The following is a 56162-nucleotide window of genomic DNA, read 5'->3' as shown; positions in this document are numbered from 1 at the left end:
GGTGGACTGCTCGTGGACTCCGTCGGCTGGCGCTCGATCTTCTGGGTCAACCTCCCGGTCGGTCTCGCGGCGCTGCTGCTGACGCTGCGTTACGTGCCCGAGTCCCGCGCGCCCAGGGCCCGCCGCCCGGACCCGCTCGGCCAGGTCCTGGTGATCGTGCTGCTCGGCTCGCTGACCTACGCGATCATCGAGGCGCCCCACTCGGGTGCCCTCAGGACCGCCGGCTTCGGCCTCCTCACAGTCGCCGCGCTCGCGGGCCTGCTCCGCTACGAACCCCGGCGCGCCGAACCCCTCATCGACCTGCGCTTCTTCCGCTCGGCGCCGTTCAGCGGGGCCACGGTGATCGCGGTCGGCGCGTTCTCGGCGCTCAGCGGCTTCCTGTTCCTGTCCACGCTGTACCTGCAGAACGTGCGAGGGCTGGACGCGCTGCACGCCGGTCTGTGGATGCTGCCGATGGCCGCCATGTGCTTCCTGGCGGCGCCGGTCTCCGGCCGGCTGGTCGGCAGCCGCGGCCCTCGCCTGTCGCTGCTGGTCGCCGGTGTCGCGATGACGGTGAGCGGGGTGCTCTTCGCCGCTTTCGAGGCGGAGACGTCGAACGTGACGCTGGTGACCGGCTACGTGCTGTTCGGCATCGGCTTCGGTTTCGTGAACGCCCCCATCACGAACACCGCCGTCTCGGGCATGCCGCGCGCCCAGGCGGGTGTCGCCGCCGCCGTGGCCTCGACCAGCCGGCAGATCGGCCAGACCCTCGGGGTCGCCGTGATCGGCGCGGTGCTGGCGTCGGGCGTGGGGAGTTCGCCGTACCGGGACGCCTTCGTCTCGGCGGCCCGTCCCGGCTGGTGGATCATCGCGGGCTGCGGCTTCATGGTGCTGGTGCTCGGCGCGCTGACCAGCGGGCAGTGGGCCCGCCGCACCGCCGAGCGCACCGCGGAGCGGCTGGAGACGGCGGAGCCCCCGAAGACGCCCGGCGTCCGGGCGTAGGCCCCCGGCGGACCCGGCAGCGGCGGCCGGGCCCGCGTCCGCGCGGCTTCAGGCCCGGGCCGCGGCGCGCTCCTCGGCGATCGCCTGGAGCTGCCGAAGACGCTCGCGGGACTCCTCGTCCGAGGGCACGTAGGTCACCAGGCGGGGGCCGGTCTCAGGGCCCAGCCACAGGTCGGTGTGGTCCACGGTGATCCGGCCGACGTGGACGTTGCGGAACTCCTTGCGCTTGGTGCGCGAGCCGACCACCTCGTGCCGGTCCCAGGCCGCGCAGAAGTCCGGGGACTCGGCCCGCAGCCGCTTGAGCAGCGTCTTCCAGGCCGGATCGGCGAGGTGCCCGGCCATCGCGGCGCGGAACCTGGCCGCCATCAGCCGGGTGGTCTCCTCCAGGTGCACGATCGACGAGCGCCACTGCGCGTGCGTGTAGGCGAGGACCATGCAGTTGAGGTCCTGCGACGGCACCGCGTCCAGGTCGCAGAGCAGCAGTCCGTACGTGCGGTTGTAGGCGAGGATGTCGTACCGGCTGTTCTGGACGCAGGCCGGGTAGGGCTCCAGTTGCTCCAGCAGGCCGCGCAGGGCGGGCGTGACCGACGGGCAGACCGCGGTGGGCGCCGGGTCGACGGCTCCGGCGAGCTGGAAGAGGTGGACGCGCTCGGTGGGGTCCAGCAGCAGGGCGCGGGCGAGCGCGTCGAGCACCTGCACGGAGACCTGGATGTCCCTGGCCTGTTCGAGCCACGTGTACCAGGTGACGCCGACGGCGGCGAGCTGCGCGACCTCCTCGCGGCGCAGACCTGGGGTGCGCCGGCGCGGACCGCGGGGCAGGCCCACCCGCTCGGGGGTGACGTGCTCGCGGCGGTGGCGCAGGAAGGCGGCCAGCTCGTGCCGCCGGATCTCCGCCGCGCGGCCGTGGTGGTGGCTCGCCGCTGCCGTCTGCTCCTGGGCCATGGTCGTCATGGTCCCAGCCTCGCGCACTCCCCACCCTGTTTCCAGGTACTTCTGCTACCAGGATGAGGAGACTCTGGTACCCGTCTCGGACCGGGACCAGGCTCGTGGACGTGACCGATACCGGAACTGTTCTCGACCGTGGTGCCGTCCGCTCCCCCGCCGCCCCGCCCGTACTCGGCGCGCTCGGGCTGTTCACCGTGCTGCTGGGCGCGGCGCTCCCCCTCATCGACTTCTTCATCGTCAATGTGGCCCTGCCGACGATCGGCCGGGACCTGGACGCGAGCGAGGCCGTCCTGGAGCTGGTGGTCGCCGGGTACGGGGTCTCGTACGCCGTGCTGCTGGTGCTCGGCGGGCGGCTCGGCGACCTGTTCGGGCGGCGCCGGCTCTTCCTCGGCGGCATGGCGGCGTTCGGCGTGACGTCGCTGGCCTGCGGGCTCGCGCCCTCCGCCTGGACACTGGTGGCGGCGCGGGTCGCGCAGGGCGCCGCGTCGGCGGCGATGCTGCCGCAGGTGCTCGCCACCATCCAGTCGGCGACCGCGGGTCCCCGGCGCGCCAGGGCGATGGGCCTGTACGGCGCGACGGCCGGCCTGTCGATGGTGGCCGGGCAGATCCTCGGCGGCGTCCTGGTCGCGGCGGACATCGCGGGCACCGGGTGGCGCTCGGTGTTCCTGGTGAACGTGCCCGTGGTGATCGCGGGACTGGTGCTGGCCGCCCGTGCGGTCCCGGAGACCCGTTCGCAGCGCCCGGAGCCGGTGGACGGCCCGGGCACCGTGCTGCTGGCCGTCGCGATGCTCGCGCTGCTGCTGCCGCTGACGGAGGGCCGGGCGGCGGGCTGGCCGCTGTGGACCTGGCTGTCGCTGATCCTCTTCCCGTTCGCGGCGCTGGCCTTCTGCCTGGTGGAGCGCCGGGCGGACCGGCAGGGCCGTACCCCGCTCGTGCCGCCGGGGCTGCTGGCGCTGACCTCGCTGCGCCGCGGCCTGATCATGATCGTGCCGTTCTCGATCGGCTTCAGCGGCTTCATGTTCGTGATCGCGGTGGCCCTCCAGGAGGGCGCGGGTCGCGGACCGGTGGCCGCCGGGCTGGCGCTCGCGCCGATGGCGGTGGTGTTCTTCGCCGTCTCGCTGTGCGGGCCCCGGCTCGTCGCCCGGTACGGCACGCGGGTGGTGACCGCGGGCGGTCTGATCCAGGCGGTGGGGGTGGCGCTCATCGCCCTGGCGGCGTGGCGGTCGTGGCCCGGCCTCGGCGTGCTGGAGTTGCTGCCGGGCGCGGCGGTGGCCGGCGCGGGGCAGGCGCTCCAGCTCCCCGTCCTGTTCCGGGTCGTCCTCTCCGAGGTCCCGGCCGTACGGGCGGGTGTCGGCGGCGGCGTCATGATCACGACCCAGCAGTCGGCGCTGGCCCTCGGCGTGGCGACCCTCGGTTCCCTGTTCCTCGCCCTGGTCCCGGGCCACGGCATGCGGGACGCCCTGGTGATCACGCTCCTCGTCCAGCTCGCCGGGGTGGTCCTGACGACGGCCCTGAGCCTGCGCCTGCCCCGCACGGTCGGCTAGCCCGCGTGCCGGTGTCCGACCCCGGCCCGGAAGTCTCGCGGCCCGCCCTCCGGGACGCCCGCCGCACACGCAGCGTCAACTTCGCCCGCCCGCCCGCGACTTAACGTGACGCCGCTCGATCCCGGGGTCGACTCGGCCCGTGGGACGCCCTGTTGATGTTGGTCTTGCTGCACACTCCTTGCTGCGCGCTCACAGCGGTCGACGTGGAGGTGTTCATGCTTCAGATCAACACGAGCAAGGTGAGCCGCTGGGACCAGCACGGGCGCGAGCACGTCGTCAGAGTCCAGCGCACGGGCGTCCAGCGCTCGATCAGATGCGACACGTGCGGCTGGCGCAAGGCGGCGCAGTTCCTGCCCTGGCTGAAGGCGGAGGAGCACCTCACCGAGGCGCACCAGGCGACGGTGGACCCCACGGCGTCGTAAGTCGTCAGAGGACGACCGTCCCGCCCGTCCCCGGGCGCGGACGGTCATTCCGTTCCGGGTACGCCCTCGCCGCGGCGTGCGCGCAGGGTCCGCACCTTGTGGCGGTTGCCGCAGCGCTCCATCGAGCACCAGCGGCGGCGGCCCGGCCGCGAGGTGTCGACGTACACCAGCTGGCAGTTGTCGGCGGCGCACATGCGGACGCGGTGCGACCAGGGCCCGGTGAGCAGGTCGACGGCGTCGCGGGCGACCGTGGAGAGCAGGCGGTGGCCGTCCGCCGGGCCGGCCCAGCGCCGGGCGCCGTCCGGACCGATGGCGGGGATCAGCGGAGGGCGCGCGGCGGCTTCGTTCAGGAGGGCCAGGTCGCCGGCGGCCGGGGGTTCGCCGCCCGTGTGGGCGAGGACCGTGCGCCACAGCGCGTCGCGCGTGCGGCGGACGTCGGCGAGTTCGTCCTCGGTGACCGACAGGGCGGGCGTCGGGGTCAGCCGCGACCGGCGGGTCCAGTCGGCCAGATCGGCGGGCGTGTGCAGCGTCTCGTACCGGGCGAAGGCGTCCGGTCCGCCGGTGACCAGCAGCTCCAGGCACAGCGCGCCGGGGTCGAACCGGAAGGTGGCGCCGCCGGGAGAACTGAGCACCAGGCCCGGGGTGTTGGACTCGACCGCCATGTAACCAATATAACTGGTTACATGACAGCACTGAACTGGAAGCTCGTCATCGACACACAGGACGCGCCCGCCCTCGCGGACTTCTGGGCGGCCGCGCTGGAGTACGAGATGGAGGACCCGGGCCCGCTCATCGAGCGCCTGCTGGCCGCAGGCCGACTCCCCGAGGAGGCGGTCACCGAGCACGGCGGCCGCCGCCTCTTCCGCGGCTTCGCGGGGATCCGGCATCCCGACGACCCGTACGACGAGGTCAGCGGGGTCGGACACGGACGCCGTCTGCTCTTCCAGGACGTCCCCGAGCCGAAGAGCGTCAAGAACCGCCTGCACATCGACATCCACAGCGGCCCCGGCGGTCTCGACGCGCTCGTGGCCCGCCTGGAGGGCCTCGGCGCGACGCGCGTACGCGAGGTGGACCAGGGGCCGGCGGGCCACTGGTGGGTGATGCGCGACCCGGAGGGCAACGAGTTCTGCGCGGCCTGACCAGGCCGGTCACGGAAGTCCGTCAGGCCCGCAGCCCGCGGGTCACGAGGTCCACCACCGCCGCGAACTCGGCCTCGATGCCCGGCAGTTGCCAGTCACGGGCGTAGTAGGGGTCGTGGTAGCGGCCGGTGGCGTCCAGGACCGCGCGGGCCGCGGACGGCGGGTCCACGGCGGTGAACGTGCCGAGGGCCACGCCGTCCCCGACGATGCGGGTGAGCTGGCCGACGAGCTTGGCGAGGTGGCGGTCGACGACCTCGCTGGTCTCGCCGATGAGCACCATGTACGTGGCGAACAACTCGGGGTCGTCGCCCGCCTTGTGCCGCTTGGCGGTGAACAGGCCCGTCAGCCAGTCCCGCAGCCGCCGCTCCGGGTCCCGGTCCTGCTCGGCGATGTCCGCCAGCGCCCCGGAGGCCCGCTCCAGCCAGCGTTCGGTCACCGCCTCGCGCAGGGCCGCCTTGGTGCGGAAGTGGCGGTAGACGCTGCCGTGACTGACACCGAGCGCCCGCGCCACGTCCACCACGGTGGCCTTGGCCGGGCCGTGCCGGCGCAGCACGTCCTCGGTGGCCTCCAGGATGCGCTCGGCGGTCAGGGCCTCGGTGGTCGGTGACATGCCGAAACCGTACCGCCCGGTCAGCGCTCGCTGTCGAGGTGCGCCATCTGGGCCTCGGGGTAGCGGTCGCCCGCCGCGGCACCGGCCGGCACGGCCTCCTCGACCGCGGCGAGGTCGGCGGCGTCCAGCGTGACGTCCAGGGCGCCGAGCGCCTCGTGCAGCCGCTCTCGGGTGCGGGCGCCGACCAGCGGCACGATGTCCGCGCCGTGCCGCGGAGCCTGCGCGAGGACCCAGGCGATTGCGATCTGCGCGACGCTGACGTCCTTCTGCTCGGCGATCTTCCGCAGCGCCTCCACGAGGGACAGGTTGTGCCGCAGGTTGTCGCCCTGGAAGCGGGGGCTGAAGGCGCGGAAGTCGTTCGCCGCCAGCTGCCGGTCCGGGGTGAAGTGGCCGGAGATGAGCCCGCGCGAGAGCACGCCGTACGCGGTGACGCCGATGCCCAGTTCGCGCACCGCGGGCAGGATCTCGTCCTCGATGCCGCGGGAGATGAGCGAGTACTCGATCTGGAGGTCGGAGATCGGCGCCGTGGCGGCGGCCCGGCGGACCGTGTCGGCGCCCGCCTCGCTGAGCCCGATGTGCCGTACGTGCCCGGCCTCCACCAGCTCCTGGACGGCGCCGACCGTCTCCTCGATCGGCACGTCGGGGTCGACGCGGGCGATCCGGTAGACGTCGATGTGGTCGACGCCGAGCCTCTGGAGCGAGTACGCGGCGAAGTTCCTGACGGCGGCCGGACGCCCGTCGTAGCCGGACCAGCCGCCGTCCGGGTCGCGCAGGGCGCCGAACTTCACGCTGGTCAGCGCCTGTTCGCGGCGGGCCTGCGGGGCGGTGCGCAGCGCCTCGCCGATCAGCATCTCGTTGTGGCCCATGCCGTAGAAGTCGCCGGTGTCGAGCAGGGTGACGCCCGCTTCGAGGGCGGCGTGGATCGTCGCTACGGATTCGGCGCGGTCCGCGTCGCCGTACAGGGCGGACATCCCCATGCAGCCGAGGCCGAGGACGGAGACCCGGGGGCCGGTGGTGCCGAGCGGGCGCGTGTGCATGAGGACTCCTTCTGGTTCCCGGGCGGGGACCGGGCTCGTTCCCGGGCGGGACCCGGACGGTGGCGTACCCCCAGACTGGCATGACAGCTGACAGATTTCAATATCTGTCAGCTGTCATGTGTCACCGGGTCCCAGTGAGGTCCGTACGGGCCCGCCTTCGCACCCCGGTCCCACCCGCTTCCCGGCCCGGCACCGGCGCGACCTGCGTCAGCGGGCCGTCAGCGCCAGCTTCGCGCCCAGGGCCAGGAAGGAGCCCGCGAAGCTGCGGCGCAGCCAGGCCATCACCCGGGGGCGGGAGGTGACCCGGTCGCGGAGGGAGGCCGCGAGGACGCCGTACGCGGCGAAGACGACGAACGTCGCCGCCATGAACACCCCGCCGAGCATCAGCATCCGTACCAGGGAGCCCGGTTCGGCGGTGCCGACGAACTGCGGCAGGAACGCGAAGAAGAAGATCGTCAGCTTCGGGTTGAGGAGGTTGACCAGCACGCCCGATACGACGACCCGGCCCGCCGGTCGGGGCGCCTCCCGCCGGTCCACGACGAGTGCCTCCTTGTCCCGCAGCGTGGCCCAGGCCATGTGCAGCAGGTAGGCGACCCCGGCGTACTTGAGGATCTGGAAGGCGGTGTCGCTGGTCTGCATGAGGGCGGCGACGCCGGTGACCGTGGCCAGCAGGTGCGGCACGATCCCCAGCGTGCAGGCGAAGGCGGCGACGACGCCGGCGCGCCGGCCCCGGGAGAGACCGGCCGCCAGGGTGTAGACGACGCCGGTACCGGGAGTGGCGACCACGACGAGGGTGGTCAGCAGGAACGCGATGCTCATGCGGCCAGCCTGGCGGGCGCGGCACCCCGCCTCCAGGACCAATCGGCGACGCGGAACCAGGACCAATGCGCCGGCCGGGACCACTCCCCGGCCCCGAGGCGCCCGCTGACCGGCCCCCGGGCACGACGAAGCCCCCGGCTCCGCGAGGCGGAACCGGGGGCCTGGGCCGGGCGTGCGTCAGCAGCCGATGAGGCGAGCGGCCAGGTAGCCCTCGATCTGGTCGAGGGAGACCCGCTCCTGCTTCATCGAGTCGCGCTCGCGCACCGTGACGGCGTTGTCGTCGAGGGTGTCGAAGTCGACCGTCACGCAGAACGGCGTACCGATCTCGTCCTGGCGGCGGTAGCGGCGGCCGATGGCGCCCGCGTCGTCGAAGTCGATGTTCCAGTGCTGGCGCAGCGCGGAGGCGAGACCCTTGGCCTTCGGGGACAGCTCCGGGTTGCGGGACAGCGGCAGGACGGCGACCTTGACCGGCGACAGGCGCGGGTCGAGGCGCAGCACCGTGCGCTTCTCCATCTTGCCCTTGGCGTTGGGGGCCTCGTCCTCGACGTACGCGTCGAGCAGGAAGGCCAGCATCGCGCGGCCGACACCGGCGGCGGGCTCGATGACGTAGGGGGTCCAGCGCTCGCCGGCCTCCTGGTCGAAGTAGGAGAGGTCCTGGCCGGAGGCCTTGGAGTGCGCGGACAGGTCGTAGTCCGTGCGGTTGGCGACGCCCTCCAGCTCACCCCACTCGTTGCCACCGAACTGGAAGCGGTACTCGATGTCGGCGGTGCGCTTGGAGTAGTGCGAGAGCTTCTCCGCCGGGTGCTCGTACCAGCGCATGTTCTCCTCGCGCAGGCCGAGTCCGGTGTACCAGTTCCAGCGCTCCTGCATCCAGAACTCCTGCCACTTCTCGTCCTCGCCCGGCTTGACGAAGAACTCCATCTCCATCTGCTCGAACTCGCGGGTGCGGAAGATGAAGTTGCCGGGCGTGATCTCGTTGCGGAAGGACTTGCCCATCTGCGCGATGCCGAACGGCGGCTTGCGGCGCGAGGTCTGCTGGACCTGGGCGAAGTTGGTGAAGATGCCCTGCGCGGTCTCGGGACGCAGGTAGGCGACCGAGCCGCTGTCCTGGGTGGGGCCGAGGTGCGTGGAGAGCAGACCCGAGAACTGCTTGGGCTCGGTGAACTGGCCCTTGTTGCCGCAGTTGGGGCAGTTGATGTCCGCGAGGCCGTTCTCCGGGAGGCGGTTGTGCTTCGCCTCGTAGGCCTCCTCCAGGTGGTCGGCGCGGTAGCGCTTGTGACAGGAGGTGCACTCGGTGAGGGGGTCGCTGAACGTGGCGACATGGCCGGAGGCGACCCAGACCTCGGTGGCCAGGATCACCGACGAGTCGAGACCGACGACGTCCTCGCGGGAGGTGACCATGTAACGCCACCACTGGCGCTTGATGTTCTCCTTGAGCTCGACACCCAGCGGCCCGTAGTCCCAGGCGGCCTTCTGGCCGCCGTAGATCTCACTGCAGGGGAATACGAAGCCACGGCGCTTGCTCAGGCTGACGATGGAGTCGATCTTGTCGGCGGCCACGGTGCTCTCTTCATTACGACGACGGGCGACGAAGCGAGATGCTGCGGAGCATTGCTTCAGAGCGAATGCTTCAGGTTACCGGCGTGGCCTCCCCCACAATCAAATCGGTCCGCCAGAGGGCCGCCGAGAGAGCTTGTTGACAATCGTTTCCAGTTCAGTTGAAAATGACTGTCATGAACGTACGACGGCGTCACATATCCGGCATAGCCCTCGCGGCGGCCACCACGGTCGGTATCGGCACCCTCTCCGCCTGCTCCTCGGACAGCGCGGCCGCGGGCAACACGGACAAGTTCGACGTCGTCGCGTCGTTCTATCCGATGCAGTACCTCGCCGAGCGGATCGGCGGCGACCACGTGAATGTGACGACGCTCACCAAGCCCGGCCAGGAACCGCACGACCTGGAGATCAGCGCCAAGCAGACCGCGCAGCTCCAGGAGGCCGACGCGGTGCTCTACCTCAAGGGACTCCAGCCCGCCGTGGACGAGGCCGTCGCGCAGTCCGGCGTCGGGAACACGATCGACGCGGCGACGCTGACGAAGCTGGAGGACCACGGCGACGTCGAGCACGCCCACGAGGGCGAGGAGGCGTCCGCCGAGAAGGAGGAGCACGCCCGGGACCCGCACGTGTGGCTGGACCCGGTGAAGTACGCCGAGGTCGCCAAGGGCGTGGCGGCCGCCTTCGAGAAGGCCGACCCGGACCACGCGGCCGACTACGCGAAGAACGCCGAGGCGCTGACCGGCAAGCTCGACGCGCTCGACTCCCGCTTCGAGGACGGCCTGAAGAACACCGGCACCAAGGTCTTCTTCACCAACCACGCCGCCTTCGGCTACCTCGCCGAGCGCTACGGCCTGACCCAGGAGGCCATCACCGGCCTCGACCCGGAGAGCGAGCCGAGCCCCGCCCGGATCAGGGAACTCCACCAGGAGGCCAAGGCCGACGGCGTCACCACGGTCTTCTACGAGACACTGGTGTCCGACAAGACCGCCAGGACGCTCGCCCGGGACGCCGGCCTCAGGACGGCCGTCCTCGACCCGCTCGAGGGCATCACCGACAGGTCGGCGGGCGACGACTACCTGCAGGTCATGAACTCCAACCTCAAGGCCCTCGAAGCGGCCCTGGGCGCCAAATGAGAGGACCGGAGGACTTCATGGGTGAGCCCGTCATATCCCTGCGCGGCGTCCGCGCCGAGCTGGGCTCCCGCCCGGTCCTGCGCGGCATCGACCTCACCGTGGGCCGGGGCGAGGTCGTCGCGCTGCTCGGGGCCAACGGCTCCGGCAAGTCGACCGCCGTGCGCGCCGTCATCGGACAGGTGCCCGTCACCGCGGGCGAGATCGAGCTGTTCGGCACCCCCCGGAGCGCGTTCCGCGACTGGCGGCGCGTGGGCTACGTACCGCAGCGCACGACGGCCGCCGGAGGCGTCCCGGCGACGGTGACCGAGGTCGTCTCCTCCGGGCGGCTCTCCCGCGCCCGCTTCGGCGTGCTGCGCCGGGCCGACCGCGAGGCCGTCCGCCGGGCCCTGGAGCAGGTCGGCATGAGCGACCGCGCGAAGGACTCCGTCGACGCCCTCTCCGGCGGCCAGCACCAGCGGGTGCTGATCGCCCGCGCGCTCGCCGCCGAACCGGAGCTGCTGATCATGGACGAGCCGATGGCGGGGGTCGACCTGGCCAGCCAGGAGGTGCTCGCCCGGACACTGCGCGAGCAGGTCGACCAGGGCGCCACCGTCCTGCTCGTCCTGCACGAGCTGGGCCCCCTGGAGCCGCTCATCGACCGGGCGGTCGTCCTGCGCGAGGGCTGCGTGACCCACGACGGACCGCCCCCGCGGGCACTCGGCCAGCACGCGCTGCCCGGCCACGACCACGTACACCCGCACGCACCGGCGGGCGCCGGACCGATTCGCACGGGACTGCTGAGCTGATGGAGATCCTGAACTACGCCTTCATGCAGCGGGCCCTGATCGCCGCCGTCCTGGTCGGCGTCACCGCCCCCGCCGTCGGCATCTACCTCGTCCAGCGCCGCCAGGCCCTGATGGGCGACGGCATCGGCCACGTCGCGATGACCGGTGTCGGCCTCGGCTTCCTGCTGTCCTGGTCCCCGGTGTGGATGGCGACGCTCGTCTCCGTCCTCGGTGCCGTCCTCATGGAGCTGATCCGCTGGTACGGCAAGACCCGCGGCGACATCGCCCTCGCCATGCTCTTCTACGGCGGCATGGCGGGCGGCGTGATGCTCATCAACTTCGCGCCGGGCGGTTCGAACGCCAACCTCGTCTCGTACCTCTTCGGCTCCCTGTCGACGGTGTCGGAGTCCGACGTGACCGCCATCTGCCTGCTGGCCGGGTTCGTGGTGCTCGTCACCGTGGGCCTGCGCCGCCAGCTCTTCGCGGTCAGCCAGGACGAGGAGTTCGCGCGGGTCACCGGGCTGCCGGTGCGCGCCCTGAACCTGCTGGTCGCGGTCACCGCGGCGGTCACGGTGACGGTCGCGATGCGGGTCGTCGGGCTGCTGCTGGTGTCGGCGCTGATGGTGGTCCCCGTGGCGGCGGCCCAGCAGCTGAGCCGCAGTTTCGCGGCCACCTTCGCGATCGCCGTCGCCATCGGCGTGACCGTCATGGTCGGCGGCACCACCACGTCGTACTACCAGGACGTGCCGCCCGGTGCGACGATCGTACTGATGGCCATCGGCGCCTTCTTCGCGCTCACGCTGCTGGCCGCACCACTGGCCCGGCGCCGCGCGCGGGCACTGGCCGCCGCGCAGCCCGCCGGGGATCCCGCGGAGTGCGTGATTCCGGCCAGCCGGGGATCCGACGGCAAGGTCGGCGTCTGACCACGGACAGGCCGGACTGGCACAATGGCCCGGCAAGTGCAGACGTGAGGAGGCAACCGGTGACGACCGCTGGACCGTCCGTGAAGGGCCGCTCCACCCGGCAGCGTGCCGCCGTGGCGGCGGCGCTCGACGAGGTGGACGAGTTCCGCAGTGCGCAGGATCTGCACGACATGCTCAAGCACAAGGGCGACTCGGTCGGCCTGACGACCGTCTACCGCACGCTCCAGTCGCTCGCCGACGCCGGCGAGGTGGACGTCCTGCGCACGTCCGACGGCGAGTCCGTGTACCGCCGCTGCTCCAGCGGCGAGCACCACCACCACCTCGTCTGCCGGGTCTGCGGCAAGGCGGTGGAGGTCGAGGGACCGGCCGTGGAGAAGTGGGCGGAGGCGATCGCCGCCGAGCACGGCTACGTGAACGTGGCCCACACGGTCGAGATCTTCGGCACCTGCGCGGAGTGCGCGCAGTGCCCGGCCACCGAGGGATAGCACGAAGATCCGGGCCCGTCGGCGGCCCGGACGAGAACGACGAAGGCGGGGCCGTGGACCACGGCCCCGCCTTCGTGTGCACCGGTCTGTGCCGGTCTGTGCCGGTCTGTGCCGGTCTATTCGGGGTTGCCCCTCATGGCCGCCTCCATCGCGAGCAGGTCCTCGTTCGGGACGGCCCCGCCGAAGCGGCGGTCCCGGGAGGCGTACTCGACGCAGGCGCGCCACAGGTCACGGCGGTCGAAGTCGGGCCACAGGACGTCCTGGAACACCATCTCCGCGTAACTCGACTGCCAGATCAGGTAGTTGGAGATGCGCTGCTCGCCGCTGGGCCGCAGGAAGAGGTCGACGTCCGGCATGTCCGGGTAGTACAGGTACTTCTGGATCGTCTTCTCGGTGACCTTGTCGGGGTCGAGCCGGCCCGCGGCGACGTCGGCGGCCAGCGCCTTCGCGGCGTCCGCGAGCTCGGCCCGCCCGCCGTAGTTGACGCAGAAGTACAGCGTCATCGCGTCGTTCTTCTCCGTCTGCTCCTGGGCGACCTGGAGCTCCTGGACGACCGACTTCCACAGCTTGGGCATCCGGCCGACCCAGCGGATGCGGATGCCCAGCTCGTCCATCTCGTCCCGGCGGCGGCGGATGACGTCCTTGTTGAAGTTCATCAGGAAGCGGACCTCGTCGGGCGAGCGCTTCCAGTTCTCCGTCGAGAAGGCGTACAGGGACAGGTTCTTCACGCCCAGTTCCAGGCAGCCCTTGAGGACGTCCATGACGACACCCTCGCCGACCCGGTGCCCCTCGGTGCGCGGCAGCCCGCGCTCCTTGGCCCACCGGCCGTTCCCGTCCATGACGACCGCCACATGGTTCGGGATCAGCTCGCCGGGCAGCTTGGGCGCCGTGGCACCGGACGGGTGCGGCTCCGGCGTCCTGTACTCGCGGCGCTGGCGTCCCAGGATCCCGCGTACGACCATGTGTTTCTCGTCTCCTTGATTCCGTGCGCCTATTTCTCTACGTACCGCAGGGAGCGCAGGCCGCGCTCCAGGTGCCAGTGCAGGTACGCCGACACCAGCCCGCTGCCCTCCCGGACGTACCGGGCCTCGCAGGCGTCCGCGGTGGCCCAGTCTCCCGTGAGCAGCGCGCCGAGCAGTTCCAGGGCCTGCGCCGAGGGTACGACGCTGCCGGGCACCCGGCAGTCGACGCAGACGGAGCCGCCCGCGGCCACCGAGAAGAAGCGGTTCGGTCCGGGCATCCCGCACTTCGCGCAGTCGGTGAAGCTCGGCGCGTAGCCGTTCACGGCCAGGGAACGCAGCAGGAAGGCGTCGAGGACGAGATGCGGCTCGTGCTCGCCGCGGGCGAGGGTGCGCAGCCCGCCGACCAGCAGCAGGTACTGCTGGACCGCCGGTTCGCCCTCGTGGTCGGTGAACCGCTCGGCGGTCTCCAGCATGGCCGTGCCCGCGGTGTAGCGCGCGTAGTCGGTGACGATCCCGCCGCCGTAGGGGGCGATCGTCTCGCTCTGCGTGCACAGCGGCAGCCCGCGCCCGACCAGCTCGCTGCCCCGCGCGAAGAACTGCACGTCCACGTGCGAGAACGGTTCGAGCCGCGCCCCGAACTTCGACTTGGTGCGCCGCACCCCCCGCGCCACGGCTCGCACGCGCCCGTGGCCGCGGGTCAGCAGCGTGATGATCCGGTCCGCCTCGCCGAGCTTCTGGGTCCGCAGGACGACGCCGTCGTCGCGGAAGAGGCTCATCGCCCGCTCCCGGGCCGGCCCGGTCGGCGCGCGGCGGGGCGCCGGGCCGGCCGCGGCACGGTCCGGCCCGCCTCACCGGACTTCCGGGGGCGCGGCGCGGTGCCGTCGACGCGGAACAGACTCATGCCCCCATTCTCGCCTACGGCGCCCGTGCTCCGGGCCGGGGCGGCTCCTTTCGGTGCCGGCCCCCGTCGGCCCCGCCGGCCGCTCCGCTTCAAGGCACCTCGCCGCGGCTGCGCGCGTTGGCGTAGGCGGTGGCCGCGCTGAGCCGCTCGGCGACGGTGGCCCCGCGCAGGGCGTCGGGCTCGCAGTCCCACTCCCGGCCGCCGCCGTAGGGCCTCAGCTGGACGTACGGACCCTCGTGCCCCATGACGATGCCCACCCTCCCGGTGTGGAGGTCGACGACGTACGCACCGATCGGCGGCTTCATCGGCGGCTCCGGAGCGCCGGCGAGGTGTTCCCGGTGTTTGCTGTTGCTGCCCGCAATTCCTTCACTGCTTCCTCCGCCTCGCCGACGCCGGACGTCGGGAATCGCCCCCGGTGGTACGTGCACTGCCTCCCCCCTGCTCCCCGGTGGCTGCGAGTTTCACTCTTCGCACGCCGGGTGTGACGCGGGGCACCTACACTCGGCCGGAGTCCGTGCTTCACAAGTGCGCAGTGCGGGACGCGGGTCCGGGCCCGTCCCCGCCTTGGAAGCGGTGCACGTACCGCCGCTGCCAGGGCGTCTCCACCGCGTGCCGGTCGTAGTGGGAGCGGACGTAGGCGACCGCCTCGCGGGGTGGTACGCCGTCGAGGACCGCCAGGCAGGCCAGCGCGGTCCCGGTGCGCCCGCGACCGCCGCCGCAGGCGACCTCCACGCGTTCCCCGGCGGCCCGCCGCCAGGCGTCGGTGAGCACCTCGCGGGCCTCCGCGTGGTCGGCGGGCAGGCGGAAGTCCGGCCAGCGCAGCCAATGGGACTCCCACGGCACCTCGGGCGGCCGGCGGCCGAGGAGGTACACGGCGCACGAGGGGGCGGGGGTGCCGGGCGGCAGGGGACGGCGCAGGGCGCGGCCGCGGACCAGCCGGCCGGAGGGCAGACGCAGCACCCCGGCGCCGGCGGGGTCCCAGGTGTCGGTCACCGACTCAGCGTAGATCGCGCCCGGGACGGGGTCATCCGACTCCGTGCGACTCCTGGGCCGCGCGGGACTCGATGCCCCGGAAGTGGTCCGCCATCGCGCGCTGGGCGGCCTCGACGTCGCGGGCGCGCAGGGCGGTGACGATGTCGCGGTGGCGGCGCACGGTCAGTCCGGGCGCGGGGTCGTCGGTCCAGCCGCGGGCGCCCGCGACGCGCCGGAAGACGGTCCAGAAGGCGCCGAGGAGCTGCGGGACGAGGGCGTTGCCGAGCGAGGCGTACAGCAACTCGTGGAACTCGCGGTCGAGTTCGGGGAAGGGCAGGCCGTCGCGGCCCGCCTCCTCCATCCGGGACACCACGGATTCGAGGCGGTCGAGCTCGGCCTCGGAGAGCGTGGCGGCGACCCGCCGGATCAGGCCCTCCTCCAAGACCTCGCGGACCTGGAGGATCTCGGCGAGCGCGCTGGTGTCGTCGTCCTGCTGGGCCAGCGTGCGGAAGGTGAGGCCGTCGACGAGGGGGGTCAGCGAGGCCTGGCCGACATAGGTGCCGTAGCCGTGCCTGATCTCCACTATGTCCAGGGCCTGGAGCGCCTTGAGGGCCTCGCGGACGGAGTTGCGGCTCACGCCGAGGTCCTCCATCAGCTCGGTCTCGGTGGGCAGCGAGGCGCCCGCCTGGAGCCTGCGGTCGAGGATCAGCTGCATGACCTCACGCTGGATCTGGCTGCTCACGCGCCGTTCACGGGGGATGCGCGTCCCGGCGGTGGGCCTGGGCCGGTTCCCGGTCTCCTCAACCATGCGCCGCATCGTACGCGCGCCGACATCGGACGTCCCATCTCGCGGCGGACCAAACCCCAACGCCCCTGATTCCGCGGCTTCATTGGTCGCACCTGTGGCATACGCGCCATTCGTGCGCGGACCCTTGACCGCCCCCACGGCCCCTCCTATGGTCACGCTGCCGCCCATGACGTAGGACGTCGTATCTCTCCTCGTTCCCCTCGTTCGAGCCGCTCTCCCACTCCCGCTGGAGGAACCGTGCGCGACGTGACCCGCTCTCCGGCGCCGCACCGCCGGTCGTTCCTGAAGTACGGCGGTGCGCTCGGCGCGGCCGCCGCCGTCTCCTCGTCGCTGTCCGCCTGTTCGTCCGGGCCGGAGTCGACGAACGACACCGGGGGCGGGAAGGGGGGCGAGGGCGGCACGCTGACCGCCGTCATCGGTTACGGCAACGACGGCAGCTGGGACCCCACGCAGACCGCCTCCGCGTTCTCCATGGCCGCCAACAACCACATCTACGAGGGCCTGCTCGACACCGACCCGATCTCCCGCGAGCCGTACGCGGCGCTCGCCACCGAGGTTCCCGCCGATCTGACGGGCATCTCCTGGAAGTTCGAGTTACGCGCGGGCGCCCGGTTCCACGACGGCCGGCCCGTCACGGCGGACGACGTCGTCTTCGTCTTCGACCGGATCCTCGACCCGGACACGCAGACCCTCGCCAAGGGCTTCTTCGCGCCCTGGCTGCGGACGGTCCGGAAGATCGACGCGCGGAACGTAGAGCTGATCCTCAAGTTCCCCTTCCCGGAGGGGATCTCGCGGCTCACGCTGGCGAAGATCATGCCGAAGCACGTCTTCTCCAAGGCGGGCGCCTGGGACGAGGCGATCAAGGGCAAGGCGGTGGGATCGGGCCCGTACCGGCAGACCGCCCACCACCCGAAGTCCAACACGACCTTCGAGGCCTTCGACGACTACAACGGCCCGCGCGAGGCCGCGTTCCGCAGGATGAACTGGCTGACCATCGTGGACGCCGCGCCGCGCGTCGCGAAGATCTCCGGGGCGAGCGCCGGGGCCCAGCTCGCCGACAACATCCCGTACGCCAACATCGGGCAGCTGAAGAGGAGCGGCCTGACCGTGCAGGGCGGCGCGGGCATGAACAACCTCTTCCTCATGTTCAACACCCGGCACAAGCCCTTCGACGACGTACGGGTCCGCCAGGCGCTGCACTACGCCATCGACACCGACAAGATGGTCGAGGTCGCGCTCAAGGGCCACGGCAGGGCGTCGACTTCGTTCCTGAACGAGGCCAACCCCGCCTACCGGCCCGCGAAGACGGTCTACTCCTACGACCCGGACAAGGCGCGGAAGCTCCTGAAGGAGGCCGGCGTCGAGGGGCTCAGGATCGACGTCCTCGCGGTCAACGTCAGCTGGATCGTCGACTGCCTGCCCACCATCAAGGCGTCCTGGGACGCGATCGGCGTGAAGACCACCCTCTCGCCGCAGGAGACCACGGCCGTCTTCACGAAGATGGACCAGAAGCGGGACTACCAGGTGGTGGCCGCCGCCTCGAACCCGAACCAGTTCGGCCTCGACGCCGACCTGATCATGCACTACAACTACGGCCCCCGGAACCTGTGGATGGGCTACGCGCGCTGGGCCGGTGACCCGGTCGCCAGGAAGCTGTTCCGGGACATGGACCAGGCGACGCGGGAGCCGGACCCCGACCGCAAGAGGACGATGATCCAGGACTACATCGACGTCGTCGCGGAGCAGGCCGTCCTCTACCCGGTGGTGCACAACGAGCTGATGACGGCCTGGGACCCGAAGCGGCTCACGGGCGTGCGCGCCCAGCCCTACCCGGGCGTCAACCTCCTCCAGGCCAAGTGGGCCTAGCCGGCGGGAGAGTGGTCGCGCGTGGTCACCGTCGTCCGGATCCTGGTCCGCCGTATCGCCCTGCTGGTGCCGCTGATGCTGGGCATCGTGCTCTTCGTGTTCCTGGTGATGCGGTTCTCCGACGTCGATCCGGCGTCCGCGTTCTTCCAGGGCGCCAACCCTACCGAGGAGCAACTGCACGACTTCCGGGAGGAGAACGGCCTGCTCGACCCCTTCCCGGTGCGCTACGTCCACTTCGTCGGCGACCTGCTGCACGGCGACCTCGGCACCAGCGCGCTGACCCGCGCCCCCGTCGTCGACCAGGTGACCACCGCGCTGCCGCTCACCCTCCAGCTGACCTTCCTCGGGCTCGGCATCGCGGTGGTCCTCGCGCTGCTCGGCGGGGTCACCGCCGCCATCCACCGGGACCGGCTGCCCGACCAGGTCATCCGGCTCGTCTCGCTCACCGGCGTCGCGGCCCCCGGCTTCTGGCTGGCGCTGCTGATGATCCAGTACCTCGCGGTCGAGCGGGGCTGGTTTCCGACCGGCGGCTACGTCAACCCCGGTGACTCGGTGGGCGGCTGGCTGGAGACCATGACCCTGCCGGCCTTCGCGCTGTCGCTGCCGGTCGCCGCCCAGCTCACCCGGATCGTGCGCACCGCCGTGGTCGAGGAGCTCGACAAGGACTACGTGCGCACGGCCGTCGGGAGCGGGCTGCCGCCGGTCGTGGTCGTCGGCCGGAACGTCCTGCGCAACGCCCTGATCAACCCACTGACCGTACTGGGCCTGCGGGTCGGGTACCTGCTCGGCGGGGCGGTCGTCATCGAGACGATCTTCTCCCTACCCGGGATGGGGAAACTGATGATCGACGCGGTGAAGAACGGCGATCCGGCGGTCGTCCAGGGGGTCGTCCTGACGACGGCCACCGGCTTCGTCGTCGTGAACCTCGCCATCGACATCCTCTACCTGCTGGTCAACCCGCGTCTGCGGGACGCGGCCCGGTGACGCCCGCGGCTCCCGGCGCGGCGGCCGGGGAGGCGGTCCGGTGACCACGCGCGCGCGTCTGACCGAGGCGCTCTCCCGTCCCGGCGTCCGGCTGCGCGGCCCGCGCCGGCTGCCGCCGCTGTCGAAGGCCGCGGTGGGCTTCCTGTCCGTGGTCGTGCTGGTCGCGGTCCTCGCCCCGCTGCTCGCCCCAGACGACCCGCTCGACCAGCAGACCCCGGTGGACGGCACCGGCCACCCGTCCGGCGCGCACTGGATGGGCCAGGACAGCCTCGGCCGCGACATCCTCAGCCGCCTGATGTACGGAGCCCGTTGGTCCCTCGCCATCGGGCTCGGCGCCACCGTGCTGGCCCTGGTCGCGGGGGCGCTCCTCGGCGCGGTCGCGGCGACCTCCCGCAAGGCGGTGGACGAGACGCTGATGCGCTGTCTGGACGTGGTGATGGCCTTCCCCGGCATCGCGCTCGCCGCGGTCCTGGTCGCCGTGTTCGGCGGCGGCATCACCGTGCTGATCTGTGCGATCGCCTTCCTGTTCACCCCGCCGGTGGCCCGCGTGGTCCGGGCGAACGTCCTCGACCAGTACGGCGAGGACTACGTCACCGCGGAACGGGTCATCGGCGCCCGCACCCCGCACATCGTGCTCCGGCACGTGGCCGTCAACTGCGCCGCTCCCGTGCTGGTGTTCTGCACCGTGCAGGTCGCCGAGGCGGTCGTCTTCGAGGCGTCGCTGTCGTTCATCGGCGCGGGCGTACGGCCGCCGGACCCGTCCTGGGGCAGCGTCATCGCGGACGGCAAGAACATGGTGCTGACCGGCGGCTGGTGGGCGACCGTCTTCCCCGGGCTGCTGATGCTGCTCACCGTGCTGTCGCTGAACATCCTGTCCGAGGGTGTCTCCGACGCCTGGGCCGCGCCGGCCGCCCGCGAGGCGGCGGCGCGCGCGGACGCGGACCCCCTCCAGGCCCCGCGGCCGGGCAGCGGCGAGGTCGTCGCGCTGCCGGGGCTCAGCGAGGCCGCACGGCGCCTGCGCCCCCGGGCCCGCCCGCTGCCCGCCGGCCGGCCCGTCCTGTCCGTGGAGGACCTCGCCGTCGGCTTCGACGGCCGGCACGGCGGGGTGGACATCGTCGACGGCGTCAGCTTCGACGTCCGTCCCGGGGAGGTGCTGGGCCTGGTCGGCGAGTCGGGCTGCGGCAAGTCGCTGACATCGCTCGCGGTGATGGGCCTGGAACCGAAGGGCGCGCGCGTCCGCGGCCGGGTGCGCTTCGACGGGCGGCAGCTCGTCGGCGAACCGATGCGCGTACGGCGCCGGCTGCTCGGCCACGAGATGGCGATGGTCTACCAGGACGCGCTGTCCTCGCTGAACCCGGCGATGACGATCCGCGCCCAGCTCCGGCAGGTCGTCCGCAGGGGCGGCGACCGGTCCCCCGCCGAACTGCTGGCGCTGGTCGGCCTCGATCCCGGCCGCACGCTGCGCAGTTACCCGCACGAGCTGTCGGGAGGCCAGCGGCAGCGCGTGCTGATCGCCATGGCCCTCTCGCGCGGCCCCCGGCTGATCGTCGCCGACGAGCCGACCACCGCGCTGGACGTGACGGTCCAGGCGCAGATCATCGAACTGCTGCTGCGCCTGCGCGCGGAGCTCGGCTTCGCCCTGCTCCTCGTCTCGCACGACCTCGCGCTCGTCGCGGACGTCACCGACCGGGTGGTGGTGATGTACGGCGGCCGGATCGTGGAGACGGGGGTGACCGCGGACCTGGTGGAGGCGCCCGCCCACCACTACACGCGGGGCCTGCTGGGCAGCGTGCTGTCGCTGGAGTCGGCGGCGGTGCGGATGACGCAGATCAAGGGGGTGGTCCCCTCCCCGGCCGACTTCCCGGCGGGCTGCCGGTTCGCTGACCGCTGCCCAGTGGCGACCGGCGTCTGCCGGACCACGACGCCGGTGCTGCGGGGCGGGCCCGCCCACACGGCGGCCTGCCACCACCCCGCGGTCGAGCTGGCCCCGGGAACCGCGGCCGCCACGGGGAGCGAGGCCGTCACATGAACGCCCCGACCGGGAACGGCGGTACCGCCGCCGGACACGAGGACACCCGCGGAAGCGAGGCCGGCCCATGACGATCCCCGCCCCCACGACCGCGGACACGCCCCCGCTCGTCACCCTCTCCGGCGCCCACGTCGTCCACCGGGCGCGCAGCGGCGGCCTGTTCACCCGCGACCGGGTGTACGCGCTGACCGGCGCCGACCTCGTCGTCGCCCCCGGCGAGACGGTCGGCGTGGTCGGCGAGTCCGGCTGCGGCAAGTCGACGCTCGCCAAGGTGCTGGTGGGGGTGGAGCGGCCGACCGCGGGCACGGTGTCCTTCCGGGACCGCGACCTGTGGTCGATGAGACCGGCCGAACGGCGCCTGGCCGTCGGCAGCACGACCGGAATGATCTTCCAGGACCCGTCGACCGCCCTGAACCGCAGGCTGACCGTCCGGCGGATCCTGCGCGACCCGCTCGACGTGCACCGGCGCGGCACACCGGCCCAACGGGAGGAGCGCGTACGGGAGTTGATGTCACTGGTCGGTCTGCCGGACGCCCTGGCCGACGGTCTGCCGGGGCAGCTGTCCGGCGGCCAGCGCCAGCGCGTGGCGATCGCGCGGGCCCTGGCGCTCGACCCCGAGCTGGTGGTCGCCGACGAGCCGACCAGCGCGCTGGACGTCTCCGTACGCGCCCAGATCCTCAACCTCCTGCTGGACCTGAAGGAACGGCTCGGTCTGGCGCTGGTCTTCGTCTCGCACGACATCCAGACGGTACGCAGGATGAGCGACCGGGTCGTCACCATGTACCTGGGCCGAATCGTCGAGGAGTCCCCGGCCGGTGAGGTCACCGAGGGCGCCCGGCACCCGTACACCCGCGCCCTCTTCTCCGCCACACCCGGCCTGCTGGACCCCATCGACCCGATTCCGCTGGCCGGGCCGGTCCCCTCGGCGACCCGGCCGCCCAGCGGCTGCCCGTTCCGCACCCGCTGCTGGAAGGCCGACGACGTCTGCGCCGCGCTGATGCCCGACTTCGCGGACGCGTCCTCGCCCCGGCACCGCTTCCGCTGCCACCATCCTGTGGAGGAGAGCCAGACGACGCGGGACCTGGTGGCGCAGGCCGCGGCGGCCTCGGCGACCGCCCCGGCCGGTGTCGTCCCGGCCCAGCACCAGCCCTAGGGAGCACCGATGTCGATCCCCGCCCCGCTGACCGGTGTCGTACCGCCCGTCTGCACCCCCCTGACACCGGACGGCGAGGTGGACGTCCCCTCGCTCGTCGCGCTGGTGGACCATCTGGTGACGGCGGGGGTGCACGCGCTGTTCGTCCTCGGCTCCACCTCGGAGGCGGCGTACCTGACGGACGCCCGGCGCAGGCTGGTGGTGGAGACCGTGGCCGGGCACGTCGCGGGACAGCTCCCGGTCCTCGCGGGGGCGATCGACATGACGACCCCGCGCGTCCTGGACCACGTCGCCGCCGTCACCGCCGCCGGCGCGGACGCGGTCGTCACCACCGCGCCCTACTACGCCCGCACCCACCCCGCCGAGATCGCCCGCCACTACCGGCTCCTCGCGGCGCGCTCACCGGTCCCCGTCCTCGCCTACGACCTGCCGGTCGGCGTCCACAGCAAGCTGTCCGCCGAGCTGGTCCTCGAACTCGCCGCGGACGGGACGCTGTCCGGGCTGAAGGACTCCAGCGGCGACCTCGGCGCCTTCCGCTCCGTCGTCCTGGGGGCCCGCGCCCGCCCCGACCTCGCCGGCTTCAGCGTCCTGACCGGTTCCGAGCTGATCGCCGACTCCGCGCTGGCGATGGGGGCCGACGGGGTGGTGCCCGGGCTCGGGAACGTGGACCCGGCCGGTTACGTGCGGCTGGACCGGCTCTGCCGGGAGGGGGACTGGGCGGGCGCCCGGGCCGAACAGGAGCGGTTGTGCGCGCTGTTCGGGATGGTGGGCGTGGGCGACCCCGCGCGGATGGGGGCCGGCTCGTCCGCGCTCGGCGCCTTCAAGGCCGCGCTGCACCTCCGGGGCGTCATCGCGTGCCCGCTCACGGCGGAGCCCCAGGTGCCGCTCTCGGAGGACGAGGTGGAACGGGTGGGCAAGTACCTGGCGGCGGCGGGGCTGTTGTAGGGGCCCACGAGGGCTGCGGTGGCTGCCGTGGCTGCGGTGGCTGCGGTGGCTGCCGTGGCTGCCGTGGCTGCCGTGGCTGCCGTGGCTGCCGTGGCTGCCGTGGCTGCCGTGGCTGCCGTGGCTGCGGGCAGGGTTCCCGACGGTCGCGCGCGGTCGTCGCCCCGCCCGTCGCCGTCACCGGACCCAGCCTGCCGGGCGAGGTGGCATCGGCCCTCTGCCGTCCCACCCCGCCCCGCGCCCCGGAGGGCTAACCGCCCAGTTCCGCCAGCCGTACCCTGCGGAACTCGATCGTCTCGTACGGTCCCGCCGTCCCGGTCTCGTACAGGACGCCGATCCTCTCGGCGCCGAGCTGCACGAGGTCGGAGTACGCGGCCCGGCGCTGCGAGAGCGTCGCCGCCCGGACGAAGGTGGCCCCGGCGTCGGTGCTGCGCCAGAGGGCCATCGCCTGGCGGGCGTTCGGGACGGAGGGACCGGAGAAGAGGAGCGGTGCCCGTGTCCCGCGCGGCTGGAGAACGCTGCCCTGCACGACCGGCACGTCGTCCAGGGTTTGCTGCACGGCGTACGGCCGCTCCAGGGTCCGGGCGCCGTCGCCGGAGTAGGTGTCCAGCCGGTTGCCCGCGCTCGCGCCGTTCTGGTCCCGGGCGCTGAAGTAGAGCCGCCCGTCGTCCAGTTCGGCGGCGCTGCTCTCGTTGGCGTTGTCCTGCCCGTCGTAGGAGTCGTCGACGAAACCGAGCCGCCAGCTGAGGCCGCCGTCGTCGCTGTAGATCGCGTGGGCCCCGTAGTACCTGGGCTCCTGGCCGGTGTCGCCGGAGCCCTCGGGCGGCGCGGCGGAGTGGTTGGAGGCGACCACCAGGCGTCCCGCGTGCGGCCCGCGGGTCAGGGCCACGGCGTGCCCCGGCCCCGTCGCGTACCACCGCCAGTCCGGCCGTTTCACCTGCGCCGTGATGTCCCGCGGGGCCGTGAAGTGCCGCCCGTCGTCGCGGCTGGTCTGCACGAAGACGCGGCGGCCGTCCTCGGGCGCCACCTCGCCGCGCATGATCTGCGCCTCGGTCACCCTGCCGCCGTTGTACGAGGTGACGAGCACGGTCCGGCCCGTCCGCGGGTCGGTCACCGGCGCCGGGTTGCCCCGGGTGTCGCCGTCACCGGCCGCGACGACCCGCAGCGGCCCCCACGTGCAGCCGCCGTCGAAGGAGCGCCTGAGGACGACGTCGATGCTGCCGGTGTCGCCGGCGCCGTCGCGTCTGCCCTCGGCGAAGGCCAGCACCGTGCCCGCCGGGGTCCTGAGGGCGGCCGGGATGCGGTAGGTGTCGTAGCCGTCCCGGCCCGCGGTGTACGGCACGGACGAGACGCAGCCCCGGTGTGCCGCCGGGGCGGCGGACGCGGCCTGGGTGCCCACGCAGGTGACCGCGAGGGCGGTGAGGAGCCCGGCGGCCGCGGCCGGGACGGTCGTACGGCTCGTGCGGCTCATGACGCTCCCGGGGCTGCGGCGGAGGTGGGACGTGGGATGTCCGGACCCGGGCGAAACTACTGCGCCGCGGGGGGTGCGGCAACACCCGCGTATGTACGGCGTGTTGACGGGGCGTCGGCTCACGGGGCGCCGGGTGTGACCAGTCCCGACTCGTACGCCACGATCACCAGCTGGGCCCGGTCGCGGGCGCCCAGCTTGCCCATGATGCGGCTGACGTGGGTCTTCGCGGTGAGCGGGCTCAGGCCGAGCGATTCGGCGATCTCGGTGTTGTTCAGTCCGCGCGCCACCAGGGCGAGGACCCCGCGCTCGCGCTCCGACAGGCACTCCGGACCGCCGTGCGCCACGGGCGCCGAGGGGCTGCGCAGGAACCGCGCGATCAGCCGGGCGGTCGGGCCGGGCGAGAGCAGGGCGTCACCGGCGGCCACGGTGCGGACGGCGTCGAGGAGGTCGGCCGGTCTGGTGTCCTTCACCAGGAAGCCGGAGGCCCCCGCGCGCAGGGCCGCCACGATGTGCTCGTCGGTGTCGTAGGTGGTGAGGACCAGCACCCGAACCCCGGCCAGGTCCTCGTCGGCGGCGATCAGCCGGGTCGCCTCGATGCCGTCGAGGTCGGGCATGCGGACGTCCATGACGACCACGTCGGCGCGGGCGTGGCGGGCCAGCTCCAGCGCCTCCCGGCCCGTGCCGGCCTGCGCCACGACCTCCATGTCCGGCGCCGATTCGACGAGCATGGCGAACGCGGCCCGTACGAGGGTCTGGTCGTCGGCGAGCAGCACCCGGATGGTCATCGGAGCCACCCGTCCCGCGACTGCCCAGGCACCGCGGCCCCCGCCGGCCCCGCCGGTCCGGGCACCGCTCCCCCACTGCTCAGCTCCGGTCCGGGCACCGCTCCCCCGCCCGGCGTCGGTCGGGGCACCGCTCCCCCGTCGCCCAGCGGCAGCACGGCCGCGACCTCGAACCCGCCGGCCGCCCGCGTCCCCGCCTCCACCGTGCCGCCCACGCTCCGGGCCCGCTCCCGCATGCCCAACAGCCCGAACCCGGGGACGGCTGGGGTCCCCGCCCCGTCCGCGCCGGTCCGCCGGGCGTCGTCCGCCGTGCCGCCGTCGTCCGTGACCGTCACCCGCAGCTCCCCCGCCTCCGCGCTCAGGGCCACCCGGACGGCCACGCCGGGTCCCGCGTGCCGTACCGCGTTGGTCAGGGCCTCCTGGACGATCCGGTAGGCGGCGGCGCCCACGGCGGACGGCACCTCCCCGGACCGCACGCCGACCTCGGCGCGGACGGCCGCGCCCGCGGTCCTGGCCGCCGACACCAGGTCCGCCAGCCCGTCCAGGTTCGGCAGCGGCCCGCGTCCGTCGCCGTCGTCCGGCGGGTGGCCGGTCTCGCGCAGCACCTCCAGGGTGCCGCGCAGCTCCCCGCGGGCGGCCCGGCAGGTCTCGGCGATGTCGTCGAGTGCGCGGGCGACGGCCGCCCGGTCCAGCCGGCCGGGGTCGGCGGCCAGCACGTGGGCGGCGACGGACGTCTGCACGCCGATCAGCGTGATGCTGTGCGCGAGCAGGTCGTGCAGGTCCCGGGCGACGCGCAGCCGCTCCTCGGCGACCCGGCGGCGGGCCTCCTCCTCCCGGGTGCGCTCGGCCCGTTCGGCGCGCTCGACGACCGAGGCGACGTACTGGCGGTGCACGCGGACGTAGCCGCCGAGCAGCAGGACGGCGACGACCCAGCCGGTGATCCGCAGGACCTCCAGGACCTGGTGCGGGGGCACCGCCGCGTTCACGCCGAGCACCAGGGTGATGAGGCCGCCGCCGATCAGCAGGGTCCGGCGCGGCGGGCTCAGCGTGGCGGTCGTGTAGAGCGCCACCATGACGGGCCCGGTGGCGGCGGTGTGGTTGTAGTCGAGGGCGTGGTACGGGCCGAGGAACGCGATCACGCCGAGCAGGGCGCGCAGCGGCCGGCGGCGGCGCCAGGCCAGCGGCACGTGGCCGCAGAGCAGCAGGGACCAGCCGAGCGCGTCGGGATGGCGTCCGCCGCCGAAGGTGGAGCCGATCACCACCGCGAGGACGGCGAGGGCGGCGGCGCCCCAGGGGTCGGCGCGCGGCGACCGCGGCGAGGCGCCGCCGGCCATGCGTCCGATGCCGGTCCGTACGAGCGCGGCGCCCCGCGCCCACACGTGGCCGCCCGTCGCGGCGGGCGGACGTCCGCCCGCGGCCGTGTCCGCCGTGTCCGCGCTGGTTGCCTGCACGAGGTTCATCCTCCGGTAGGGGGCGCCCCGCGCGGGAGGCGGGGGCGCCCGGGACGGGACGGCAGGGGCCCGGCCGGTCCCCGCCCGACACGTCCGGGGCGGGGCGGCCGGGCCGGGTGCGGTCTCAGCCGACGGCCGCCGGTGCCTTCTCCTGCCGCTCCGGCGGGGCCGGCGGCTCCGGTTCCCGCGACAGCCGGCCCGGCCACCACATCCGGCGCCGCAGCGCGACACTGGCGCTGGTGACGAGGTACGTCCGCACCAGGAAGGTGTCGAGCAGCACCCCGACCGAGATCACGAAGCCCAGCTCGACGAGCTGCACCAGGCCCATGTTCGTGAGCACCGCGAACGTCGCGGCGAGAACCAGCCCGGCGGAGGCGATGACCGCGCCGGTGGTCCGCAGCGCGGTCAGCGCGGCGGCGGTGGGTTCGGCGCCCGCGAGCGACTCCTCCCGCATCCGGTGCATCAGGAAGATGCCGTAGTCGACGCCGAGGGCGACCAGGAACACGAAGGAGAGCAGTCCGAGGCCGGGGTCGGTCCCCTCGAAGCCGAGCAGCGGCCCGAACACCAGGCCCCCGATGCCGAGCGCCGCGCCCCACACCGCGACCACCGCGACCACCAGCAGCAGCGGCGCGACCAGGCTGCGCAGCAGCACGACGAGGATGAGCAGTACCGAGAGCAGGACGATCGGGACGACGACGAGCCGGTCGCGGGCGTTGGTGTCCTCCAGGTCGATCTGCTGGGCGCTGGGCCCGCCGACGTACGAGCCGTCGAGTGCCTCGCGCAGCGCCTCGATGGTCCGTGTCTCGCCCGGGGACTGCGGGGCGTCCCGCGCGGTCACCGTGATCTCCGTCCAGCCGTCCGCCGTGCGGCCCCGCTCGGCGCCGGCGACTCCCCGCTGGGCCCGCGCGGCGCTGAGGGTGGCGTCCGCCTCCCCGGCCGGGGTGATCACGGTGAGGGGCTGGGTGCCCCGCTCGGGGTAGGCCGCGGCGAGGGTCTCCATCGCGGCCACCGACTCGGGCTTGTCGACGAAGGCGTCCTGCTGCTTGAGCGGGCCGGGCAGGTTCAGGGCGCCGAGGGCGAGCGCGCCGAGCAGCACGGCCCCGCCCGCGAGGACGACGAGGGGCCGCCGCCCGGCGGAGGTCCCCATCGCCGTGAAGAGGCCGCGCCGCCGCACCGGTTCGCTCCCGTACGCCGGGACCAGCGGCCAGAACACCCGGCGGCCGAGCAGGACGAGCACGGCGGGCAGCAGAGTCAGCATGGCGACCAGGGCGCACAGCACGCCGACCGTGCCCAGGGGGCCCATGCCCCGGCTGCTGTTCAGGTCGGCGGCGAGCAGGCACAGCAGTCCGGCGGCCACGGTCCCGGACGAGGCGAGGACGGCGGGGCCGCAGCCGCGCAGCGCGGCCCGCATCGCGTCGTACGGCCGCTCGAAGCGCCGGAGTTCCTCGCGGTAGCGGGCCACGATCAGCAGGGCGTAGTCGGTGCCGGCGCCGAAGACGAGGATGGTCATCACGCCCGAGCTCTGCCCGGAGACGGTGGTCCCGAAGGCCTCGTGGAGCCCGTAGGCGACGCCCGTCGACAGGTAGTCCGCGACGCCCGCGACGACGAGCGGCACGAGCCACAGGAAGGGGCTGCGGTAGATGAGGATCAGCAGGACGGCGACGACGCCGACGGTGGTGTAGAGCAGCGGGCCGCCGAGGGAGTCGTACACCTGGGCGGCGTCGGTGTTCAGCGCGCCGGGGCCGCCGACCTCGACGCCGAGACCGCCCTCGCCGTGCGTGATCCGGCGCACGTCGTCGACCAGCGCGTCCCGCAGGTCCTCGTCCTGGCCGGGCTCGGTGGAGGAGACCGGGTACATGAGGGTGGTGCCGTCCCTGGAGGGGACCGCCGCCGGGTCGCCGGTCAGCTCGTGGCGTCCGGCGACCTCGGCGACCTGCCGGTCCGCGGTCGCCCGGTCGGCGGCGGTCAGCCCGCCGTCGCGGTGGTACACCAGCACCAGCTCGGTCGCCTCGCCGCCCGGCATCCGGTCCTGGATCCTCGCGACCTGGGTGGAGTCGGCGTTCGCCGGCAGGTAGTCCACGATCCGGTCGTGCTGCACGTCCGCCAGCTTCGCCGCGAACGGCGCGACGGCGGCCAGTACGGCCACCCAGAGCCCGAGCAGCGCCCAGGGCACGGCTCTGCGACGCTCACGCGTGGTTGTCTTTCCGGGCCCCATGCCGGGGTCCTCCCCTCCTGGACGGATGTCTGGACACGCACCAGACTCCCGTCGCGCGACGTCGTACGCGTCGCGCCGGAGGGCGAGTTCGGGGCTACTGCGCCGGGTGACGGTGCGGCCGGACTACTCCCGGGGGAGTACCGCGCCGGAGCACGTCCGCGCCGTGGCCTACGACGGTGTGCGGGCCGCCGCCAGCAGCCGGGTCACGTCGTCCGAGCAGATCGTGAGCGCCGCGCCCACCGTCGCGAGGACGTCGCGCTCGGCCGGGGTGTAGGGCCCGTCGGCCAGGGCGATACGGGCGCCCTGGAACAGGACGGCCTCCCTGCCGACGCCGGCCAGGTGCGGTGCCAGCGGGTCCAGGGCCTCGTGCAGCTCTATGGCCAGGCCGGCCCCGCACGGTTCGCCGAAGAGGCGGCCGGTGTCGGCTGCGAGGGCCTCCACGAGGGCGTTCAGCTGCTCCTCGGTGCAGTCGTCGAAGCCGGCGGCGCGCACCGCGGCGGCGGCGGTCTCCAGGGCGGCGCGGGAGCAGGTGCCGCCCGCGGCGAGGACGGCGAGCGCGACCGTGTGGACGGCGTCGCGGAGCATCGCCGAGAAGCGGGTCGTGGTGGGGTGGTCGAGGACGTCGGCGCCGAAGTGGCCCGCGCAGGCGGCGCATTCGACGACGGGGCCGGTCTCGCCGCGGGCGAGGAGCGGGACGCCGAGGAGGGTGAAGCGGCGGCGACCGGTCAGCCGCTGGTAGTTGCGGTCGCCTCCGCAGCCGGGGCAGAAGAACTCGCCGTCGCCGACGGCGGTCCACGCGGTGCGGATGCCGAGAACGCGGGACACACGACCTACGCGGACAGAACGGTCGTCTCGTCCCCATCCTGGCAGCACGTCGCACCTCCGTAACCGCGCGGCAACATCGCCGCGTTGGCGTGATGTTAGCCACATTGTGACTGCGGAGTCAGTACCCCGGGCGAGACCTCTCCGTGACCCGGTCCCGGAATGGCCGGTAAACGACGGGGCCCCCGCCGCCCTGACGGACGGAAGGGGCCCCGGAAAGTGCCGGTCAGGCGGATCGGCGGGCCGTGCGGTTGACGGCGGAGACCACGGCCTTCAGCGAGGCACGTGTCGTATTCGCGTCGATGCCGATTCCCCACATGACCTTGCCGTCGATCGCGCACTCGATGTACGAGGCGGCCTGCGCGGAGGCACCCTCGCTCATCGTGTGCTCGGTGTAGTCCAGCAGGCGCACGTCGATGCCGATGGACTGCAGGGCGTCGAAGAAGGCGGAGATGGGGCCGTTGCCGGTGCCGGTCAGGACGGTGTCGACGCCGTCCACCGAGGCCTCGACGGTGAGGGTGTCCACGCCGTCCTTGTCCGTGGTGGTCTGGCCGGTCTTGACCTGGATGCGGCCCCAGGGGTTCTCGGGGTTGGGCAGGTACTCGTCCTGGAAGATCGACCAGATGTCCTTCGGGGTGACCTCGCCGCCCTCGGCGTCCGTCTTGGCCTGGATGATCTTCGAGAACTCGATCTGCATCCGGCGCGGCAGGTCCAGCTTGTGGTCGTTCTTCAGGACGTACGCGATACCGCCCTTGCCGGACTGCGAGTTGACCCGGATGACGGCCTCGTAGGAGCGACCGACGTCCTTCGGGTCGATCGGCAGGTACGGGACCGCCCACTCGATGTCGTCGACGGTGACGCCCCTGGCGGCCGCGTCGGCCTCCATGGCGTCGAAGCCCTTCTTGATGGCGTCCTGGTGGGAGCCGGAGAAGGAGGTGTAGACGAGGTCGCCGACGTACGGGTGGCGGGCGTGCACCTCCATCTGGTTGCAGTACTCGGCGGTGCGGCGGATCTCGTCGATCTGCGAGAAGTCGATCTGCGGGTCGACGCCCTGCGAGAACAGGTTCATGCCGAGGGTGACCAGGTCGACGTTGCCGGTGCGCTCGCCCTGGCCGAACAGGCAGCCCTCGATGCGGTCGGCGCCGGCCATCAGCGCCAGCTCGGCCGCCGCGACCGCCGTACCCCGGTCGTTGTGCGGGTGGACCGACAGGCAGACGTACTCGCGGCGGGACAGGTTGCGGCTCATCCACTCGAAGCGGTCCGCGTGCGTGGACGGGGTCGAACGCTCCACGGTGGCGGGCAGGTTGAGGATGATCTCGCGGTCCGGGCCGGGCTGCCAGACGTCCATGACGGCCTCGCAGACCTCCAGGGCGAAGTCCAGCTCGGTGTCGGTGAAGATCTCGGGGCTGTACTGGTAGCCGAACGCCGTGCGCTCGTCCAGCAGCTTCTCGGCGTACTCGACGACCAGCCGGGTGCCGTCGACGGCGATCTGCTTGATGTCGTCCCGGGAGCCGCGGAAGACGACCCGGCGGAAGACGGGCGCCGTCGCGTTGTAGAGGTGGACGGTGGCCCGCTTGGCGCCGACCAGGGACTCCACGGTCCGCTCGATCAGGTCCTCGCGGGCCTGGGTCAGTACGGAGATGGTCACGTCGTCGGGGATCGCGGTCTCGTCCTCGATGATCGAACGGACGAAATCGAAGTCCGTCTGCCCGGAGGCGGGGAAGCCGACCTCGATCTCCTTGTAGCCCATCTTCACCAGCAGGTCGAACATCTCGCGCTTGCGGGCGGGCGACATGGGGTCGATCAGCGCCTGGTTGCCGTCACGCAGGTCGGTGGAGAGCCAGCGGGGGGCGACGGTGATCCGGTTGTCCGGCCACGTGCGGTCGGGGATGTCGACCTGGTCGTACGGGCGGTACTTGTGGACCGGCATGGCGGTGGGCTGCTGGCGGTTCGGCATGATGCGAGGGCTCCTCGAAGGTGTCCGGTAGGACGGCCGACGGCGCAACGCCAGACTCCGCGGGGAGGGGGTCGGCCTCGACTACAGGCCCTCGCCGCGGCAGCTAAGGAGAAGCAGCTCGAAACGCATGATGCTCCGCAGCCTAGCCGAGCCCCGCTGCGTGCGGGGGCGTGTATCAGTATGCGGGACCGGCCGGTCATACGGGACAAACAGTGCGCCATACTACGTCGGAGTGGACGCGGAGGTTCCTTATCGCCCCATTTTCACCAATTATGGTTGCAGGTGGTGACAGTCATGTGACGCAGTGCAAGGGTGCCGACATGACCGCCACTCCAGCAGGCTTCGAGCCTGTCTTCTGCACCATCGTGCCGCCCCACGTCCTCGACACCCTCGCCCGGCACGAGGACCCCGCGCTCGCCGGACCCGCGCGCCGCACCCTGGAGCGCGACGCCCTGGAGCGCACCCACCGCCGGCTGACCACGGTCCTCGGCGCCCCGGCGCCGGCCACGCCCCGCGAGGCGGAGAGCGGCAGGCCGCACCGGACGGTCCACGACGCCCGCCACCACCAGGACCTGCCCGGCCACAAGGTGCGGAGCGAGGGCGAGGAGCCCGGCCGGGACGCCACGGTCAACCGCGCGTACGCGGGCCTCGGCGCCACCTTCGACCTCTACCTCCAGGCGTACGCCCGCGACTCGATCAACGGCGAGGGCCTGCCCCTGGACGCCACGGTGCACTTCGACCGGGACTACAACAACGCCTTCTGGAACGGCGAGCGGATGGTGTTCGGCGACGGTGACGGGGAGATCTTCCTCGACTTCACCATCCCGGTCGACGTCATCGGCCACGAGCTGACCCACGGCGTCACCCAGTACACGGCGAACCTCACGTACTTCGGCCAGCCGGGCGCCCTGAACGAGTCGATGTCGGACGTCTTCGGCTCGCTCATCAAGCAGTACACGCTCGGGCAGACGGCCGCCGAGGCCGACTGGCTGATCGGCGCGGGCCTGCTCGCCCCCCGCGTCACCGGCCGGGCGCTGCGCTCCATGAAGGAGCCCGGCACGGCGTACGACGACGACGTGCTCGGCAAGGACCCGCAGCCCGCGACGATGGACGGCTTCGTCCGCACCGGCCGCGACAACGGCGGCGTGCACATCAACTCCGGCATCCCCAACCACGCGTTCTACCTCGCGGCGACCGCCCTCGGCGGGCACGCCTGGGAGCGTGCGGGACAGGTCTGGTACGACGTCCTGACCGGCGGGGAACTCCGGCAGGACGCCCTGTTCGCCGACTTCGCGACACTGACCGTCGCCGCCGCGCGCGCCCGCTTCGGGGACGGCGAGGAGCTCCAGGCCGTGCTCAAGGCCTGGGAGCAGGTCGGGGTCAGGACCCTGTGACCGTGGCCCGCCGGGAGCTTTCGTACTAGACAGGAGCCATGCGTATTCAGGTGCGGCGCACGGGCGGTTTCGCGGGCATCGAGCGGTGCGCCGAGGTGGACACCTCGGGGCGCCCCGACGCCGGCCGCTGGCAGACCCTGGCCGAGCGGGTGATCGCCGCCGGCCGGGGCACGCCCCCGTCGGGGGTCCCGGACGGCTTCGGCTACGAGATCACGGTGGACGGCAGGACGGTGTACGCGGCCGACCCGCACCTCACCCGGGAGCAGCGGGAGCTGGTCTCCGGCGTGCTGCGCGAGGGCGCCTAGGGAGGCTCTCAAATCACGCACGCCGTCGGCCCGTTGACTTCCCGTACCGCCGGTGCGGATGATCGCGCGCATGGCGACGAACCCCCTCCCGCAGTTCCCGCCCGGCTTCCTCTGGGGCGTGTCCACCTCGGCCCACCAGATCGAGGGGGCGGTCGACGCGCGCGGCCCGTCCGTGTGGGACGCGTTCACGGCCGAGCCGGGGCGGGTGAAGGACGGCTCGACGGCGGAGGTGGCCTGCGACCACGTCCACCGCTACCACGAGGACGTGGCGCTCCTCGCGGATCTGGGCGTGGACGCCTACCGCTTCTCGGTGTCCTGGCCGCGGGTGGACACGCCGGGCGGCCTCGACTTCTACGACCGCCTCGTCGACGAGCTCCGCGCGGCGGGCGTGCGCCCCGTGCCCACGCTCTTCCACTGGGACCTGCCGGTGGAGCTGGACTGGCTGGACCGCGACACCGCCTCCCGGTTCGCCGACCACACGGCACGCGTCGTCGCCCGGCTCGGCGACCGCGTGGACAAGTGGATCACCCTCAACGAACCGGCCGAGCACACCCTGCTGGGCCACGCGCTCGGCGCCCACGCCCCCGGCAGGCGGCTCCTGTTCGACGCGCTGCCGGTGGCCCACCACCAACTGCTCGCGCACGGCCTCGCGGTACGGGCGCTGCGCGCGGCCGGCGCCGGCGACATCGGGATCGCCAACTCCCACGGCCCGACCTGGGCGGCCTCGGACCGCCCCGAGGACGTGGCGGCCGCCGACTTCTACGACGTGCTCCTCAACCGCATGTTCGCGGACCCCCTGCTGCTCGGCCGCTACCCCGACGGCATCGCCGAGCTGCTCCCGGGGGACGTCGCCGCGGACCTGGAGGTGATCTCCGAGCCGCTGGACTGGTACGGGATCAACTACTACCAGCCGACCCGGGTGGGCGCCCCCGAGGGCGCGGAGATCGAGTTCGGCGGACTCACCCTGCCCGCCGAACTCCCCTTCTCCGTAAGGGAACTGGAGGGTTACCCGGTGACGGACTTCGGCTGGCCCGTGGTCCCGGAGGCGCTGACCGAGCTGCTCACCGGCTTCGCCGAGCGCTACGGCGACCGGCTCCCGCCCGTCGTCATCACGGAGAACGGCTGCTCCTACGAGGGCCTCGACGACCAGGAGCGGATCGCCTTCCTGGACGGCCACGTCCGCGCGCTGCACCGCGCCTGGGAGGCGGGCGTCGACGTCCGCGGCTACTTCGTGTGGTCGCTGCTCGACAACTTCGAGTGGGCGGAGGGGTACGCGCGCCGCTTCGGCCTCGTCCACGTCGACTTCGGCACGCAGGAACGCACCCCGAAGGCGTCGTACCGCTGGCTGCGGGACGCCCTGCGGGCGCGGGGCTGAGGCGTTCCCCGGGCGGTCCGGGCGGCGACGGGACGGCCGGTCCCGGGGCTGGACCGGCCGCGCGGCCCGAATATCGGATGCCGTGACCGGGCCCCGTCGTCTTGGATGGACGGTCATGACCACCCCTCAGCACCCTCTCGACCGCCTGGAGCACTACTACGACTCGGTACCGCGCGCCGCGGCCCGGGCCGAGGAATTCGGACCGCTCACCCTGTTCGTCCGGGAGGGCCCCGGCTGGCCGTACTACGCGCGGCCCGCGCTCGGCCGCCCGGACACGGCCGGCGCCGCGGACGTCGACCGGGTCCGGGCCCGGCAGCGCGAGCTGGGCGTCCCGGAGGCGTTCGAGTGGGTGGCGGAGGTGACGCCGGGACTGCGGCGGGCCGTCGAGGCGTCGGGGCTGCGGGTGCACGAGCATCCGCTGATGGTCAGGGACCGGGACGTGGCGCTGCCCGACCCGCACCCCCTGGTCCGCGTCCTCGGCCCCGAGGACCCGTTCCTGGCCGGTGCCCTGGCGCTGCCCCACGTGGCGTTCGCGGCGCCCGGCACGGGCGTCGGCACGGCCGGCCCCGCCGAACTGGCCGCCGAGACCACGGCGCGCGCCGGCGACGTGCCCGCCGCCGCGGACCGGATCAGGACCGGCCGCACGGTGCTGGCCGCCGCCGTCGAGAACGGCGTCGCACTGTGCTCCGGGATGCATCTGCCGGTCGGCCCGGTGACCGAGGTGGCGGGCGTCGGCACCCTGCCGTCCGCCCGGCGGCGCGGCCTGGGTCTCGCCGTGACCGCCGCCCTGGTGGCCGACGCCGAGGCGCGCGGCGTCGACACGGTGTTCCTGTCGGCGGGCGACGACGACGTGGCCCGCATGTACGGCCGGCTGGGCTTCCGCAGGGTCGCGACGGCACTGATCGCGGAACCGGCCGAGTAGCTCCGGTCTCCCGGCGGCGGGCGAGGGCCCGCCGCCCGGGGCTCAGAAGCCGAGCTTGCGCAGCTGCCGGGGGTCGCGCTGCCAGTCCTTGGCGACCTTGACGTGCAGGTCGAGGAAGACCGGCGTGCCCAGCAGGGCCTCGATCTGCTTGCGGGACTTGATGCCGACCTCCTTCAGGCGCTTGCCCTTCGGGCCGATGATGATGCCCTTCTGGCTGGGGCGCTCGATGTAGACGAAGGCGTGGATGTCGAGGAGGGGCTTGTCGGCGGGCCGGTCCTCGCGCGGCAGCATCTCCTCCACGACGACGGCGATGGAGTGCGGCAGCTCGTCGCGGACACCCTCCAGGGCGGCCTCGCGGATCAGCTCGGCCACCATGACCTGCTCGGGCTCGTCCGTGAGGTCGCCCTCGGGGTAGAGCGCGGGGCCCTCGGGGAGCAGCGGGATCAGCAGGTCGGCCAGCAGGTCGACCTGCTGGTCGGCGACGGCGGACACCGGCACGATCTCCGCCCACTCGAAGCCGAGCTCCTTGCCGAGCTGGTCGATCGCGATGAGCTGCTCGGCGAGGGTCTTGCTGTCCACGAGGTCGGTCTTCGTGACGATCGCGATCTTCGGCGTCTTCTTGATCGACGCCAGTTCCTTCGCGATGAAGCGGTCGCCGGGGCCCAGCTTCTCGTTCGCCGGCAGGCAGAAGCCGATCACGTCGACCTCGGCCCAGGTGGTGCGCACGACGTCGTTGAGCCGCTGGCCGAGCAGCGTGCGCGGCTTGTGCAGGCCGGGGGTGTCCACCAGGATCAGCTGGGCGTCCGGCCGGTGCACGATGCCGCGCACCGTGTGCCGCGTGGTCTGCGGCTGGTTGGCCGTGATCGCCACCTTCTGGCCGACCAGAGCATTCGTGAGGGTGGACTTGCCCGCGTTGGGGCGGCCCACGAAGCAGGCGAAGCCGGCGCGGTGTGTGGCCTCGGACGGCTCGGATGACTCGGTACGAACGCTCATGGCGCCCATTGTCCCTGATCGTCGGGCGGCCGCCGTACCAAGGGCGCACCCGTCCGTCCCGCCGGAATCCCGCGGCCGGTCCCGGGGTCCGCTCCGTGAGGTCCCGGAAACGCCCGCGCAACACGAAACACGCCGGAAACGTCCGTGTGCACAACACGAAACGCGGGCCGGTGACCCTCGGACGACGCCCCGCCCGCCGGACGCCGCCCGCACCGCTGGAGAGACCGTGACCCTGGCCGCCCCGCACCTCGACACCGGCGACACCGCCTGGCTGCTCGCCGCCACCGCGCTGGTCCTGCTGATGACACCGGGCCTCGCCCTGTTCTACGGCGGCATGGTCCGCACGAAGAGCGTCCTCAACATGCTGATGATGAGCTTCGTGTCGATCGCGCTGGTCACGGTGGTCTGGCTGGCCGCCGGGTACTCGCTCGCGTTCGGCGACGACACCTTCGGCGGGCTGGTCGGCGGCCTGGAGCACGCCGGGATGGCGGGCATCGGCCCGGACAGCCTCCAGGGCACGGTCCCCACCCTGCTCTTCGCGACCTTCCAGCTGACCTTCGCGGTCATCACGGCCGCGCTGATCAGCGGCGCGATCGCCGACCGGGCCAAGTTCGGGGCGTGGCTGGTCTTCGTACCGCTGTGGGCGCTGCTCGTATACGTTCCCGTCGCGCACTGGGTCTGGGGTCCGGGCGGCTGGATCCTGGACCGCCTCGGCGCCCTGGACTTCGCGGGCGGCCTCCCCGTCGAGATCACCTCGGGCGCCTCCGGACTCGCCCTGTGCCTGGTCCTCGGCCCGCGCATGGGCTTCAAGAAGGAGGCCATGCGGCCGCACAACCTGCCCATGGTGGTGCTGGGCGCCGGTCTGCTGTGGTTCGGCTGGTTCGGCTTCAACGCCGGTTCGGCGCTCGGTGCGAACGGCCTCGCCGCCGCCGCGTTCCTCAACACCCTCGCCGCCGGCTGCACCGGGCTGCTGGGCTGGCTCTTCGTGGAGCAGCGGCGCGACGGCCACCCCACGACACTGGGCGCCGCGTCCGGCGCGGTCGCCGGCCTCGTCGCGATCACCCCGTCCTGCGGCTCGGTCTCGCTGGTCGGCGCCCTGGCCGTCGGTCTCGCCGCGGGTGTCGTCTGCTCGTACGCGGTGGGCTGGAAGTTCCGGCTGAACTACGACGACTCGCTCGACGTGGTCGGCGTCCACCTCGTCGGCGGCGTCATCGGCACGGTCCTCATCGGCGTCTTCGCGACGGAGTCGATGACCAAGGGCGCCGAGGGGCTGCTCTACGGGGGTGGGCTCGGCCAGCTCGGTCGGCAGCTGGTCGCCGTCCTGGCCGTCGGGGCGTACGCCTTCGCGGTCACGTACGGGATCGGGAAGCTCATCGACAGGGTCATGGGCTTCCGGGCGGACGAGGAGCAGGAGCAGACCGGTCTGGACCTCACGGTGCACGCCGAGACCGCCTACGATCACGGGGTCCTGGGGCACGGCGCCCCGGTGTCCTCCTCCGCCACCCACGCCCAGAAGGTCAAGGCCCAGGCATGAAACTCATCACCGCGATCGTCAAGCCGTACCGCCTCGACGAGGTCAAGACGGCCCTGCAGGAACTCGGTGTGCACGGGATGACCGTCACGGAGGCGAGCGGGTACGGGCGTCAGCGCGGCCACACCGAGGTGTACCGCGGTGCCGAGTACCAGGTCGACCTGGTCCCGAAGGTGCGCATCGAGGTCGTCGTCGGGGACGCCGACGCGGACCCGGTCATCGACGCGATCGTGAAGGCGGCCCGGACCGGCAAGATCGGCGACGGCAAGGTCTGGTCGGTGCCGGTGGAGACGGTGGTCCGGGTCCGCACCGACGAGCGGGGCCCGGACGCCCTCTGACCGGGGCCGGTCAGCCCGTGGTGAGGGTGGCGCGCACGACGCCGTCGGCACCGGCGACCAGCACCGGCGTCCCGGGTCCCCCGAGGTCCCCCACCGCCGCCAGGTCGTCCGCGGACGCGCTCTCGGCGTCCGTCACCACGGCCGCCGCCTCCAGCGACTTCGCACCCGAGGCCACCGCCATCGCCACCGCGGTGCGCAGCGCGCTCAGCTTCAGGGAGTCCAGCGCGACGGTGCCGGCGACATAGGTGCGTCCGGTCTCGTCACGTACGGCGGCCCCCTCGGGCACGCCGTTGCGGGCCCGGGCCGAACGGGCCAGGGTGACGATCTTGCGGTCCTCGGGGTCGAGGGCGGGGGTCTCGGTCATACGAGGAGCTTATCGAGCCGCCGCGTCGTGCGGACACGGCCTAGGGACGGTCGAGCCGCAGCCGTTCGGCCCTCGGCAGACCGGCCACGACCAGGTCGTACGAGTCCTCGACCAGCTCCCTGACCAGGCGGTCGGGGAGCTCGCCGTCCACCGTCACGGTGTTCCAGTGCCGCTTGTTCATGTGGTACCCGGGGGCGATCAGCCCCGGGTACTCGCCGCGCAGCCGCACCGCGTCGTCCGGGTCGCACTTCAGGTTGACCTTCAGCGGGCGCCCGTCCAGGTTCGTCAGCGCGAAGAGCTTGCCCAGCACCTTGAAGACGGACGTGTCCGGGTTGAACGGGAAGTCCTCGACCGTCGCGTTGAACGACAGGCACAGGGCTCGCAGCTCCTGGGGCGTCACTCCGCCTTCGCCTCCTCGCGCGGCGCCTGGTCCGGCGTCACCGGCTCCACGAGCACCGTCACGATCTTGTTCCGGCGGCCCGCCGAGTCCTCCGCGGTCAGCCGCAGCTCCCGGCCGTCGGGCAGTTCCACCACGGCCGAGGCCCCCGCGATCGGCACCCGGCCGAGCGCCTTGGCCAGCAGACCGCCGACGGTCTCCACGTCCTCGTCGTCGTACGCCTCGAAGCCGTACAGCTCACCGAGGTCGCCGATGTCCAGCCGGGCCGTCACGCGGTAGCGGTCCTCGCCCAGCTCGTCCACCGGGGGCAGCTCGCGGTCGTACTCGTCGGTGATCTCGCCGACGATCTCCTCCAGGATGTCCTCGATGGTGACGATCCCGGCCGTGCCGCCGTACTCGTCGATGACGACGGCGACGTGGTTGCGCTCCTGCTGCATCTCGCGGAGCAGGTCGCCCGCGTTCTTGGTGTCGGGGACGAAGGCGGCGGGCCGCATCGCCGTGGACACCAGCTCGCTCTCCGCGTCCCGGCTGATGTGCGTCTTGCGCGCCAGGTCCTTCAGGTACACGATCCCGACGATGTCGTCCTCGCTCTCCCCGGTGACCGGGATGCGCGAGAAGCCGGAGCGCAGGGCGAGCGTCAGCGCCTGGCGGATGGTCTTGTAGCGCTCGATGACCACCAGGTCGGTGCGCGGCACCATCACCTCGCGGACGAGGGTGTCGCCCAGCTCGAAGACGGAGTGCACCATGCGGCGCTCCTCGTCCTCGATGAGGGACTCCTTCTCCGCGAGGTCGACGAGCGCGCGCAGCTCGGCCTCGGAGGCGAACGGGCCGCGCCGGAAGCCCTTGCCGGGGGTGAGGGCGTTGCCGATGAGGATCAGCAGCGGCGGGATCGGGCCCATGACCCGCGCGAGCGGCAGCAGGACGTAGGCCGCGGCGGTCGCCGTGTTCAGCGGGTGCTGGCGGCCGATCGTGCGCGGTGAGACGCCGACGGCGACATAGCTGACGAGGACCATCACGCCGATGGCGACCGCGAGGGCCTCCCAGGTCTCGTCGAACTCCTTCAGGCAGGCGTACGTGACGAGGGCGGCGGCCGCCATCTCGCAGGTGATGCGCACCAGCAGGGCGACGTTGAGATAGCGGGTCGGGTCGGCGGCGACCTGCGCGAGCTTGGCGCTGCCGCGCCGCCCGCCGCGTACGGCCTCCTCCGCGCGGAAGCTGGAGACGCGCGCGAGGCCCGCCTCCGCGCAGGCGGCGAGCCAGGCCACGACGACCAGCGCGATGGCGCCGATGACGAGCTGAGGGGTCATTTTTCCCGAACTCTGCTAGGAGACGGTCGGGGCCGGGGACGGGCCGGTCAGGCCCTTCTCCGCGCGCCAGCCGTCCACGATGGCCGCCTGCAGCCCGAACATCTCGGCCTTCTCGTCCGACTCCTCGTGGTCGTAGCCGAGGAGGTGCAGCACCCCGTGGACGGTGAGGAGCTGGAGCTCCTCGTCCATGGAGTGCTGCGTCGGGGCGTCCTTGCCCTGCCGCTCGGCGACCTCCGGGCAGAGCACGATGTCGCCGAGCAGGCCCTGCGGGGGCTCGTCGTCGTCCTTCGTCGGCGGACGCAGCTCGTCCATCGGGAAGGACATGACGTCCGTGGGGCCGGGCAGGTCCATCCACTGGATGTGCAGCTGCTCCATGGCGTCGGCGTCCACGGCGATCACCGAGAGCTCGGAGAGCGGGTGGATGCGCATCCGCGCGAGGGCGTAGCGGGCGATGTCGAGGATCGCCTGCTCGTCGACCTCGGTTCCGGACTCGTTGTTGACGTCGATCGACATGGTCGTGCTGGTCTACTTCCGCTTGTCCCGGGCGCCCTTGTGGGTGCCGTTCTCCGTACCGTTCTCGCTGTCGTACTTCTCGTACGCGTCGACGATACGGCCGACCAGCTTGTGCCGGACGACGTCGTGGGACGTCAGACGCGAGAAGTGGACGTCGTCGAGGCCCTCCAGGATGTCCTGGACCTGCCGCAGACCGGACTTCGTCCCGCTGGGGAGGTCGACCTGGGTGACGTCGCCCGTGATCACGATCTTCGATTCGAAGCCGAGGCGGGTGAGGAACATCTTCATCTGCTCGGGGCTGGTGTTCTGAGCCTCGTCCAGGATGATGAAGGCGTCATTCAAGGTCCTGCCGCGCATGTACGCCAGCGGGGCCACCTCGATCGTGCCCGCCGCCATCAGGCGGGGGATGGAGTCGGGGTCGAGCATGTCGTGCAGCGCGTCGTACAGGGGGCGCAGGTACGGGTCGATCTTCTCGTAGAGCGTGCCCGGCAGGAAGCCGAGGCGCTCGCCGGCCTCGACGGCCGGGCGGGTGAGGATGATGCGGTTGACCTGCTTGGACTGGAGCGCCTGGACCGCCTTGGCCATGGCCAGGTAGGTCTTGCCGGTGCCCGCGGGTCCGATGCCGAAGACGACGGTGTGCTTGTCGATGGCGTCGACGTAGCGCTTCTGGTTGAGCGTCTTGGGGCGGATGGTGCGCCCGCGCGAGGACAGGATGTTCTGTGTGAGCACCTCGGCCGGGGTCTCCTGGCCGTCGCCCTCCCCGTTCTCGCTCGCCCTGAGCATGGCGATCGAGCGTTCCACTGCGTCCTCCGTCATCGGCTGCCCCGTGCGGAGCACGAGCATCATCTCGTCGAACAGGCGCTGGACGAGCGCGACTTCACCGGCGTCGCCGACCGCACTGATCTCATTGCCCCGGACATGGATGTCGGCCGCCGGGAAGGCCTTCTCGATCACGCGCAGCAGCGCGTCCCCGGAGCCCAGCACGGTCACCATGGGGTGCGCGGCCGGAACGGTGAACTGCGCTCTCGCCTGCCCCTGTGCGGGGTCCTGCACTGTGGGTGTGTCAGTCATGGGCCGGCTCTGTAGGCCTTGCTCGTCCTCCTCGTACCGGGGCCGCTCGGCGTGGGCCGCCCTCGCACTGCCAAGGGTACGTCGGTGCACCGACAACGCCGTAGGGCTTTTCCACACCCGTCGCACCCGTGTCAGGCGGAGCGGCGGAAACCGATCGTGGGGACCGCCCGGCGCAGCGGCCAGGGCCTGCCCGCCTCGGGGACGAGTCCCTCCAGGAAGGCGTACCGGGCGAGCGCGGCGGGGTCCTGGTCGTCGACGGACTGGACGCGGCGCCACCAGGCGGCGATCTCGGACCAGCCGGGCGCCGAGAGGGAGCCGCCGAACTCCTGGACGGAGAGCGCGGCGGTCAGCCCGGCGAAGGCGAGCCGGTCGGCCAGCGGCCAGTCGGCGAGCGTGCCCGTGACGAACCCGGCGACGAAGACGTCACCGGCGCCGGTGGGGTCCAGGGCCTCGACGGCGATCGCCGGGACCACGGCGCTCTCGCCGGTCCGGCCGTCCACGGCGTACGCGCCCTCCGCGCCGAGGGTGACGACGGCGAGCGGCACGTGCTCGGCCAGGGCGTGCGCCGCCGCCCGCGGGCAGTCGGCGCCGGTGTAGCGCATGGCCTCCTCCGCGTTGGGCAGGAAGGCCTCGCAGTGTTCCAGGTCGGCGAGTCCCGCCAGGTCCCAACGGCCGGTGTCGTCCCAGCCGACGTCCGCGAAGACGCGGGTGCCGGCGGCCGCCGCCTCGGCGATCCAGGGCGCGCGGACGCCGGGCGTCAGGGAGGCGACGGCGGCACGCGCGCGGGGGGCGTGTTCGGGGGCGGGCTCCTCGGGGGGCGGCTCGTGCCCGTGGCTGACCATCGTCCGCTCGCCCTCGTAGGCCATCGACACGGTGACCGGGGAGTGCCAGCCCGGTACGGTGCGCGACGGCCCGAGGTCGATGCCCTCGCCCTGCTCCAGGGCGTCCCAGCAGTACTCCCCGTAGTGGTCGTCGCCGAAGGCCGCCGCGAGCGACGTGCGCAGTCCGAGCCGGGCGAGTGCCGTGGCCATGTTGGCGACGCCGCCGGGGCTCGACCCCATCCCGCGCGCCCAGGACTCGGTCCCGCGCACCGGGGCCGAGTCGAGCCCGGTGAAGACGATGTCGAGGAAGACGGGGCCCGTGAGGTAGACGTCGAACGGCGGATCGTGCGGGGTGCGCAGCCCGGCGAGCGGGTCGATCTGGGCCGGCCGGCGCGGTTCCTCTCCGTCGGGGTCGATCACGGTGGGCTCCCTGGCGTGGTGCGGATTCAGGCCAGTGTGCCACCCGCTCCGCCGGGGCCGGGGTTCACCGCCGGGGCGGGTGTGCCCGTGTCGGGCACCGGTTCCGGGCCCGCCGGGACGTGTCCGGAACCCCTCGCCCGGGACTACCAGCGCGGGACGGCGGGGGTCACCCACTGCGGGTCGGCGACGCGCATGGCGGCCGCGTCGTCGCGGTCGCGCAGCGTGCCGTCGTCGTCGAGCCAGCGCCGGTGCAGGAACTCCAGCCGGGAGCGGTCGAGTTCGACGCCGAGGCCGGGTGCGTCGGACACGGCGACGCGGCCGTTCTCGAAGGTCAGGCGCTCGGTGAGGACGTCCTCGGACTGCCAGGGGTAGTGGGTGTCGCAGGCGTGGTGGAGGTCGGGGACGGTCGACGCGACGTGGGTCATGGCCGCGAGAGAGATGCCCAGATGCGTGTTGGAGTGCATCGAGATCCCGACCCCGAAGGTGCGGCAGACGGCGGCCAGTTCACGGGTGTTGCGCAGACCGCCCCAGTAGTGGTGGTCGGACAGCACGACCCGCACGGCCCCCCGGGCGAAGGCCTCCGGGATCTCCGCGAAGGTGGTCACGCACATGTTGGTGGCCAGCGGCACGTCCGTCCCCGCCGCGACCTCGGCCATGGCGGGGGTGCCGAGAGCGGGGTCCTCCAGGTACTCCAGCACCTCCCCCAGCTCCCGCGCGACCCGCAGCGACGTGGCCACCGACCAGGCGCCGTTGGGGTCTAGCCGCAGCGGACGTCCCGGGAACGCCGCCGCCAGGGCGCGTACGGCGGCGATCTCCTCGTCGGGCGGGAAGACCCCGCCCTTGAGCTTGTAGGAGGTGAACCCGTACCGCTCGGTGAACCTCCGCGCCTGCTCGACGACTCCGGCCGGGTCGAGGGCGGCTCCCCAGTCGTCCTTCTCCCCCGCGACCCCTTCGGGATGGCCGGCCCACTTGTAGAACAGGTAGGCGCTGTACTCCACCGCGTCCCGCACCTTGCCGCCGAGCAGCGCGTGCACGGGCAGCCCGAGGCTCTTGCCGAGAGCGTCCAGGAAGGCCACCTCGAAGCCGGAGACGACGGACAGCCGCAGCTTGTCGGCGGTCTGCACCCCGCGCAGCCCGCCCACGTCGACCTGGTGGTCGATGTGCCCCCGGTCGACGGCGACCGCGTCGGCGGCGGCGAACAGGCCGTTCACATCCGTGACCGAGTGCCCCACCAGACGGTCGGCCAGGGGCTGGGCGAGTTCCAGGTACTTGCTGTCGCCGTACGTCTCCCCGATCCCCGTCACACCGCCCGCCGTTACGACCTCCACGATCAGCCGGGGCGTGTACGGCTGGTGCACCCCCTGGGTGTTGAGCAGGGGCGGGTCGGCGACCAGGATCGGGGTCAGCCGGACCTCGGTGACGGTCAGGTCGCGGGTCACAGGGCGGCTCCTACGGGGGTGAGGCCGGACGCGAGGGCGAGCCCGGCGGCGAGCAGCGCCTCCAGGTCGGCGAGGTCGGCCGGCGAGGGTTCGGTGAGCGGGGCACGTACGGGGCCGACGGGGCGGCCGCGCAGCCGGGCCGCGGCCTTCACGAGCGAGACGGCGTAGCCGGTTCCGCGGTCCCGCAGTTCCACGAACGGGACGTAGAACTCGCGCAGCAGCTGGTCCATCACGGCGTCGTCGCCGCGCCGGTGGGCGGCGAAGAAGGCGCCGGCGATCTCGGGGGCGAAGGCGTGCACCGCCGACGAGTACGCGGGTACGCCGACCGTCGCGTAGGCGCGGGCCTGGATCTCCGCGGTGGCGGCGCCGTTGAAGAACAGGAAGCCCTCGGGCGCGGCCAGTGTGAGCCGCTGGAGCCGGTCGAGGTCGCTGTGCCCGTCCTTGAGGCCGACCACTCCCGGGATGCGGGCGACGCGCCGCAGGGCGCCGGGAGTGAAGGCGACCTGGCCGCGCTGATAGGCGATGAGCGGCAGCCGGGTGCGCGCGGCCAACTGCTCCAACTGCGCGACGAGCCCGTCCTGCGGGGCGGCGACGAGGTAGTGCGGCAGGACGAGCAGGGCGTCGGCGCCGGCGTCCTCGGCGACTCGGGCGAACCGGGCCGCCTGTGCCCAGCCGTAGCCGGTGCCCGCGACGACGGGGACGCGGCCCGCCGTCACCTCCACCGCCGCGGTGACGACCTGGCGGTACTCGTCCTCGTCCAGGGAGAAGAACTCGCCGGTGCCGCAGGCCGGGAAGACGGCGCCGGGACCGGTGGCCAGCTGGGTCTCCAGGTGCGTGCGAAAGCCGTCGAGGTCGAGGGAGCCGTCGGCGTGAAAGCTCGTCAGCGGGAACGACAGCACGCCCCGGGCCATGCCGCTCCGGAGCCTGCCGACGGCTCCGGACTCTGAGTCCGTACGCATGTCATCTCCATATGTAGACGCTATACACGTATGAAAATGGAGCGTAGGCCACACCGCCACCCCGAGCAAGGGGCCCCCATCGACGTGGCCCCACTCCCCCACGAACACGGCACCCCGCAATGCAGTTGGCGTCGAGGTGAGTCGGCGAACCCGGCGCCAATGGGGAGCCCCCCGGGTGGGCCCACTCCCCCACGTACATCCAGCACCCGGCGCCACAGCTGAGGCCAAGGCGGGTCGGCGAACCCGGCGCCAACGGGGAGCCGCCTGCGCCCACTCTCGGCTCCGCTCGAGCGGGGGGACCCCCATCGCCCCGAGCGGCACGCATGCCCGCAGCTAGAGCGGACGGACGGACCGCCGCCCCCGGCCAGGGTGGGCGCCGCCCGCCGGCCCGCACCGGAGCCACCGGGCCCGCGCCCCCGCGGCTCAGCCCCCACGGCCCGCAGTCGCCCTGCGACCGAAGGGGCCGTGCCGGTACATCAAATGGCCGTCGAGACGGGGACGTACGCAACCGAGGAACGCTGGTAACGGACGCCCACAACAACTACCGACGGCCCGATGTACCGGCACGGACCCGACCCACCCATCGGACCCACTGCGCACCGACGCCCACCAGCGCAAACAAGCGCGACTACCCGACCTGGCCCACCGCAAACGCGACGTGGCCCAGATCACACCGGACCGCCTTCTTCCGGGGCCCGCCGCCTTGATACAAATTGCCCGCGCGTTCCTGTCCATCGACAGCCGCCCAACCCCCTCATTGAGCCGCTCCTTTCGCATGCCCTGGGAACGCCCGTGTCCGCCCGCACCACCCCTCCCTGGCCCCTCGTCGCCCTTTTCACGGCGGGCTACCTCGCCCCCTACCTCCTCCCGACGACCGTCGGCCGACTGGACGCGGGGCTCCCCCTCTCCGCCACCCAGGCCGGTTCCATCGGCAGCGCCCTGCTGCTGAGTTCGGCCGCGGCGGGCTTCGTCCTCGCCTCGCGCGTGGACCGCCTCGGCCCCCGCAGAGTCGCCCGCGCCGGCCTCCTCCTCGCCGCCGTCGGTTACGGCACCGCCGCCCTGACGACCACCGTCCCCGTGGTGGTCGCCGGCGCACTGGCCGGCGGCTTCGGCTCCGGCACCGCCACCACCGTCGCCGCGACCGGCATCGCCGCCCAGCGCGACCCCCACCGCGCCTCCACGCTGGGCCTGCTCGGCGTCTCCGCGCTCGCCGGGGCGGTGTACCTGACGGTCCCCCACCTGGGCCCGGGCCACGGCTTCCCGCTGCTGGCGATCGCCCTGGTCGCCCTGCTGGTCTGGCCCGCGACCAACCGCCTGAACACGAACGCGCCCGCCGGCACCAACGGCACCACCGCCACGGCGACGGCGACGGCGACGGCGACGGCACGGACGTCGGCCCACCGCCCCTACCCGAGGGCGGGCCTCGTCCTGGCCGGAACCATGCTCCTGTGGTCGCTCGCCCAGAACTCCCTGTGGGGCGTGAGCGGCCGCATCGGCACCGCCCAGGCGGGCCTGAGCGAGGTCACCGTAGGCGCGGTCTTCGCGATCGCGCTCGGCGCGGGCCTGCTCGGCGTGATCGGCGCGGGCGCCCTGGGCCCGCGCCTCGGCCGGGCGCTGCCGATCGGCGCGGGCACGGCGGTGATCGCGTGCTGCATCGCGGTCAGCGCGGCGGCCGACGACCTGACGTCCTTCGCGGCGGGCGAGATCGCGTGGAACACGGTCTACCCGATCGTGCTGTCGTACCTGATCGGCCTGGCCGCGACGATGGACCCGCGGGGCCGGTGGGCGGTCCTGGTCGGCTCGGCGTCCTCGCTCGGCACGGCGTGCGGCCCGCTCGCGGGCAGTCTGCTGTCGGCGTCGGCGGGCTATCCGGCTATGGGCCGGGTCCTCGCGCTCGGTCTGCTCGTCATCGCCGCCCCGATGACGGCCGTCGCCCTGCACACGAGCGGCCGCCGCATCCTCCCGAGCACGGTCCTGCGCACGCACGCGGCCCGCGCCCTCACCACCCGCACACCCGCGGGCCGTGCACGCACCCCCCACACAGTCGCAGTCCGCACGCACCCCGCTCCCGAGCACCCGGTCGTGGAGATCGCGCTGGACGGCATCCCGGCCCAGCGCACGGCGTACGACACGGCGGGCCCGAGGCAGGCGGCCGCCCCGGGCCCCGGCCCGGGCTGACCCCGCCGGAGAGGGGCCTACTCGGCCCCGGCCGCCGCGGGCCCGAACTCGTAGGCGTCGACCTCGGCGAGGTACCGGGCCCGCCGCTCCTCGTCGTGGTCGAGGAACGCGGCCTCGAAGGAGTTGCGGGCGAGCTCCCGCAGCCGCTCGTGACCGAGGCCGAGCGCCTCGTGCACGGCGCCAAAGGTGTCGCCGACGTAGCCGCCGAAGTAGGCGGGGTCGTCGGAGTTGACGGTGCACAGCAGCCCGGCGTCCATCATGGCGGGCAGCGGGTGGTGCGCCAGGACGTCCACGGCGCGCAGCCGTACGTTGGACAGCGGGCACAGCGTCAGCGGCACCCGCTCCCGGACCAGCCGCTCGACGAGCGCCTCGTCCTCCATGCAGCGCAGCCCGTGGTCGACGCGCTCCACGCCGAGCACGTCGAGCGCCTCGGTGATGTAGGCGGGCGGCCCCTCCTCGCCCGCGTGCGCGACGCGCCGCAGCCCGAGCTCGGCGGCGGCCTCGTACACCTCGCGGAACTTGGCCGGCGGATGCCCCACCTCGGCGGAGTCGAGGCCGACGCCGACGATCCGGTCGAGGTAGGGCCGGGCGGCGTCCAGGGTCTTCAGCGCGGACTCGGCGGACTCGTCGCGCAGGAAGCACATGATCAGCTGGGTGGAGACGCCGTGGGTCTCCTCGCTGCGGCCGAGGGCGAGGGACAGACCCCGGACGACCGTCCCCATGTCGACGCCGCGGGCGATGTGGGCCTGCGGGTCGAAGAAGATCTCGGCGTGCCGTACGCCCTGGGCGGCGGCGCGGGCGAGGTAGGCGTCGGCCAGGTCGGCGAAGTCCTGTTCGGTCCGCAGGACGGCCATGAGCCCGTAGTACAGGTTCAGGAACGACTGGAGGTCGTCGAAGAGGTACGCCTTGCGGAGCTCCTCGGTGTCGGCGTAGGGCAGCGTGACGCCGTTGCGCGCGGCGAGCGTGAAGGCGAGTTCGGGCTCCAGGGTGCCTTCGATGTGCAGGTGCAGTTCGGCTTTGGGGAGGGGCATCGAAACATCGTACGAAACGAACCCCGCACATCCACACGAACCCGACCCCGCACCCCACTCGCGCACCGCGCCGCGCCGCCGCGCCCCGGCCGGGGCCCCCGCCCCGGCCTACCCCCGCTTCGGCAGCGGCACCCTGATCAGGTCGTGGGCCACGGTCAGCTCGCCCTCGAAGCCGGCGGCGCGGGCCTGCCGTTCGAACTCGGCGGGCTCGGAGTACCGCTGGCTGAAGTGCGTGAGCACGAGATGCCGTACGCCCGCGTCCGCGGCGACCCGTCCGGCCTGACCGGCCGTCAGATGGCCGTGGTCGAGGGCGAGTCGCTCGTCCTCGTCGAGAAACGTGGACTCGATGACCAGCATGTCGCAGCCCTCGGCGAGCGCGTGCACGCCGTCGCAGAGCCGGGTGTCCATGACGAACGCGAACCGCTGCCCGCGCCGCACCTCGCTGACCTCGTCGAGGGTGACCCCGCCGACCGAGCCCTCGCGTTGCAGGCGCCCGACGTCCGGGCCCCTGATCCCGCGTTCGGCGAGGAGTGCGGGCAGCATGCGGCGGCCGTCGGGCTCGACCAGCCGGTAGCCGTAGGACTCCACGGGATGGGAGAGCAGCCGGGCCTCCAGGGTGTAGGAGGCGCCGGTGGCGAGCACCCCGTCGGTGTCGACGGGGGCCTCGGTCAGCGCGACGGTCTCGCGGTACGCGGTGGCGTACCGCAGCCGGTCGAAGAACCGCTGTCCGGAACGCGGATAGTGCGCGGTCACCTCGTGCGGCACCCGGTCGAGGTTGATCCGCTGGATGACACCGGCGAGCCCGAGCGAGTGGTCGCCGTGGAAGTGCGTGACGCAGATCCGGTGCAGGTCGTGCGCGGCGACCCCGGCGCGCAGCATCTGCCGCTGGGTGCCCTCGCCGGGGTCGAAGAGCAGGCCCTCGCCGTCCCAGCGCAGCAGGTAGCCGTTGTGGTTGCGGTGCCGGGTCGGGACCTGACTGGCGGTGCCGAGGACCACCAGTTCGCGTACGGACAAAGCGGGGTGCCGTCCTTACCCGGGAGGCCACTGCAGGCCGCGTCCGCCCAGGACGTGGGCGTGCGCGTGGAAGACGGTCTGGCCTGCGCCGCTGCCGGTGTTGAAGACGATCCGGTAGCTGTCCAGGCCCTCTTGGACGGCGACCTGGCCGGCCTCGCGCAACACGTCGGCGGCGAGCGCCGGTTCGGCCGCGGCGAGCGCCGCCGCGTCGGCGTGGTGGGCCCGGGGGATGACCAGGACGTGCGTCGGCGCCTGCGGGTTTATGTCGCGGAAGGCGAGGGTGGTCTCCGTCTCCCGTACCACGGTCGCCGGGATCTGCCCCGCGACGATCTTGCAGAACAGGCAGTCGTCCTGCGGTTCTCCCGACATGCGTGTGCCTCCTCGCGCGCGTTGATCACTTCTCGTCGGCATCGTATCGGCCCGCCGGGCCCGGGCCCCCGCCCTCCGGCGGACCTCGACCGGCGCCCGAGTCCCGCCCCGGGGCCGGTGAGGTCCGCGCGGATCAGAGTCCGGGCAGGGTGGGCGCGGTCTTCGCCGGGTTCTCGGCGAGCGCGGCCAGCGCGATACGGATCGCCTCGTCGAGCTGGACGTCGCGGCCGGCGGCGTGGTCCTGGGGTGCCTGGACGACCTCGACGTCGGGGTCGACGCCGTGGTTCTCCACGGCCCACTCGTGGCCCTCCAGCCAGATCGCGTACTTGGGCTGGGTGACGAGGGTCCCGTCGACGAGCCGGTAGCGGCTGTCGATGCCGACCACGCCGCCCCAGGTCCGGGTGCCGACCACGGGGCCGATGCCGAGGGCCTTGATGGCGGCGTTGACGATGTCGCCGTCCGAGCCGGAGAACTCGTTGGCGACGGCGACTACGGGCCCGCGCGGCGCGTCCTCGGGGTAGCTGAAGGGGCGCATGCCGCGGGGCACGTCCCAGCCGACGATGCGGCGGGCGAGCTTCTCGACGACCAGCTGGGAGGTGTGACCGCCGCGGTTCTCGCGGACGTCCACGACGAGTCCGTCGCGGGCCACCTCGATGCGCAGGTCCCGGTGGATCTGGGCCCAGCCGGGCGCCTGCATGTCCGGTACGTGGAGATAACCGAGGCGCCCGCCGGACTTCTCGTGGACGTAGGCCCGGCGGTCCGCGACCCAGGCGTGGTAGCGCAGCGGTTCCTCGTTGTCGGTGGGGACGACCACGGCGTGCCGCAGGTCGCCGCCGCCGGACGGGGAGACGGTCAGCTCGACGGGCCTGCCCGCGGTGCCGACGAGGAGCGGTCCGGGTCCGGTCACCGGGTCGACCGGGCGCCCGCCGACCGCGACGACGGCGTCGCCGGCGCGGACGGCGACCCCCGGTGCGGCGAGGGGGGCCTGCGCGTCGGGGTCGGAGGTCTCCGAGGGGAGGATCCGGTCGATGCGCCAACTGCCGTCCTCGTGACGGGAGATGTCCGCTCCGAGCAGCCCTTGGGCGTGGGAGCCGCCGCGTCCGCCGCGCGGGGTGACGTAGGCGTGCGAGGTGCCGAGTTCGCCCTGCACCTCCCAGAGGAGGTCCACCAGGTCGTCGTGGGTGGCGACGCGCTCCAGGACGGGCCGGTACTTGTCGAGGACACCGTCCCAGTCGACTCCGCCGAGGTCGGGCCGCCAGAAGTTGTCCCGCATGAGGCGGCCCGTCTCCTCGTACATCTGCCGCCACTCGGCGGCCGGGTCCACGCTCTGGTGAACGCGGGAGAGGTCGACGGTGATGTTGCTGTCGCTGTCGTCGTCGCCGGAGGCGCGGCGGTCGCTGGGTACGACCTTGAGCTTGCCGTCGGTCCACAGCAGGACCCGCTTGCCGTCGCCGCTGACGGCGAAGTGGTCGGCGTCGGCGGCGAGATGCTCGATGCGCTGCTGGACGAGGTCGTAGCGCTCCAGCTCGGTCCTCGGGTCCGGGTCGTCCGGGGTGGCGCGGGACGAACCGAGGACCCCGCGCACCGGGTGGCGCAGCCACAGCAGGCCGTCCTTGGCGGCCCGCAGCCCGGAGTAGCGGGCGGCCTCGACGGGGAACGCCACGATGCGGTCGCCGAGTCCGTCGAGGTCGATACGGGTGGTCGGGGTGCCCTCGCTGTCGGGAGTCTCGTCCTTGTCGGGGGCCTCGAAGGGGCGGCCGTGGCGCTGCGGTCCGAACGGCGAGGGGGTGGTCGCGGCCAGCGTGATGAGGTGGGGCCGCGAGCCGCCGACGAAGGCGAGGTCGAAGACGTGCTCGTCGTAGACGGGGTCGAAGGAACGCGCCGACAGGAAGGCGAGGTGCTTGCCGTCGAGGGTGAACGCCGGTGCGTAGTCCCGGAAGCGCAGCGGGGTCGCCTCGGTCACCGACAGGTCGGCGGTGTTGGCGAGCTTGAGCTGGCGCAGCGGGCGCGGGCCGGGGTGCGACCAGGCGAGCCAGGCGGAGTCGGGCGAGAAGACGAGGCCGGAGACCTCGCCGTCCTCGCTGCGGTCGACCTCCCGGACCTCGCCGGTCTCCCGCTCGACGAGCAGGACGCGCCCGTCGTGCGTGGCGACGGCGGCGCGGCTGCCGTCGGGTGCCATGGCGAGCCCGAGGACCCGGCCGAGCTGTCCGGCGGCGAGCCGGCGCGGGGTGGCGCCGGGGGCGACACCGGTGGCGGGCGCGAACTCCAGGGCGTCGTCGCCCTCGGCGTCGGTCACCCACACCACGTACTCCTCGCCGTCGGCGCGGAAGGTGCGGGGCAGCCGGGCGCGTACGCCGGGCTCGGCGGCGAGCGCGCGGGCCGGGCCCGCGCGGTGGGTGACCCAGTGGACGGCGCCGCGCACGGAGATCGCGCTGCCGCGGCCGGTGTGGTCGGGCGCGCCCGCGCCGAACCAGCGGGCGGCGCTGACGGGATGGGGCTGGAGGTCGACGCGCTGGCCGCCGAGCCGGACGTCCAGCCGGCGCGGTTCGGCGCCGTCCAGGTCGTCGAGGAGCCACAGTTCACCGGCGGAGGCGTAGACGACCCGGGTGCCGTCGGTGGCGGCGTGGCGGGCGTAGAAGGCGTCGACTCCCGTGTGCCGGCGCAGGTCGGAACCGTCGGCGAGGGAGGAGTACACGGCGCCGACGCCCTCGTGGTCGGAGAGGAACGCGACGCGCTGGCCCACCCACATCGGGTATTCGATGTTCCCGTCGAGGTCCTCGTGCAGCCGGACGAACTCGCCCTCGCCCTCGCGGTCGATCCACAGCTTGCCCGCCGTGCCGCCGCGGTAGCGCTTCCACCAGGCGGCCTCGCGGCCCATGGGCGCGGACAGCAGCACGGTGCCGGGGCCGCCGTGGGCGACGTCGCCGACGGGCCCGTACGGCAGGGTGTCCGCGGGGCCGCCGTCGAGCGGGACGGCACGGGCCCAGCTGCGCCGCAAGGAGGCCTGGCCGACCGTGCTGAGGGCGAGGACGCGTCCTTCCGGGGTCCAGCCGCGGACCTGGGTCCGCCCGCTCCCCCAGTAGGTCAGCCGCTTGGCGGGGCCGCCGTCGAGGGGGGCGGCGTGCACCTCGGGGGCGCCGTCGCGGGTGGAGGTCCAGGCGACGGTGGTGCCGTCCGGGGAGATGCGCGGATGGTTCACCGGGACGTTGTCGGCGCTGACCCGCCAGGCGCGGCCGGCGCCGTCGAGCGGGGCGGCCCAGACGTCGTCCTCGGCCGTGAAGACGACGAGGTCGCCGTGCAGGTGCGGGAACCGGAGATATGCGGGGGGTACGGACTGTGTCACCCGGTCACCCTATGCAGCGCCCGGCCGCCCGGACAGGGGTTTGGATCACTTGGTGCCCCCGCGCCCGCGCCTCACTTGCCCTCGACGGGACGGCAGGACGGGTAGTTCTCGCACCAGATGGTCTGCGTCTCGGTGACCGTGACGGTCGCCCCGGGCCGCTGCGGATCGTAGGAGACGGGCGGGGTGCCGGCGGCGTCGCAGTTGCCGAGCACGCTGAGGTGGAAGCGCCGCTTGCCGCCCACCTTGGCGGTGAGGTCGCCGCGTACGCACTTGCCGTTGACCTCGCGGGTGACCTCGCCGTTGATGGTGATGTCCTGCCCGTTCTTCGTCTCGCCCTGGCAGTCGACGTCCGCCACGGTCCGTACGGTGGGCGACTGCGACTTCCCGGGCGTGGACACCTTGTCGCGGTCGCCGTAGTTCGCGCTGCAGCTCAGCCACTGCACGTCGACGCCCCGCCGCTCCAGCTCCCTGGTGCCCGCCTGGTCCGTCGTGTACGCGACCGACGCGGAGTTCAGCCCGTCACCCGGTTCGCACGCGGCCACGCCGAACACGGCGACCGCGCCCAGCGCGGCCAGTGCGTACAGCCTCCCGCGACCCGTCCGCCGCCTTGAATGCCTCAAAACCCCCATGGAGGGCAGCGTGCCACCGTCCCGGGCCCGGCGGTAGACCGCATGCGGCCAGTGTGACCGCCGACTTCGCGGTGCCGGCCGCTTCCGCGCGGCTGCGCGAAGTCGCCCCCGGGAACCGCGAGTTCCGGTGCGACCTGCGGGAACGACGGGTCAGGACCAGCGTCCGGTGCGGCCCAGCAGCAGGGCCGTCGCGGCGGTTCCGGCGGTGGAGGTGCGCAGCACGCTGCGCCCCAGCCGGTACGCCTTCGCCCCGGCCTCGGCGAACAGCGCCAACTCGTCCGGCGAGACGCCGCCTTCGGGGCCCACGACGAGCACGATGTCGCCGTCGGCGGGGAGTTGGGCGGTGGCGAGGGGTTCGCTGCCGTACGCGCGGTCCTCGTGCAGGACGGCGGCGAGGTCGGCGGTGGCCAGAAGTGCGGCGACCTGGCGGCTGGTCATGGCGTCGGTGACCTCGGGGAAGCGCACGCGGCGGGACTGCTTGCCGGCCTCCCGGGCGGTGGCCCGCCACTTGGCGAGCGCCTTCAGGCCCCGGTCGCCCTTCCACTGGGTGATGCAGCGGGAGGCGGCCCAGGGCACGACGCGGTCGACGCCGGTCTCCGTCATGGTCTCGACGGCGAGTTCGCCCCGGTCGCCCTTCGGGAGGGCCTGGACGACGGTGATGCGCGGCGACTCGGGCGGTTCCTCGGCGACCGTGTCCATCCGGACGATCAGCCGGTCCTTGCCCTCGGTGCCGGTCACGACGCACTCGGCCCACCGGCCCACGCCGTCGGTGAGGACGACGTCCTCGCCGGACCGCAGCCGCTTCACGGAGACCGCGTGCCGTCCCTCGGCGCCGTCGAGCACGTACTGCCCGCCGCTGTCCGCGCGGAGGTCCTCGACCACGAACACCGGCGCGGTCATCGGGCCGTGCCTCCGGCCGGGTACGACGACAACGCTGTCTTAGCCGCGTCGAGTTCGGCGGCCAGCACCTCGACCAGCCGGCCGGCGGGCAGGTCGCGGGCCATGCGGTGGCCCTGGCCCGCCCACAGCGCCATGCCCTGCGGGTCCCCCGCCTTGGCCGCCGCCTTGCGCAGCGGCGAGGTCAGGTGGTGGACCTCGGGGTAGGCGGCGGGGGCGTAGGGGCCGTGCTCGCGCATGAAGCGGTTCACGAGGCCGCGGGCGGGCCGGCCGGAGAACGCCCGCGTCAGCTCGGTGCGGACGAACAGCGGGTTGGTCAGCGCCTCCTTGTGCACGGGGGCGGCGCCGGACTCGGGGGTGGCGACGAACGCGGTGCCGAGCTGGGCCGCGCTAGCGCCGGCCGCGAGCACCGCGGCGATCTGCGAGCCGCGCATGATGCCGCCGGCCGCGACGATCGGCAGCCGGACGCTCTCGCGGACCTGGGCGACCAGCGACAGCAGCCCGATGCCGGCGCCGTCCGTCTCCGGGTCGTCCCGGTGGGTGCCCTGGTGGCCGCCCGCCTCGACGCCCTGCACGATCACCACGTCGGCGCCCGCCCGCTCCACTGCCTGCGCCTCGTCGGCCGTGGTCGCCGTGACCATGGTCAGCGTGCCGACGCGGGCGAAGGAGGCGAGCACCTCGGGGGTGGGGCAGCCGAAGTGGAAGGAGACCGCGGGCACGGGGTTGTCGAGCAGGACCGCGAGTTTGGTGTCGTAGCCGTCGTCGCGTCCGCTGTCGGGATCGCCCAGCTCGGTGTCGTACCAGCCGGCCTCACCGGCGAGCTGGTGGGCGTAGACGTCGACGGCGGCCGGGTCCGTGTGCTCCTGCTGCGGCATGAA

General features: G+C 73.1%; 53 protein-coding genes (2 of these 53 cut by a window edge). 20 read left to right on the top strand and 33 right to left on the bottom strand.

Going from position 1 to position 56162, the window contains the following annotated elements; all coding sequences use genetic code 11:
• Window positions 1-981: the 3' portion of an MFS transporter gene (locus tag ACZ4VA_RS02635; protein WP_468079374.1), read on the top strand. It extends 465 nt beyond the left edge of the window; only the last 981 of its 1446 coding nucleotides appear in the window; the start codon falls outside the window, past its left edge; its stop codon occupies window positions 979-981.
• A 48-nt stretch (window positions 982-1029) separates the two neighbouring features.
• Here ACZ4VA_RS02635 and ACZ4VA_RS02630 read toward each other — a convergent pair whose 3' ends face one another.
• Window positions 1030-1932 carry a helix-turn-helix transcriptional regulator gene (locus tag ACZ4VA_RS02630; protein ID WP_355779803.1) on the bottom strand — a complete coding sequence of 301 codons (903 nt, stop codon included), beginning with the start codon at window positions 1930-1932 and terminating at the stop codon, window positions 1030-1032.
• 101 nt (window positions 1933-2033) lie between these two features.
• Here ACZ4VA_RS02630 and ACZ4VA_RS02625 point away from each other — a divergent pair, with 101 nt between their 5' ends.
• Window positions 2034-3470 carry an MFS transporter gene (locus tag ACZ4VA_RS02625; protein WP_468079371.1) on the top strand — a complete coding sequence of 479 codons (1437 nt, stop codon included), beginning with the start codon at window positions 2034-2036 and terminating at the stop codon, window positions 3468-3470.
• A gap of 215 nt (window positions 3471-3685) precedes the next feature.
• Window positions 3686-3892 carry a hypothetical protein gene (locus ACZ4VA_RS02620; protein WP_355779796.1) on the top strand — a complete coding sequence of 69 codons (207 nt, stop codon included), beginning with the start codon at window positions 3686-3688 and terminating at the stop codon, window positions 3890-3892.
• Between the two features lie 44 nt (window positions 3893-3936).
• On the opposite strand, the gene ACZ4VA_RS02615 is transcribed toward ACZ4VA_RS02620, so the two are convergent.
• Window positions 3937-4554 (bottom strand): CGNR zinc finger domain-containing protein, encoded by a 618-nt coding sequence (locus ACZ4VA_RS02615; RefSeq protein ID WP_356168708.1) that lies wholly within the window; start codon window positions 4552-4554, stop codon window positions 3937-3939.
• Between the two features lie 21 nt (window positions 4555-4575).
• Between ACZ4VA_RS02615 and ACZ4VA_RS02610 the strand changes: the two genes are divergently transcribed.
• Window positions 4576-5031 (top strand): VOC family protein, encoded by a 456-nt coding sequence (locus ACZ4VA_RS02610; RefSeq protein ID WP_355779790.1) that lies wholly within the window; start codon window positions 4576-4578, stop codon window positions 5029-5031.
• 22 nt (window positions 5032-5053) lie between these two features.
• Here ACZ4VA_RS02610 and ACZ4VA_RS02605 read toward each other — a convergent pair whose 3' ends face one another.
• The 4 genes from ACZ4VA_RS02605 to ACZ4VA_RS02590 all read right to left on the bottom strand — a co-directional run bounded on the left by ACZ4VA_RS02605 (window position 5054) and on the right by ACZ4VA_RS02590 (window position 9057).
• Window positions 5054-5641, bottom strand: coding sequence for a TetR/AcrR family transcriptional regulator (locus tag ACZ4VA_RS02605; RefSeq protein WP_355779788.1), 588 nt, complete (start codon window positions 5639-5641; stop codon window positions 5054-5056).
• Window positions 5642-5661: 20 nt separating this feature from the next.
• The gene (locus tag ACZ4VA_RS02600) at window positions 5662-6678 is read right to left on the bottom strand and encodes an aldo/keto reductase (RefSeq protein WP_355779785.1); all 1017 of its coding nucleotides are present in this window, start codon (window positions 6676-6678) and stop codon (window positions 5662-5664) included.
• Window positions 6679-6885: 207 nt separating this feature from the next.
• Window positions 6886-7497 (bottom strand): LysE family translocator, encoded by a 612-nt coding sequence (locus ACZ4VA_RS02595; RefSeq protein ID WP_356168714.1) that lies wholly within the window; start codon window positions 7495-7497, stop codon window positions 6886-6888.
• 177 nt (window positions 7498-7674) lie between these two features.
• Window positions 7675-9057: a glycine--tRNA ligase gene (locus ACZ4VA_RS02590; protein ID WP_355779780.1), complete on the bottom strand. Its 1383-nt coding sequence runs from the start codon at window positions 9055-9057 to the stop codon at window positions 7675-7677.
• Between the two features lie 173 nt (window positions 9058-9230).
• Here ACZ4VA_RS02590 and ACZ4VA_RS02585 point away from each other — a divergent pair, with 173 nt between their 5' ends.
• Genes ACZ4VA_RS02585 through ACZ4VA_RS02570 form a run of 4 tightly spaced genes read left to right on the top strand, consistent with a single transcriptional unit; the run spans window position 9231 to window position 12359 of the window.
• The gene (locus ACZ4VA_RS02585) at window positions 9231-10187 is read left to right on the top strand and encodes a zinc ABC transporter substrate-binding protein (RefSeq protein ID WP_355779777.1); all 957 of its coding nucleotides are present in this window, start codon (window positions 9231-9233) and stop codon (window positions 10185-10187) included.
• Between the two features lie 17 nt (window positions 10188-10204).
• Window positions 10205-10972, top strand: a complete 768-nt coding sequence (locus ACZ4VA_RS02580) for a metal ABC transporter ATP-binding protein (protein ID WP_356168718.1) — start codon at window positions 10205-10207, stop codon at window positions 10970-10972.
• On the top strand, window positions 10972-11874 hold the full coding sequence (locus ACZ4VA_RS02575; protein ID WP_355792653.1) for a metal ABC transporter permease: 903 nt from the start codon (window positions 10972-10974) through the stop codon (window positions 11872-11874). The genes ACZ4VA_RS02580 and ACZ4VA_RS02575 overlap by 1 nt, the downstream gene beginning before the upstream one ends.
• Before the next feature lie 59 nt (window positions 11875-11933).
• Entirely contained in the window at window positions 11934-12359 is a 426-nt protein-coding gene (locus ACZ4VA_RS02570; protein ID WP_355792656.1) for a Fur family transcriptional regulator, read from the top strand.
• Between the two features lie 116 nt (window positions 12360-12475).
• Here the strand turns inward: ACZ4VA_RS02570 and ACZ4VA_RS02565 are convergent, their stop codons facing one another.
• The 5 genes from ACZ4VA_RS02565 to ACZ4VA_RS02545 form a co-directional block, all read right to left on the bottom strand.
• Complete coding sequence (locus ACZ4VA_RS02565; RefSeq protein ID WP_355792659.1) at window positions 12476-13321, bottom strand: isoprenyl transferase; 846 nt, start codon at window positions 13319-13321, stop codon at window positions 12476-12478.
• A 29-nt stretch (window positions 13322-13350) separates the two neighbouring features.
• Entirely contained in the window at window positions 13351-14097 is a 747-nt protein-coding gene (recO, locus tag ACZ4VA_RS02560; RefSeq protein ID WP_356168721.1) for a DNA repair protein RecO, read from the bottom strand.
• A 214-nt stretch (window positions 14098-14311) separates the two neighbouring features.
• Window positions 14312-14527: a hypothetical protein gene (locus tag ACZ4VA_RS02555; protein ID WP_356168724.1), complete on the bottom strand. Its 216-nt coding sequence runs from the start codon at window positions 14525-14527 to the stop codon at window positions 14312-14314.
• Between the two features lie 214 nt (window positions 14528-14741).
• The gene (locus tag ACZ4VA_RS02550; protein ID WP_468079366.1) at window positions 14742-15215 is read right to left on the bottom strand and encodes a protein-tyrosine phosphatase family protein; all 474 of its coding nucleotides are present in this window, start codon (window positions 15213-15215) and stop codon (window positions 14742-14744) included.
• A 31-nt stretch (window positions 15216-15246) separates the two neighbouring features.
• On the bottom strand, window positions 15247-16011 hold the full coding sequence (locus ACZ4VA_RS02545; RefSeq protein WP_388903712.1) for a FadR/GntR family transcriptional regulator: 765 nt from the start codon (window positions 16009-16011) through the stop codon (window positions 15247-15249).
• A 228-nt stretch (window positions 16012-16239) separates the two neighbouring features.
• On the opposite strand from ACZ4VA_RS02545, the gene ACZ4VA_RS02540 reads away from it, so the two are divergent.
• From ACZ4VA_RS02540 to ACZ4VA_RS02520, 5 genes are all read left to right on the top strand, one after another.
• Window positions 16240-17868, top strand: a complete 1629-nt coding sequence (locus ACZ4VA_RS02540; RefSeq protein WP_468079364.1) for an ABC transporter substrate-binding protein — start codon at window positions 16240-16242, stop codon at window positions 17866-17868.
• A 21-nt stretch (window positions 17869-17889) separates the two neighbouring features.
• On the top strand, window positions 17890-18852 hold the full coding sequence (locus ACZ4VA_RS02535; RefSeq protein ID WP_389389503.1) for an ABC transporter permease: 963 nt from the start codon (window positions 17890-17892) through the stop codon (window positions 18850-18852).
• A gap of 40 nt (window positions 18853-18892) precedes the next feature.
• Window positions 18893-20881, top strand: a complete 1989-nt coding sequence (locus ACZ4VA_RS02530) for a dipeptide/oligopeptide/nickel ABC transporter permease/ATP-binding protein (RefSeq protein WP_468079362.1) — start codon at window positions 18893-18895, stop codon at window positions 20879-20881.
• Window positions 20882-20948: 67 nt separating this feature from the next.
• Window positions 20949-22034 (top strand): oligopeptide/dipeptide ABC transporter ATP-binding protein, encoded by a 1086-nt coding sequence (locus ACZ4VA_RS02525; protein WP_388903717.1) that lies wholly within the window; start codon window positions 20949-20951, stop codon window positions 22032-22034.
• Window positions 22035-22043: 9 nt separating this feature from the next.
• A complete protein-coding gene (locus ACZ4VA_RS02520; protein ID WP_355790449.1) occupies window positions 22044-22979 on the top strand; it encodes a dihydrodipicolinate synthase family protein in 936 nt (311 codons plus the stop codon).
• 247 nt (window positions 22980-23226) lie between these two features.
• Here ACZ4VA_RS02520 and ACZ4VA_RS02515 read toward each other — a convergent pair whose 3' ends face one another.
• The 6 genes from ACZ4VA_RS02515 to leuA form a co-directional block, all read right to left on the bottom strand.
• Window positions 23227-24447 carry a sialidase family protein gene (locus ACZ4VA_RS02515; RefSeq protein ID WP_468079360.1) on the bottom strand — a complete coding sequence of 407 codons (1221 nt, stop codon included), beginning with the start codon at window positions 24445-24447 and terminating at the stop codon, window positions 23227-23229.
• Between the two features lie 119 nt (window positions 24448-24566).
• The gene (locus tag ACZ4VA_RS02510) at window positions 24567-25232 is read right to left on the bottom strand and encodes a response regulator transcription factor (RefSeq protein WP_355790455.1); all 666 of its coding nucleotides are present in this window, start codon (window positions 25230-25232) and stop codon (window positions 24567-24569) included.
• Window positions 25229-26563, bottom strand: a complete 1335-nt coding sequence (locus tag ACZ4VA_RS02505) for a sensor histidine kinase (protein WP_468079630.1) — start codon at window positions 26561-26563, stop codon at window positions 25229-25231. The genes ACZ4VA_RS02510 and ACZ4VA_RS02505 overlap by 4 nt, the downstream gene beginning before the upstream one ends.
• Window positions 26564-26804: 241 nt before the next feature.
• Entirely contained in the window at window positions 26805-28895 is a 2091-nt protein-coding gene (locus tag ACZ4VA_RS02500) for an MMPL family transporter (protein ID WP_468079358.1), read from the bottom strand.
• A gap of 168 nt (window positions 28896-29063) precedes the next feature.
• Window positions 29064-29768 (bottom strand): TerB family tellurite resistance protein, encoded by a 705-nt coding sequence (locus ACZ4VA_RS02495; RefSeq protein ID WP_355790688.1) that lies wholly within the window; start codon window positions 29766-29768, stop codon window positions 29064-29066.
• Window positions 29769-29943: 175 nt separating this feature from the next.
• Window positions 29944-31674 carry a 2-isopropylmalate synthase gene (leuA, locus tag ACZ4VA_RS02490; RefSeq protein WP_356168746.1) on the bottom strand — a complete coding sequence of 577 codons (1731 nt, stop codon included), beginning with the start codon at window positions 31672-31674 and terminating at the stop codon, window positions 29944-29946.
• Window positions 31675-31994: 320 nt separating this feature from the next.
• Between leuA and ACZ4VA_RS02485 the strand changes: the two genes are divergently transcribed.
• The 4 genes from ACZ4VA_RS02485 to ACZ4VA_RS02470 all read left to right on the top strand — a co-directional run bounded on the left by ACZ4VA_RS02485 (window position 31995) and on the right by ACZ4VA_RS02470 (window position 35670).
• Window positions 31995-33068, top strand: a complete 1074-nt coding sequence (locus ACZ4VA_RS02485) for a M4 family metallopeptidase (protein ID WP_356168749.1) — start codon at window positions 31995-31997, stop codon at window positions 33066-33068.
• 38 nt (window positions 33069-33106) lie between these two features.
• Window positions 33107-33373 (top strand): protealysin inhibitor emfourin, encoded by a 267-nt coding sequence (locus ACZ4VA_RS02480; protein ID WP_355793518.1) that lies wholly within the window; start codon window positions 33107-33109, stop codon window positions 33371-33373.
• A 58-nt stretch (window positions 33374-33431) separates the two neighbouring features.
• Window positions 33432-34748 (top strand): GH1 family beta-glucosidase, encoded by a 1317-nt coding sequence (locus tag ACZ4VA_RS02475; protein WP_468079628.1) that lies wholly within the window; start codon window positions 33432-33434, stop codon window positions 34746-34748.
• A 115-nt stretch (window positions 34749-34863) separates the two neighbouring features.
• Complete coding sequence (locus ACZ4VA_RS02470; RefSeq protein WP_468079355.1) at window positions 34864-35670, top strand: GNAT family N-acetyltransferase; 807 nt, start codon at window positions 34864-34866, stop codon at window positions 35668-35670.
• 42 nt (window positions 35671-35712) lie between these two features.
• On the opposite strand, the gene era is transcribed toward ACZ4VA_RS02470, so the two are convergent.
• Window positions 35713-36672: a GTPase Era gene (era, locus tag ACZ4VA_RS02465; RefSeq protein ID WP_356168756.1), complete on the bottom strand. Its 960-nt coding sequence runs from the start codon at window positions 36670-36672 to the stop codon at window positions 35713-35715.
• A 217-nt stretch (window positions 36673-36889) separates the two neighbouring features.
• Between era and ACZ4VA_RS02460 the strand changes: the two genes are divergently transcribed.
• Both ACZ4VA_RS02460 and ACZ4VA_RS02455 read left to right on the top strand, forming a co-directional pair.
• Window positions 36890-38197: an ammonium transporter gene (locus ACZ4VA_RS02460; protein WP_356168759.1), complete on the top strand. Its 1308-nt coding sequence runs from the start codon at window positions 36890-36892 to the stop codon at window positions 38195-38197.
• A complete protein-coding gene (locus tag ACZ4VA_RS02455) occupies window positions 38194-38532 on the top strand; it encodes a P-II family nitrogen regulator (protein ID WP_355794003.1) in 339 nt (112 codons plus the stop codon). Before ACZ4VA_RS02460 ends, ACZ4VA_RS02455 begins: the two co-directional genes overlap by 4 nt.
• 10 nt (window positions 38533-38542) lie before the next feature.
• On the opposite strand, the gene ACZ4VA_RS02450 is transcribed toward ACZ4VA_RS02455, so the two are convergent.
• From ACZ4VA_RS02450 to ACZ4VA_RS02415, 8 genes are all read right to left on the bottom strand, one after another.
• The gene (locus ACZ4VA_RS02450) at window positions 38543-38896 is read right to left on the bottom strand and encodes a cytidine deaminase (protein ID WP_356237734.1); all 354 of its coding nucleotides are present in this window, start codon (window positions 38894-38896) and stop codon (window positions 38543-38545) included.
• Between the two features lie 40 nt (window positions 38897-38936).
• Entirely contained in the window at window positions 38937-39296 is a 360-nt protein-coding gene (locus tag ACZ4VA_RS02445) for an MmcQ/YjbR family DNA-binding protein (protein WP_356168765.1), read from the bottom strand.
• Window positions 39293-40600 carry a hemolysin family protein gene (locus ACZ4VA_RS02440; RefSeq protein ID WP_355788362.1) on the bottom strand — a complete coding sequence of 436 codons (1308 nt, stop codon included), beginning with the start codon at window positions 40598-40600 and terminating at the stop codon, window positions 39293-39295. Before ACZ4VA_RS02440 ends, ACZ4VA_RS02445 begins: the two co-directional genes overlap by 4 nt.
• Before the next feature lie 15 nt (window positions 40601-40615).
• Complete coding sequence (ybeY, locus tag ACZ4VA_RS02435) at window positions 40616-41113, bottom strand: rRNA maturation RNase YbeY (RefSeq protein WP_468079351.1); 498 nt, start codon at window positions 41111-41113, stop codon at window positions 40616-40618.
• A gap of 12 nt (window positions 41114-41125) precedes the next feature.
• A complete protein-coding gene (locus ACZ4VA_RS02430) occupies window positions 41126-42184 on the bottom strand; it encodes a PhoH family protein (protein ID WP_355788368.1) in 1059 nt (352 codons plus the stop codon).
• Between the two features lie 131 nt (window positions 42185-42315).
• Window positions 42316-43425 carry a carbohydrate kinase family protein gene (locus tag ACZ4VA_RS02425; protein WP_356168773.1) on the bottom strand — a complete coding sequence of 370 codons (1110 nt, stop codon included), beginning with the start codon at window positions 43423-43425 and terminating at the stop codon, window positions 42316-42318.
• Between the two features lie 143 nt (window positions 43426-43568).
• Window positions 43569-44864 carry a glucarate dehydratase family protein gene (locus ACZ4VA_RS02420; RefSeq protein ID WP_468079348.1) on the bottom strand — a complete coding sequence of 432 codons (1296 nt, stop codon included), beginning with the start codon at window positions 44862-44864 and terminating at the stop codon, window positions 43569-43571.
• Complete coding sequence (locus ACZ4VA_RS02415) at window positions 44861-45823, bottom strand: 5-dehydro-4-deoxyglucarate dehydratase (RefSeq protein ID WP_468079346.1); 963 nt, start codon at window positions 45821-45823, stop codon at window positions 44861-44863. Before ACZ4VA_RS02415 ends, ACZ4VA_RS02420 begins: the two co-directional genes overlap by 4 nt.
• A gap of 792 nt (window positions 45824-46615) precedes the next feature.
• On the opposite strand from ACZ4VA_RS02415, the gene ACZ4VA_RS02410 reads away from it, so the two are divergent.
• Entirely contained in the window at window positions 46616-48001 is a 1386-nt protein-coding gene (locus ACZ4VA_RS02410) for an MFS transporter (RefSeq protein WP_468079344.1), read from the top strand.
• 17 nt (window positions 48002-48018) lie between these two features.
• On the opposite strand, the gene ACZ4VA_RS02405 is transcribed toward ACZ4VA_RS02410, so the two are convergent.
• The 7 genes from ACZ4VA_RS02405 to ACZ4VA_RS02375 all read right to left on the bottom strand — a co-directional run.
• Entirely contained in the window at window positions 48019-49032 is a 1014-nt protein-coding gene (locus tag ACZ4VA_RS02405) for an adenosine deaminase (protein ID WP_468079342.1), read from the bottom strand.
• Between the two features lie 108 nt (window positions 49033-49140).
• The gene (locus ACZ4VA_RS02400; RefSeq protein ID WP_356168784.1) at window positions 49141-50046 is read right to left on the bottom strand and encodes a ribonuclease Z; all 906 of its coding nucleotides are present in this window, start codon (window positions 50044-50046) and stop codon (window positions 49141-49143) included.
• Window positions 50047-50061: 15 nt separating this feature from the next.
• Window positions 50062-50415 (bottom strand): histidine triad nucleotide-binding protein, encoded by a 354-nt coding sequence (locus tag ACZ4VA_RS02395; protein ID WP_355793333.1) that lies wholly within the window; start codon window positions 50413-50415, stop codon window positions 50062-50064.
• 133 nt (window positions 50416-50548) lie between these two features.
• A complete protein-coding gene (locus ACZ4VA_RS02390; RefSeq protein WP_356168787.1) occupies window positions 50549-53758 on the bottom strand; it encodes a S41 family peptidase in 3210 nt (1069 codons plus the stop codon).
• A 71-nt stretch (window positions 53759-53829) separates the two neighbouring features.
• Window positions 53830-54387 carry a hypothetical protein gene (locus ACZ4VA_RS02385; RefSeq protein ID WP_468079339.1) on the bottom strand — a complete coding sequence of 186 codons (558 nt, stop codon included), beginning with the start codon at window positions 54385-54387 and terminating at the stop codon, window positions 53830-53832.
• Window positions 54388-54537: 150 nt separating this feature from the next.
• Entirely contained in the window at window positions 54538-55287 is a 750-nt protein-coding gene (locus tag ACZ4VA_RS02380) for a 16S rRNA (uracil(1498)-N(3))-methyltransferase (RefSeq protein ID WP_468079337.1), read from the bottom strand.
• A protein-coding gene (locus ACZ4VA_RS02375) for a nitronate monooxygenase (RefSeq protein ID WP_468079335.1) crosses the window boundary here: on the bottom strand, window positions 55284-56162 show its 3' portion. Its footprint extends 207 nt past the window's final position; the window shows 879 of its 1086 coding nt (coding positions 208-1086); the start codon falls outside the window, past its right edge; it ends in the stop codon at window positions 55284-55286. Before ACZ4VA_RS02375 ends, ACZ4VA_RS02380 begins: the two co-directional genes overlap by 4 nt.

This window comes from Streptomyces sp. NPDC028308, from assembly GCF_055565855.1.
This window is presented reverse-complemented; position numbering and strand designations above follow the sequence as displayed.

Coding starts and splice junctions, on each gene's coding strand:
- ACZ4VA_RS02630 (WP_355779803.1), bottom strand. CDS start 1,932: ATGACGACCATGGCCCAGGAGCAGACGGCAGCGGCGAGCCACCACCAC.
- ACZ4VA_RS02620 (WP_355779796.1), top strand. CDS start 3,686: ATGCTTCAGATCAACACGAGCAAGGTGAGCCGCTGGGACCAGCACGGG.
- ACZ4VA_RS02615 (WP_356168708.1), bottom strand. CDS start 4,554: ATGGCGGTCGAGTCCAACACCCCGGGCCTGGTGCTCAGTTCTCCCGGC.
- ACZ4VA_RS02610 (WP_355779790.1), top strand. CDS start 4,576: ATGACAGCACTGAACTGGAAGCTCGTCATCGACACACAGGACGCGCCC.
- ACZ4VA_RS02605 (WP_355779788.1), bottom strand. CDS start 5,641: ATGTCACCGACCACCGAGGCCCTGACCGCCGAGCGCATCCTGGAGGCC.
- ACZ4VA_RS02600 (WP_355779785.1), bottom strand. CDS start 6,678: ATGCACACGCGCCCGCTCGGCACCACCGGCCCCCGGGTCTCCGTCCTC.
- ACZ4VA_RS02595 (WP_356168714.1), bottom strand. CDS start 7,497: ATGAGCATCGCGTTCCTGCTGACCACCCTCGTCGTGGTCGCCACTCCC.
- ACZ4VA_RS02585 (WP_355779777.1), top strand. CDS start 9,231: ATGAACGTACGACGGCGTCACATATCCGGCATAGCCCTCGCGGCGGCC.
- ACZ4VA_RS02580 (WP_356168718.1), top strand. CDS start 10,205: ATGGGTGAGCCCGTCATATCCCTGCGCGGCGTCCGCGCCGAGCTGGGC.
- ACZ4VA_RS02575 (WP_355792653.1), top strand. CDS start 10,972: ATGGAGATCCTGAACTACGCCTTCATGCAGCGGGCCCTGATCGCCGCC.
- ACZ4VA_RS02565 (WP_355792659.1), bottom strand. CDS start 13,321: ATGGTCGTACGCGGGATCCTGGGACGCCAGCGCCGCGAGTACAGGACG.
- recO (WP_356168721.1), bottom strand. CDS start 14,097: ATGAGCCTCTTCCGCGACGACGGCGTCGTCCTGCGGACCCAGAAGCTC.
- ACZ4VA_RS02555 (WP_356168724.1), bottom strand. CDS start 14,527: ATGAAGCCGCCGATCGGTGCGTACGTCGTCGACCTCCACACCGGGAGG.
- ACZ4VA_RS02545 (WP_388903712.1), bottom strand. CDS start 16,011: ATGCGGCGCATGGTTGAGGAGACCGGGAACCGGCCCAGGCCCACCGCC.
- ACZ4VA_RS02525 (WP_388903717.1), top strand. CDS start 20,949: ATGACGATCCCCGCCCCCACGACCGCGGACACGCCCCCGCTCGTCACC.
- ACZ4VA_RS02520 (WP_355790449.1), top strand. CDS start 22,044: ATGTCGATCCCCGCCCCGCTGACCGGTGTCGTACCGCCCGTCTGCACC.
- ACZ4VA_RS02515 (WP_468079360.1), bottom strand. CDS start 24,447: ATGAGCCGCACGAGCCGTACGACCGTCCCGGCCGCGGCCGCCGGGCTC.
- ACZ4VA_RS02510 (WP_355790455.1), bottom strand. CDS start 25,232: ATGACCATCCGGGTGCTGCTCGCCGACGACCAGACCCTCGTACGGGCC.
- ACZ4VA_RS02505 (WP_468079630.1), bottom strand. CDS start 26,563: ATGGCCGGCGGCGCCTCGCCGCGGTCGCCGCGCGCCGACCCCTGGGGC.
- ACZ4VA_RS02500 (WP_468079358.1), bottom strand. CDS start 28,895: ATGGGGCCCGGAAAGACAACCACGCGTGAGCGTCGCAGAGCCGTGCCC.
- leuA (WP_356168746.1), bottom strand. CDS start 31,674: ATGCCGAACCGCCAGCAGCCCACCGCCATGCCGGTCCACAAGTACCGC.
- ACZ4VA_RS02485 (WP_356168749.1), top strand. CDS start 31,995: ATGACCGCCACTCCAGCAGGCTTCGAGCCTGTCTTCTGCACCATCGTG.
- ACZ4VA_RS02480 (WP_355793518.1), top strand. CDS start 33,107: ATGCGTATTCAGGTGCGGCGCACGGGCGGTTTCGCGGGCATCGAGCGG.
- ACZ4VA_RS02475 (WP_468079628.1), top strand. CDS start 33,432: ATGATCGCGCGCATGGCGACGAACCCCCTCCCGCAGTTCCCGCCCGGC.
- ACZ4VA_RS02470 (WP_468079355.1), top strand. CDS start 34,864: ATGACCACCCCTCAGCACCCTCTCGACCGCCTGGAGCACTACTACGAC.
- era (WP_356168756.1), bottom strand. CDS start 36,672: ATGGGCGCCATGAGCGTTCGTACCGAGTCATCCGAGCCGTCCGAGGCC.
- ACZ4VA_RS02455 (WP_355794003.1), top strand. CDS start 38,194: ATGAAACTCATCACCGCGATCGTCAAGCCGTACCGCCTCGACGAGGTC.
- ACZ4VA_RS02450 (WP_356237734.1), bottom strand. CDS start 38,896: ATGACCGAGACCCCCGCCCTCGACCCCGAGGACCGCAAGATCGTCACC.
- ACZ4VA_RS02440 (WP_355788362.1), bottom strand. CDS start 40,600: ATGACCCCTCAGCTCGTCATCGGCGCCATCGCGCTGGTCGTCGTGGCC.
- ybeY (WP_468079351.1), bottom strand. CDS start 41,113: ATGTCGATCGACGTCAACAACGAGTCCGGAACCGAGGTCGACGAGCAG.
- ACZ4VA_RS02430 (WP_355788368.1), bottom strand. CDS start 42,184: ATGACTGACACACCCACAGTGCAGGACCCCGCACAGGGGCAGGCGAGA.
- ACZ4VA_RS02415 (WP_468079346.1), bottom strand. CDS start 45,823: ATGCGTACGGACTCAGAGTCCGGAGCCGTCGGCAGGCTCCGGAGCGGC.
- ACZ4VA_RS02405 (WP_468079342.1), bottom strand. CDS start 49,032: ATGCCCCTCCCCAAAGCCGAACTGCACCTGCACATCGAAGGCACCCTG.
- ACZ4VA_RS02395 (WP_355793333.1), bottom strand. CDS start 50,415: ATGTCGGGAGAACCGCAGGACGACTGCCTGTTCTGCAAGATCGTCGCG.
- ACZ4VA_RS02385 (WP_468079339.1), bottom strand. CDS start 54,387: ATGGGGGTTTTGAGGCATTCAAGGCGGCGGACGGGTCGCGGGAGGCTG.
- ACZ4VA_RS02380 (WP_468079337.1), bottom strand. CDS start 55,287: ATGACCGCGCCGGTGTTCGTGGTCGAGGACCTCCGCGCGGACAGCGGC.